At 42.5% G+C, this 57,671-nt stretch carries 43 protein-coding genes and 1 rRNA gene (1 of these 44 running past the window's edge); 18 read left to right on the top strand and 26 right to left on the bottom strand.

All coding sequences use genetic code 11. The annotated features are described in order from the left end of the window. The 9 genes from Q0R88_RS01135 to Q0R88_RS01095 all read right to left on the bottom strand — a co-directional run. On the bottom strand, positions 1 to 750 hold the 5' portion of the coding sequence (locus Q0R88_RS01135) for a family 43 glycosylhydrolase (RefSeq protein ID WP_295711366.1). It extends 255 nt beyond the left edge of the window; 750 of the gene's 1,005 nt are visible here — the first part of the coding sequence; the start codon lies at positions 748 to 750; the stop codon falls past the left edge of the window. A 143-nt stretch (positions 751 to 893) separates the two neighbouring features. Next, a complete protein-coding gene (locus Q0R88_RS01130) occupies positions 894 to 2,864 on the bottom strand; it encodes an alpha-L-arabinofuranosidase C-terminal domain-containing protein (protein ID WP_295711364.1) in 1,971 nt (656 codons plus the stop codon). A gap of 455 nt (positions 2,865 to 3,319) precedes the next feature. Then, positions 3,320 to 4,807, bottom strand: a complete 1,488-nt coding sequence (locus Q0R88_RS01125) for an arabinan endo-1,5-alpha-L-arabinosidase (RefSeq protein WP_295711362.1) — start codon at positions 4,805 to 4,807, stop codon at positions 3,320 to 3,322. A 168-nt stretch (positions 4,808 to 4,975) separates the two neighbouring features. Further along, positions 4,976 to 6,535: a RagB/SusD family nutrient uptake outer membrane protein gene (locus Q0R88_RS01120; protein WP_295711360.1), complete on the bottom strand. Its 1,560-nt coding sequence runs from the start codon at positions 6,533 to 6,535 to the stop codon at positions 4,976 to 4,978. Positions 6,536 to 6,564: 29 nt separating this feature from the next. Further along, positions 6,565 to 9,846: a TonB-dependent receptor gene (locus Q0R88_RS01115; RefSeq protein ID WP_295711358.1), complete on the bottom strand. Its 3,282-nt coding sequence runs from the start codon at positions 9,844 to 9,846 to the stop codon at positions 6,565 to 6,567. A gap of 227 nt (positions 9,847 to 10,073) precedes the next feature. Beyond that, complete coding sequence (locus tag Q0R88_RS01110; RefSeq protein WP_295711356.1) at positions 10,074 to 11,168, bottom strand: FecR family protein; 1,095 nt, start codon at positions 11,166 to 11,168, stop codon at positions 10,074 to 10,076. 140 nt (positions 11,169 to 11,308) lie between these two features. Further along, a complete protein-coding gene (locus Q0R88_RS01105) occupies positions 11,309 to 11,518 on the bottom strand; it encodes a hypothetical protein (RefSeq protein WP_295711354.1) in 210 nt (69 codons plus the stop codon). Between the two features lie 821 nt (positions 11,519 to 12,339). Then, positions 12,340 to 12,933, bottom strand: a complete 594-nt coding sequence (locus Q0R88_RS01100; protein ID WP_295711353.1) for an RNA polymerase sigma-70 factor — start codon at positions 12,931 to 12,933, stop codon at positions 12,340 to 12,342. 53 nt (positions 12,934 to 12,986) lie between these two features. After that, on the bottom strand, positions 12,987 to 14,162 hold the full coding sequence (locus Q0R88_RS01095) for an aldose epimerase family protein (protein WP_295711351.1): 1,176 nt from the start codon (positions 14,160 to 14,162) through the stop codon (positions 12,987 to 12,989). A 309-nt stretch (positions 14,163 to 14,471) separates the two neighbouring features. Between Q0R88_RS01095 and Q0R88_RS01090 the strand changes: the two genes are divergently transcribed. From Q0R88_RS01090 to Q0R88_RS01055, 8 genes are all read left to right on the top strand, one after another. Continuing rightward, positions 14,472 to 15,179 carry an NUDIX domain-containing protein gene (locus Q0R88_RS01090; RefSeq protein ID WP_295711349.1) on the top strand — a complete coding sequence of 236 codons (708 nt, stop codon included), beginning with the start codon at positions 14,472 to 14,474 and terminating at the stop codon, positions 15,177 to 15,179. Between the two features lie 100 nt (positions 15,180 to 15,279). Next, complete coding sequence (locus tag Q0R88_RS01085) at positions 15,280 to 16,998, top strand: ribulokinase (RefSeq protein WP_295711347.1); 1,719 nt, start codon at positions 15,280 to 15,282, stop codon at positions 16,996 to 16,998. After that, on the top strand, positions 16,995 to 17,693 hold the full coding sequence (locus Q0R88_RS01080) for an L-ribulose-5-phosphate 4-epimerase (RefSeq protein WP_295711346.1): 699 nt from the start codon (positions 16,995 to 16,997) through the stop codon (positions 17,691 to 17,693). The genes Q0R88_RS01085 and Q0R88_RS01080 overlap by 4 nt, the downstream gene beginning before the upstream one ends. Beyond that, positions 17,694 to 19,064, top strand: coding sequence for a glycoside hydrolase family 27 protein (locus Q0R88_RS01075; protein WP_295711344.1), 1,371 nt, complete (start codon positions 17,694 to 17,696; stop codon positions 19,062 to 19,064). It begins immediately after the preceding gene. A gap of 58 nt (positions 19,065 to 19,122) precedes the next feature. Beyond that, entirely contained in the window at positions 19,123 to 20,613 is a 1,491-nt protein-coding gene (gene araA / locus Q0R88_RS01070; protein WP_295711342.1) for an L-arabinose isomerase, read from the top strand. Positions 20,614 to 21,566: 953 nt separating this feature from the next. Beyond that, on the top strand, positions 21,567 to 23,267 hold the full coding sequence (locus tag Q0R88_RS01065) for a sodium/solute symporter (protein WP_295711341.1): 1,701 nt from the start codon (positions 21,567 to 21,569) through the stop codon (positions 23,265 to 23,267). Between the two features lie 322 nt (positions 23,268 to 23,589). Beyond that, complete coding sequence (locus Q0R88_RS01060) at positions 23,590 to 25,407, top strand: S8 family peptidase (RefSeq protein ID WP_295711339.1); 1,818 nt, start codon at positions 23,590 to 23,592, stop codon at positions 25,405 to 25,407. Between the two features lie 34 nt (positions 25,408 to 25,441). After that, a complete protein-coding gene (locus Q0R88_RS01055) occupies positions 25,442 to 26,647 on the top strand; it encodes a hypothetical protein (protein WP_295711337.1) in 1,206 nt (401 codons plus the stop codon). 55 nt (positions 26,648 to 26,702) lie between these two features. On the opposite strand, the gene Q0R88_RS01050 is transcribed toward Q0R88_RS01055, so the two are convergent. Continuing rightward, complete coding sequence (locus Q0R88_RS01050) at positions 26,703 to 29,009, bottom strand: PAS domain S-box protein (RefSeq protein ID WP_295711335.1); 2,307 nt, start codon at positions 29,007 to 29,009, stop codon at positions 26,703 to 26,705. A gap of 120 nt (positions 29,010 to 29,129) precedes the next feature. Further along, entirely contained in the window at positions 29,130 to 29,717 is a 588-nt protein-coding gene (locus Q0R88_RS01045; protein ID WP_295711333.1) for a thioredoxin family protein, read from the bottom strand. Positions 29,718 to 29,980: 263 nt separating this feature from the next. On the opposite strand from Q0R88_RS01045, the gene Q0R88_RS01040 reads away from it, so the two are divergent. Continuing rightward, a complete protein-coding gene (locus tag Q0R88_RS01040; RefSeq protein WP_295711331.1) occupies positions 29,981 to 30,220 on the top strand; it encodes a hypothetical protein in 240 nt (79 codons plus the stop codon). 196 nt (positions 30,221 to 30,416) lie between these two features. Here the strand turns inward: Q0R88_RS01040 and Q0R88_RS01035 are convergent, their stop codons facing one another. The 3 genes from Q0R88_RS01035 to Q0R88_RS01025 form a co-directional block, all read right to left on the bottom strand. Continuing rightward, a complete protein-coding gene (locus Q0R88_RS01035) occupies positions 30,417 to 30,641 on the bottom strand; it encodes a hypothetical protein (protein WP_295711329.1) in 225 nt (74 codons plus the stop codon). Positions 30,642 to 30,731: 90 nt separating this feature from the next. After that, positions 30,732 to 31,952: a glycosyl hydrolase family 8 gene (locus Q0R88_RS01030; protein WP_295711327.1), complete on the bottom strand. Its 1,221-nt coding sequence runs from the start codon at positions 31,950 to 31,952 to the stop codon at positions 30,732 to 30,734. A gap of 14 nt (positions 31,953 to 31,966) precedes the next feature. Continuing rightward, on the bottom strand, positions 31,967 to 32,143 hold the full coding sequence (locus Q0R88_RS01025; RefSeq protein WP_295711325.1) for a hypothetical protein: 177 nt from the start codon (positions 32,141 to 32,143) through the stop codon (positions 31,967 to 31,969). Positions 32,144 to 32,633: 490 nt separating this feature from the next. Between Q0R88_RS01025 and Q0R88_RS01020 the strand changes: the two genes are divergently transcribed. Then, on the top strand, positions 32,634 to 32,993 hold the full coding sequence (locus Q0R88_RS01020) for a response regulator (protein ID WP_295711323.1): 360 nt from the start codon (positions 32,634 to 32,636) through the stop codon (positions 32,991 to 32,993). Between the two features lie 154 nt (positions 32,994 to 33,147). Further along, positions 33,148 to 35,016, top strand: a complete 1,869-nt coding sequence (locus Q0R88_RS01015; RefSeq protein WP_295711321.1) for a CHASE3 domain-containing protein — start codon at positions 33,148 to 33,150, stop codon at positions 35,014 to 35,016. Positions 35,017 to 35,031: 15 nt separating this feature from the next. On the opposite strand, the gene Q0R88_RS01010 is transcribed toward Q0R88_RS01015, so the two are convergent. The 3 genes from Q0R88_RS01010 to Q0R88_RS01000 are packed head-to-tail and all read right to left on the bottom strand — an operon-like array spanning position 35,032 to position 39,038. Next, positions 35,032 to 36,627 (bottom strand): MFS transporter, encoded by a 1,596-nt coding sequence (locus Q0R88_RS01010; RefSeq protein WP_295711319.1) that lies wholly within the window; start codon positions 36,625 to 36,627, stop codon positions 35,032 to 35,034. Further along, on the bottom strand, positions 36,620 to 37,693 hold the full coding sequence (locus Q0R88_RS01005) for an HlyD family secretion protein (protein ID WP_295711317.1): 1,074 nt from the start codon (positions 37,691 to 37,693) through the stop codon (positions 36,620 to 36,622). Before Q0R88_RS01005 ends, Q0R88_RS01010 begins: the two co-directional genes overlap by 8 nt. Positions 37,694 to 37,697: 4 nt before the next feature. Continuing rightward, the gene (locus tag Q0R88_RS01000) at positions 37,698 to 39,038 is read right to left on the bottom strand and encodes a TolC family protein (protein ID WP_295711316.1); all 1,341 of its coding nucleotides are present in this window, start codon (positions 39,036 to 39,038) and stop codon (positions 37,698 to 37,700) included. 46 nt (positions 39,039 to 39,084) lie between these two features. Here Q0R88_RS01000 and Q0R88_RS00995 point away from each other — a divergent pair, with 46 nt between their 5' ends. Continuing rightward, a complete protein-coding gene (locus Q0R88_RS00995) occupies positions 39,085 to 39,918 on the top strand; it encodes an AraC family transcriptional regulator (protein ID WP_295711314.1) in 834 nt (277 codons plus the stop codon). Here Q0R88_RS00995 and Q0R88_RS00990 read toward each other — a convergent pair whose 3' ends face one another. The 4 genes from Q0R88_RS00990 to Q0R88_RS00975 form a co-directional block, all read right to left on the bottom strand. Then, on the bottom strand, positions 39,919 to 40,776 hold the full coding sequence (locus Q0R88_RS00990; RefSeq protein ID WP_295711312.1) for a universal stress protein: 858 nt from the start codon (positions 40,774 to 40,776) through the stop codon (positions 39,919 to 39,921). A 306-nt stretch (positions 40,777 to 41,082) separates the two neighbouring features. After that, entirely contained in the window at positions 41,083 to 41,382 is a 300-nt protein-coding gene (locus tag Q0R88_RS00985; protein ID WP_295711310.1) for a hypothetical protein, read from the bottom strand. A gap of 343 nt (positions 41,383 to 41,725) precedes the next feature. Beyond that, complete coding sequence (locus tag Q0R88_RS00980; protein WP_295711308.1) at positions 41,726 to 42,442, bottom strand: pirin family protein; 717 nt, start codon at positions 42,440 to 42,442, stop codon at positions 41,726 to 41,728. A 205-nt stretch (positions 42,443 to 42,647) separates the two neighbouring features. After that, positions 42,648 to 43,220, bottom strand: a complete 573-nt coding sequence (locus Q0R88_RS00975) for a Crp/Fnr family transcriptional regulator (RefSeq protein WP_295711306.1) — start codon at positions 43,218 to 43,220, stop codon at positions 42,648 to 42,650. 428 nt (positions 43,221 to 43,648) lie between these two features. Here Q0R88_RS00975 and Q0R88_RS00970 point away from each other — a divergent pair, with 428 nt between their 5' ends. From Q0R88_RS00970 to Q0R88_RS00950, 5 genes are read left to right on the top strand one after another with little or no spacing between them, the layout of a single operon-like run. Further along, a complete protein-coding gene (locus Q0R88_RS00970) occupies positions 43,649 to 44,821 on the top strand; it encodes a glycoside hydrolase family 172 protein (protein ID WP_295711304.1) in 1,173 nt (390 codons plus the stop codon). Then, complete coding sequence (locus Q0R88_RS00965; protein ID WP_295711302.1) at positions 44,821 to 45,681, top strand: fumarylacetoacetate hydrolase family protein; 861 nt, start codon at positions 44,821 to 44,823, stop codon at positions 45,679 to 45,681. Before Q0R88_RS00970 ends, Q0R88_RS00965 begins: the two co-directional genes overlap by 1 nt. A 4-nt stretch (positions 45,682 to 45,685) precedes the next feature. Further along, on the top strand, positions 45,686 to 46,897 hold the full coding sequence (locus Q0R88_RS00960; protein WP_295711300.1) for a DUF6786 family protein: 1,212 nt from the start codon (positions 45,686 to 45,688) through the stop codon (positions 46,895 to 46,897). Between the two features lie 36 nt (positions 46,898 to 46,933). Beyond that, complete coding sequence (fucP, locus tag Q0R88_RS00955; protein ID WP_295711298.1) at positions 46,934 to 48,220, top strand: L-fucose:H+ symporter permease; 1,287 nt, start codon at positions 46,934 to 46,936, stop codon at positions 48,218 to 48,220. 29 nt (positions 48,221 to 48,249) lie between these two features. Then, a complete protein-coding gene (locus Q0R88_RS00950; RefSeq protein ID WP_295711296.1) occupies positions 48,250 to 49,038 on the top strand; it encodes an SDR family oxidoreductase in 789 nt (262 codons plus the stop codon). 315 nt (positions 49,039 to 49,353) lie between these two features. Here the strand turns inward: Q0R88_RS00950 and Q0R88_RS00945 are convergent, their stop codons facing one another. The 3 genes from Q0R88_RS00945 to Q0R88_RS00935 all read right to left on the bottom strand — a co-directional run bounded on the left by Q0R88_RS00945 (position 49,354) and on the right by Q0R88_RS00935 (position 54,474). Then, on the bottom strand, positions 49,354 to 50,130 hold the full coding sequence (locus tag Q0R88_RS00945) for a GLPGLI family protein (protein ID WP_295711294.1): 777 nt from the start codon (positions 50,128 to 50,130) through the stop codon (positions 49,354 to 49,356). A gap of 6 nt (positions 50,131 to 50,136) precedes the next feature. Then, a complete protein-coding gene (locus tag Q0R88_RS00940; RefSeq protein ID WP_295711292.1) occupies positions 50,137 to 52,974 on the bottom strand; it encodes an outer membrane beta-barrel protein in 2,838 nt (945 codons plus the stop codon). A gap of 189 nt (positions 52,975 to 53,163) precedes the next feature. After that, entirely contained in the window at positions 53,164 to 54,474 is a 1,311-nt protein-coding gene (locus tag Q0R88_RS00935; RefSeq protein ID WP_295711290.1) for an amino acid permease, read from the bottom strand. A gap of 330 nt (positions 54,475 to 54,804) precedes the next feature. Here Q0R88_RS00935 and Q0R88_RS00930 point away from each other — a divergent pair, with 330 nt between their 5' ends. Then, positions 54,805 to 56,505 (top strand): c-type cytochrome, encoded by a 1,701-nt coding sequence (locus tag Q0R88_RS00930; protein WP_295711288.1) that lies wholly within the window; start codon positions 54,805 to 54,807, stop codon positions 56,503 to 56,505. A 107-nt stretch (positions 56,506 to 56,612) separates the two neighbouring features. Here Q0R88_RS00930 and Q0R88_RS00925 read toward each other — a convergent pair whose 3' ends face one another. Continuing rightward, on the bottom strand, positions 56,613 to 57,401 hold the full coding sequence (locus tag Q0R88_RS00925) for a hypothetical protein (RefSeq protein ID WP_295711287.1): 789 nt from the start codon (positions 57,399 to 57,401) through the stop codon (positions 56,613 to 56,615). Positions 57,402 to 57,574: 173 nt separating this feature from the next. Then, positions 57,575 to 57,671 (bottom strand): 5S ribosomal RNA (gene rrf / locus Q0R88_RS00920); the annotation flags it as partial.

The following is a 57,671-nucleotide window of genomic DNA, read 5'->3' as shown; positions in this document are numbered from 1 at the left end:
TTTATAAGTGCTCTTTGGCCCTTTGCAGCAATAATCTATAGAGGCAAACAGGTAAAAGTATTTACCGTGCCTGTAAACAAACGGCGCTTCAATAGCGTTGCCACCTGCATCAACGGGGTTACCATCAACCGCTGGTAGTTTTTCTACGGCATCTTTTCTGCGCGAAGCGATGGTGGGCAGGTTGTCTATATCTTCAGCAACGCTTAGCCTGTCCTTATTAAGTTTAACCAATTTCAGGCCATCCCAAAAGGAGCCGAATATTAAATATGGTGTACCATCTTTATCCGTAACCAAATTAGGATCAATAGCGTTCCAATTGGTTTTGCCGGGAATGGACTGGATCACCTTACCATGATCTACCCATTTATAGGCCACATCATTGGTGTGCAATGTGGCATTGGTAGCCACCCCAATTGCCGATGTATTTTTCCCAAATGCCGATACCGAATAATACAGGTAATACACACCATCGTGATACGAAATATCCGGTGCCCAGATATGGCCTTTAAAGCCGGGGATAGCATCAATCGCCCATTGCGGAGCAGTGCCAAAAACAGGCTGCTCCGGCTTCCAATGTACCTTATCGGTCGAGGACCACATAGCTATGCCCATGCCCGTACAAAAAATATAATAAGTACTATCCTGCTTAATGATCACCGGATCATGCACCGAAATATCGGTGCGCAATTCCTGTGCATTGGCCGTGATGTTAGTAAGCAGCAGGAATATGGCTATGGTTAGTTTTTTCAAAATGTATGGTTTAAAAACTATGTCATTGCGAGGTACGAAGCAATCTCTTTGCTTTACAGGGCGGCCTGTGCAAGGCTGACCTGCCTATGTAGAGATTGCTTCGTACCTCGCAATGACGGGAGGTGGGGAAGATGGTCTTACCCCTATTTATTCTTCAACCTTATAACCTTAAACGCGTACGGCTCCACATTGATGTTTAACGCTTTTCCGTTAACCGCAAGGGTACTTTGCACAGGGCTTACTGCCGTTGGGTTTTCGATAGAGTTTTCAGCGTTGCCTTTATCGCTGCTTAACGTGGTTACATTGGCCTGTTTTTGATAGCTGCCTCCGTTAAGTTTAAAGCTTACATTTTGCGCGGTAGCCCCGGTGTTTACAAATTTGATGATCAGTTCATTGGTGTTTTTATCCAAACTGGCGGTTGCATAGCAGCCATCCTGCCCGGCAACAACATCATTGTTAAGGGTAAGTGGTACTACATCAGTGCCTTTGTTTAATGAAAATAACTGCTGCACGTAATAATTCGGAGTGGCATAGCTTTTCAGGTTATCAAACCAGATTAGGTTTGGTGTCCATTGCCAGCCATCTACGTGGGCAAATAGTGGTGCGTATGATGCCATGTTTACTACATCGGCATTGCGCTCTAAACCGGTCATGAAAGCGGCTTCGGCAAGGGCGCATTCCCAGTTATTCTTGTTATCCACACTAACGGTATGTACGCTCTGTGCTGCATATTCGCCAGCAAATATTTTAGGGCCTTTACGGTCGTAGTTATCATAACGCCTGGCATTGTCCCTAAACCATTTTGGTGGCGCATAATAATGCTCATCCAAAATATCGGCACCTAAACCACGGAAGGTTTTGTTCAGCATATCAAACTCTTTTCCATCAGGTGATGGACCTAAAGCCGATACAATTTTCACATCAGGGTATTTACTTTTGATGGCTTTGGTGAAAACTTTCCAGCGTTCTACATATTGCGGCCCCCATTGCTCGTTACCAACACCTATCATCTTCAGATTAAATGGTGCCGGGTGACCAAGGTCGGTACGCAACTTGCCCCATTTGGTACTGGCATCGCCATTGGCAAATTCAATCAGGTCGAGCGCATCATTCAGGTAGGGCTCCAGCTGATCCATCGGCACCAATTCGGCGGTGTTGAACTCACAGGCCATACCACAATTCAAGATAGGCAGCGGCGAAGCGCCAATATCTTCGGCAGTCATGAAATACTCCATAAAACCAAGTCCGAAGGTCTGGTAATAATCGGGTGTAGAGCGGTTTGCAAATTCTGTATTCCAGCGATTTATGATGTTGGTGCGTTTGTCAACATTGCCAATAGTTTTTTTCCATTGATAACGGTTGTTCAGTTCGCGGCCTTCCACAATACATCCGCCGGGAAAACGCAGGAAACCGGGTTTCATGTCGGCTAACTTTTGCACCAGGTCGGCACGTAAGCCGGCCGGTCTGTCTTTCCAGGTGTGCTGTGGAAACAGGGAGATCATATCCATATCGATAGTACCTTTTCCACTTAGCCAAACATATAGCTTAGCTTTTTTTACAGTTGCCGATGATTTAAATTTTACGCTATACCTGTTCCATTCTTTGTCTGTTGGTGTAAGTTCGGCAGTACCGATAATGGCATCGTTATCGCCATGTAGTTCCACGTTCAGCTTTACGTTGGTATCGCCATCCTGTTTTGCCATTACAGAGAAGCTGTACTCCTCGCCCTCTTTGATCCCCATTCCACGGAAACCTTCATTGGCCAGGCCAAAAAAGCCTGCATCTGACGATACATAGGCTTTTATAAAATGCGGATTCTCCGGCCTTTCTACAGAACGGTTGATGACCTCTATACGACCATCGCCACCATCTTTTTTCTGTTGGGTCCATGCAGCCAAAGGCATATTGAATTCAAACGAACGGTTCTTTACCAGCTCGGCATATACACCACCATCGGCGGCCATATTAATATCCTCGAAAAAGATACCATACATGGTTGACTTAATAGGTGTTTTAATTTTATCGGCCTGGATGGCATAAACCTTAGGCGTTTGCGCATGTGCCGATAAAAGCATACCGGCGCTGCAAAAAGTTAAAAAAGCTTTCCTGATCATTTTTGGTTTTGTTGGTACGCTAAAACTACAAAAAAAATATTATTAAGTGTTATTTCAACAATCATTATTTTTTTAGTATTATAAGATTGTCATTTCGAAACGAGGTACGAGTGAGAAATCTTATACATCCTGCAATTCAATATGCATTTTTCAATTGCCTGTCGCCTAAGATTTCTCTTTCGCGGCTCTCTCACACTCCCTTTCGCTCTATCGAAATGACAATTTTCTTCTATTAAAAAGATGTGTTCACATAGCATCCCCTCTCAAGAGGGGATTCGCACAGGGCCCTAGCTTTTTCTAAAGTTCCCCTCTCGAGAGGGGGCGCGGTAGAAAGTGCGGTTGCAGGGGTGTGTTCATCTGCGTTCCTCGGCCGCTTGTATAAACACACCCCTCCGCCCCTCTCGAGAGGAGATTCGCACAAGGCCCCACCTTTTACCTTACGTCCTTATTTTAATTTACTTCTTCTTTCCCCATATAGCCGTGCCGGTATTATCCAGGCCGGTAAATATTAATGTTGATGTTATTTTGTTTTCCCAATCGCGTTCGCGTTCAACCTTTAATTTATAGGTATCACCGCTGCTGTATTTAAGGGTAATATATGGCGATGCAAAGGTCCAGGTATCGGCGGCATTACCATTAATGGTACCCGCGGCATCGAGTTTAAATTGGGTTGAAACCTGGAAATCCGGGTTGGTTTGCTCGGTACCGTAACCTACAACCACATGGTAACCTAACGTTATTTTTTCATAGGTACCTGCAATATCGGTACTGGCTATAGCCGTTTGCGCAACATTGGCATAACGCTCCGGCGATACTACCGGCCAGCCATCAGGTGTCCAGGAGATTTTGCGTACATGCAGGTCCATAAAGTAAGAGTTGATTCCCGGTCGTCCCTGGTGAGCCATAAAATACTGACCGCTGCCATCATCAAACACGGCACAATGCGCGGTGCCCTGCCAGCCGCTTTGGTTACTAAACTGGTAAGGAGCCAAAATCATAGGCCCATGATCTTCGCTGGTATTAATATCATGCCCATTATAATCATAAAACGGACCTGTTGGGCTATCGCCCCGGCCTACCCTTACATTGTATTTGGTTTGCAGCCAATCGTAACTGATAAACAGGAAATATTTTTTCAGGTCGGCATTATAGATCACCTCTGCGCCTTCAATATTACCGTTGTATTTGCCGCCTGTAAAACCTCGGTTGGCAATGCGTTTGCCTTTATCGCCCGGTGATGCCGCCAACCCGGTTGAGGCATCCAGCTTTAATATATAAATACCATCCCATGCAGAACCATAGTACATGTACTGTTCGCCACTGGTGGTGGTAACCACTGTTGGGTCAATAGCGTTGGTTTGTATTGTAGCATCATTTGCTGATGTTACTACCAAACCTTTTTCTGTCCAGGGACCATCTGGTGATGTCGCGGTTGCCATGCCAATCACGCTTAAGCGTGCAACTGCCGATGACAATGAGTAGTAAAGACGATATTCTGTCCCTACCTTCATTACATAAGGTGCCCATAAGGCATTAAAAGGTGTGCCGCCTTTGCCGGTAATATATTGCGAACCCAATGCCGGCAATGATGAAAATACCCAGCCTACATACTCCCACTTCACCAGATCTTTTGACCGGCGGATCTGCAGACCCGAGCGTACATCTATCCCAAAACCAACATCGGTACTGTAGCAATAATAATAATCGCCAAATTTTTTGATAGATGGATCGTGCACATTGTATACCGTCCATTTAGGATAATAGATAAAGGCTGAGATATCGGCATATGTATCGGTTATAGAACCAACATCAAATGAGGCCGGCGGTGTTACCGGGGTAGTTGTAGTATCTGTTTTAACAGGCGTTGGTGTTTCCTTTTTTGAGCAGGAAAACATTGTAGTTACCAGTACGGCTGCTATGTATAAAACCCTTGCTTTCTTCATCTTGCTTTCTTAACCTTTTGTTTTAATTCCCTCCCAACGGGAGGGGTGAATGGGGTTATGTGCGATGGCAGGGAGGGGTTTATACGAGCGATTGACCCGCCTGATTAAACCCCTACCTCCCCTTCCCCAAGGAAGGAATCGCACTATCCCGTTACTTTTCGCTATTACTTAATAACCCGTATTTTGTACTAAACCTGTATTGGTTTGCACTTCGGTAAGTGGTATTGGTAAATACTCTTTTCCAGGTGTATAAGTATTAAATTCCGGATCTCTTGTTTTTAACCAGGCCAGTTTGGTGGCATCCTGCAACCAGCCCCAGCGACGGATATCGTCAAAACGGTGTCCCTCCAAAGAAAACTCCAGGAAACGTTCATGGCCAATCTGATCGCGCATTTGCGCCTGGGTAAGGTTTGGCTTAACTGTTGCCAGGTTTGGTAAACCCGCACGACCGCGCACCTGTTGTATAAACGGATAGGCATCTGATGTTTGGCCCAATTCATTTAAACACTCGGCATACATGAGTAATACATCGGCGTAGCGCATCAGCCTTTCATTAATACCCGATCTCCAGTCGTACTCATCATTCTGTCCGCTATCACCATTTTCATATTTGTGGCAAAACAGGGCGTTTAATGATGAACTGCCTGCATATCTTGCTGCAAAGGATTGGTTATACAGCCTTTCGCCTGGTTTGTTGTAATACATGGTTACATCCAAACGCGGGTCAACAGCGCCCGTGGTTGTTTTTTCTTCTAAATATTCATTGTATAATACAGGTGTTGGCTGCACATCGGTAAAGCCGAAGCTTGCCGCGCCAAAAGTAATGGCCCTGGAAGATGTACGTCCCCATCCTGATGATGGATCGCCACCCCAGCCCAGGTCAGTACCTCCGGCATCCCTCGAAAACTGCACTTCGAATATTGATTCGGCGTTGTTTTCGTTGTTAGCAAAAAAGTTGTCGTAATAATTAGGCACCAAACTATAAACACCCAAATCAATAACCGATTTAAATTCGGCAGCAGCTTCGGCATATTTTTTTGTGAACAGGTAAGTTTTACCCAGAAAAGCCGCGGCGGCTCCTTTTGTAGCACGGCCAACCTGGTTATCAGCGGTGGTTAAAGTGGTGTAACTTGCAGGCAGCAGATCTTTGGCAGCTTTAAAATCACTGATCACCTGCGCCCAAACTACGTCCTGTGTTTGTTGTTTTTGAAAATAATCTGTGCTTGATCCGGCAGGCACCAAAGGCATTGGCACGTTTTTATAAAAATCGGCCAAATGGAAATAATATAGGCCACGCAGGAAATAAGCCTGGCCCAGTACCCTTTTTTTCAAATCGGCATCCATATTAATAGCCGGCACATATTTTAGCACCTCATTAGCACGCAAAATGCCCTGGTAGTAAGCTGTCCATGAAAACAGTACACCATCACCGGTGCTTTGCATGTTAAACTTACCCATGTTGTAGATCTGATCCCATGGGCTATAGCTTGTAGCATCATCGCCCCTGGTGTTTTCCACTATTGGCGAAAAGCGCATGTACGAGCCATCAATAATTAAACTTCCGTAGGCGGCATTAATCCCTTTAACCGCGTCACTGGCATTTTGCCAAAAGGTTTGGGTGGTTTGCGCGTTTGGGTTTATGGTATCCAGATCTCCTTTTTTACAACCCGTGATAAAAGCCGATAGTGCCAATATTGCAACTACAGTTTTCATATATATATTTTTCATTATACTTAATGTTTAATGTGAATCAATAATTATAGCCCTACCTGTAAACCAACTAATAATGTACGCGGGTTAGGGAATGAACCATAGTCGAAACCGCGGTTAATAGTACCATCGTTAATAAAATCGGGGTCGAAACCTTTGTACTTAGTTATGGTATACAGGTTTTGACCTGACAGATAGATCCTGAAACTCCTGAACACATGTGTACGGTTTAATAGCGATGCTGGCAGCGTGTAACCTAACTGAGCGGTTTGCAGGCGCGCGTATGAACCACTTTGTATAAACCTGTCCGAGTTGCGGTTATTGGCATTAGGATCACCAATTACCGGCCTTGGCACATTGGTGTTGGTGTTTGCAGGTGTCCAAAAGTTAAGCTCATCGGTACTGGCATTAGTATATTGCCCGGTCATTAATGACTGGTAAACACCATTGGCTATTTTACTGCCGTAGTTACCCTGTATAAATACCGATGCATCAATGTTTTTATAGTTGGCGCTTAAGTTAAAACCATAGTACAATTTTGGAATGGCCGAGCCTAAGTAAACACGGTCGGCATCGTTAATGATATGATCGCCGTTGGTATCAACAAATTTAATATCGCCCGGTACGGCACCAGTTTGGGTGGCATGCGCGGCTACATCGGCAGCATCTTTAAAAATACCTTCGGTTTTAAACGCGTAGAGCTGACCAACCTGGCCACCAACCTCGGTTTTGCTGTAAGCACCATAAATTGGGTTACCGCCATTACCTAATGATAATACCTTATTTTTAACTGTCGACGCGTTGGCGCTGATGGTGTAATTAAACGGTCCGGTATCCCTGCTGCGGTACGTTACTGTAAACTCGATACCCTTATTGGTGAACGATGCAGCGTTAACCAGCGGTGTATTAATTGCACCAACCGAAATAGGAATTGGAACTGGTAAAAGGATGCCTATAATTTTATTGACATAATACTCTGATGAAAATGCTAACTGATCATGGAATAAGCTCAGATCTAACCCTATGTTGGTAGTGCGTTTTTGCTCCCATTTGTTGGTTTGGTCAAACACCTGGGTTTGGGTTGCGCCCGATGCCAGGGTATTACCAAACACATAGCTCGCATTTGCATTAACCACGGACTGGTAAGGATAAAACGGAAGCGCGTTCACGTTACCCAAAGTACCGTAGCCCGCTTTTATTTTTAACTGAGAAACGGCATCCGGCAGGTGCAGGAATTTTTCTTTAGCAATGTTCCAGCCCACAGATACACCGGCAAAATTACCAAAACGGTTGTATGATGGCAGTTGCGATGTACCATCGCGCCTGTAGTTTGCGGTTAACAGGTAACGATCATCGTAGTTGTAGTTGACACGGCCAAATATGGGCGAATAAAATTTGCGCAGGTTACTATCGCTAAATACTGTTTTATCGACCGTATTGCTCACGTTATTAAATGCAAACAGGTAAGGCTGCGGCAGGTTATACGCTACACCGGTAAGGTTATCATTCTTATCTTTTTGGTAAGCAGTACCTGCAAGCAACTCAATATTATGCTTGTGGATGCTTAGTTTATAGCTTAATGTATTTTCAATAAGTGCTGTATAGTAATTGCCACGGGCATCGCTGTAATAAGCTGTTGTGTTTGGGTAAAACCAGCCCAGGTCATAAATAGGATCAAAATAAGTGTTTTTAAAATCGTTACGGTCATAACTTCCGCTTAAACGGTATTTCAGATTTTTAACAATTTCAACTTCCATCCAGGCAGATGCCAGCATACGGTTACGCTGGCCGGTGCTGTTTAACAAATTATTTACACCGATAATATTTAGCGAGATGGCTCTTTGGGTATTTTGATCAACACCCCCGTAACCACCAACGCGATTAGGGTCAAGAATAGGCATAGTTGGGATGGCTGTAACCAAATCAACAATCTGGTTACCGGTACCATGCAAGTGCGGGTAGGCCAGGTTATTATAATCACCTTCGGTGTAGGCAAACTTGGTACCAAAAGATACAATGCCTTTTTTACCCTGTATATTACCGCTCAGGTTATAACGGGTATAAGCCGGCCCCGAAACAGTAGTACCCGTTTGGTTAAAATAATCAAAAGCGACATTATAGTTCATGGTTTCATTACCGCCGGATAGACCCAGGTCATGACTTTGGGTATAGCCGGTTCTGAAACCAGATTTTTGCCAGTCGGTATTTACATTACTGATGAATTTACTTGAGGTTGGATCATTGCCTGGCGCCAGGGATAAGCCGGCATTTGTTTCGGCAGCATCGGCAATTTTCTGGTAGCCTATCCTATCGGTAACCGATAGTGTTTTAGGATTTTTTTGAAAGCCGAAATAACCATTATAGTTAATTTTCATCGGGCCGTTTTTTCCTTTTTTGGTGGTGATAATGATCACTCCGTTGGCTCCGCGAAAACCATAGATTGCCCCTGCTGATGCATCCTTTATAACCTGCAGACTTTCAATATCGCCGGGAGGAAAATCAAAGGGTTCCATAGTTGGCACGCCATCAATAATATAAAGCGGGTTGTTATTAATTAATGAGCTTACCCCGCGGATGCGAATAGATACGCCTTCGCCGGGTACACCAGAGCCATTTACCTGTACACCGGCTACCTGGCCTTGCAATGCCCTGGCAATATCCGGTGTGCTACGTTTAGTGGCATCTTTAACGTTTACAACGGTAACAGAGCCGGTAAGATTTTCTTTCTTCTGCGTACCGTAACCAACAACGATAACCTCGTTTAATGAATTTGACGCGGCCTTAAGCTGCACGTTAAGCACCGAATTGCCATTTAACGGCACCTCCTGGGTTGCGTAGCCCACAAACGAAAACACAAGCACCACATTGCTGGCCCTGGCATCCGGGATGTTTAAAACATATTTACCCTGAACATCGGTTTGGGCGCCCGCAGCAGCTCCTTTTACTTTGATGCTTACTCCAGGCAATGGCAGGTCGCTTTCGTCTGTTACCCTTCCAGTAATGGTAAGCACGGAAACGATACCGCCTTTTTCTGAAAGTATTACCAGGTTATTGTCGCTTAACTTGTATACCAGGTTGGTTTTGGCAAGCAAGGCAGTCATAGTTTCATCAAGCGATGCGTTGGTAACATTCAGGCTTGCAGGCAAAACATTTTTAGCCAGTATATCATCATTGTACAAAAAGCGGTAGTCAGATTTTTTTTCAATTTCTTTAAATGCCTTTTTCAAGGTAACATTCTGGAAATTGACGTTTATTATACTCTGGCCATATCCTTTTGCAAAAGCCTGTAGCGATGACATGATCACCAGGGCAAGGATAAATTTACACATAAAAAAGATTTTCAAAAATTGGTTTAACCGCACTTGGTTAATGCGGGGTACATTTTTTTTCATAATTTAGCATTAAGGTTGTTTAACTATTTGGTTTTCTAAAGGGCTGGTAGTTAACTTTTACCACATACACGGGGGGATGCGTCAACATTTCCCCGTTTTTTGGTTTTAGTTTAGATACTTATATAAGCATAGGCTATTTAATTAATTAGTTAAATGATTAATTATCAATAAATTAAAATTTGATTATTGTCGGTTTTATAACGGAAATAAGTGGCGGACTGCAGGGCTCTTAAGGCTTTACCGATAGATTCATTTTGAAACTTACCGGTAAATCTTAACTTTTTAAACTCCTCATCTTTAAAGCTGATGGTCACATTATAGCGGCGTTCCAGCTTTTTGGAAAGGCTTTCAAAATCTTCGGCATCAAAAGCAAGTTTATTCTCAATCCATAATGCCTCTGATGGTAAAGTATCCTTTTTAGCCAGGTGAATCCTGCTTAAGGCCATTAAAGGAATTTCTTCTACTATCCCGCCTTTAGATGAAATAGCCGCTTTACCGTTAACAAATAGTTGCTCATTATTAATTGTAACCTTATCAGCTGCTTTTAAAATGATCTTCTTTTCGGGATTTTTTAAAACGGTCAGTTCAATGCGTCCCCTTAACAATGAAGTTTCTGATGTTTTATCGGTGGCGTATGCCCTTACATTAAATTTGGTACCCAATACCTTAATGCTGATGGTTGACGTAGTAACTATAAAAGGATGATCGGGGTCTTTTTCAACATCAAACAAAGCCTCGCCTACAAGGTATACCGCTCTTTGTTCGGCGCCATAATTTGCTCCATAAACTAATTTACTGCCAGAGTTTAGCCACACCTTGCTACCATCTGGCAATTGAATTTTACTAATGCCGTTTTGCGGCGCCATAATCTGGTTGGTTTTGTGGTTATCTATAACATTCTTTTTATTGAACATTATAAAAACCAGCGCAAAACAGGCCGCTACAACAAATGAAATAATTTTAAGGAATTTCATAATACCCAATTTCGGCTTAAGCTGTTCAGTATCTTCCGATTGTGAAACTTCTTCCGATTCTAACTTATCGGCATTATCAAGTTTAGTTTCAAAGGCCAGCCATTTAGCATCTAACTTTCCCGCTGCTGTTTTCTGGTGCTCTCTTTTCCAGATCTCTTCCAATTGAGCAAGCGGATACTGGTCTGCAACCCCTTGCTGTAGCAGTTCTTCAAGTTCAAGCAATTCTTCGGCGGTAGCCTCACCACTTAACTTTTTACCAATAAGTATCCAAATATTATTAATCATTATTTACGGCTCTAATCATAAAGACTGTAACTAATGAAAATACCCTGGCGAAAAATGAAAATTATTTTAAAAAGGATAAAATGACACATCACCCCGTGGGAATCGGGTTTAAATATTTTATGTAGAAAGAAGGGTAGCTCCTATGGAGCAAAGAAACATTTGAATTTTTGTGCTACAAACAGGTAGCCGCTACGCGGCATGTCTTCATATTGTAAATGTGCGGGGGTGTAATCGGATATTAGATGCAATATCCAGACCTCAGGCTGGTGCGATGAAAACACCGGCCAGAGGCTAAAAAATGAGTAGCCTGCACCGTTAGGTGCTACCTGTTTGTAGAAAAACCACGCCATTAACCCTTGCCTCGTAGAGGTTACCCTTTGCCGGTATGTTGGTTACTTTGCAAGTTTAGGGTTGCACCTACGGCGCAAATTTTATTTTTTTTTTGTTTGTTTGCTACAAACAGGTAGATCCTGCCTGAGCATTTCTATCTACTTAAAGTTTGCGTTAGCGATTGTAGCGGATACCGGCCAATGTGGCTAAGGCCTGTGCAGTATAAGCGTAAAGCGCGGGCCGCAGGTAACGCCATGATAAGATTTGAGATGACCGATATGAGACTTCTTGCTGTGGGAATTGATGGTATTATCGATGTTGATTGTTTGTTTTAGACATCCTGTAGTCTGGAAACTACAGATATAGTGGTTCGAAGTCTCCGACTCGAACAGCGGGGGTACTCGAAACCGGCAATGCCGTTTGCCACCCTCTTCAGCGCGTTGCCTATATGTTTAAAAGCTCGGCAACTTCCCAGTATTTAAAGCCTCCTCTTTTACCAGCTTAAAAAACACCTTGCATTGTCAGATAGTTTAGCTTATGGTCGGTGTTTTCACCGCACCATTTGTTGATGATCTCGTTTTCCAAAAAGGCCTTAACAGCCACTGTTATCAGTAAAATTGTTACGGTTGTAATCGGATATTAGATTCAATATCCAGACCTCAGGCTGATGCGGTGAAAACACCGACCAGAGGCTAAATGGGCTCAATTAATCACATTGCCTTGTATAAATGGAATTCACTAAGCATTATTGCCTTGTATAAATGGAATTACCCCGAAATAAGTATTAATTGCATGCTGTATCCGAACTGAACCATCCATGAGCATAAAACAGATTCAACAATTATCTTTTTTCTGAAAATGCTTTTCCTTGCGCTATGGTAGCGTTCTTTTGAGCGTTCGCTATACCCGATGAAATCTGTTTCAGCGCGTTACCCATATGATATTCCACAGTTTTTATGGAGAGGTTTAAAAGCTCGGCAACTTCCCTGTATTTTAGGCCATCCTCTTTTACCAGCTTAAAAACCACCTTGCATTGGTCAGATAGTTTGTTCAGCGAATTATTAATAACTTTAGTAACATCCCCGCAAATAAGCCTGTCTTCGCCGGTTGCCGCCGAATCAATGATCTCTATTTTTACATCATCAATATTTACCTGGTTTAATTGGGCCTTGGAGATGTGGGTTAAGGATTTGTTTTTAACCGAAACATAGCAATAATTACTAAAGTTATTAATTTCGGTTAGCCTCTGGCGCTGCACCCACAGGTTCAAAAATACATCATCAATGATCTCCTCAGCAGCTTCATCATTTTTTACAAACGATTTGGCAAACCAAAATAATTTAGAGTAATAAAACAGGTATAGCTTTTTGAAAGATGCCCGGTTATTATACAAAGCAATATCATTAAGCAGATATTTTATTTCGGTCTCGCTCATCTCAATCAGGGTATAATAATCAAACTATGGAACTACAATTATTTATAAGAAGCTTATTTACCTGCAAATTTGTATGTGGTTGCTGTATGATAGGTTTGCCCCGGCTTTAATACAGTTGATGCAAAAGCAGGCTGATTTGGCGCATCCGGAAAATGCTGGGTCTCTACACAAAATGCTGACCGGTACGCATAAGCCTTACCACCTTTACCATCGTTGGTTTTTCCGGTTAAAAAATTACCGGTATAAAACTGCAAACCTGGTTCATCAGTATAAATATCCATCACGATACCAGTTTCGGAGCTGCTGATGGTAGCTACAGATTGTGTGGCATCATGCTTGTTCAGCGCGAAATTATGATCATAACCTTTACCGTTATTCAGTTGATCGTCTTTGTCATTAATATTGGTGCCGATAGCTTTTGCGGTAGTAAAATCAAATGGAGTATTTTTTACTGCCTGCAATTTCCCTGTTGGTATCAGCGTAACATCAACCGGGGTAATATTATCCGCATCAATTTTTGCAATATTATTGAGGATGGTACTGCTGCCCGCGCCGTTCAGGTTAAAGTAAGCGTGGTTGGTTAAGTTTACAATAGTTGTTTTATCAGTAGTTGCGGTATACTCAATTTTAACGGCATTATCATCGGTAAGGGTATATGCTACTTTAACGGTTAACGTTCCTGGATAACCACCTTCGCCATCTTTAGATACATAGGTAAGGTTAAGTGTTTTGTCATCAACCTGTGTGGCATCAAACACCTGTGCATAAAAACCTTTAAACCCGCCATGCAGGGTATTAACGCCATCATTAATATCCAATTGATATGGTTTGCCTTCAAGCGTGAATTTTCCTTTACCTATACGATTACCATACCTGCCTATGATAGCGCCAAAATAGGGCTCTTTTGGTTTTTGGTAAGTTTTTAAACTATCGTAACCCAAAACTACATCTGTCAGTGTACCTTTTTTATCCGGAACCATCAGGCTTACAATGCGGCCACCGTAATTGGTAATGGCAACGCTGGCACCCTTGCTGTTTTTCAAGGTATATAGTTTAACGGCTTTACCATTTACTTCGCTTTCAAAATTTTTGGCATCGGGTATTGCGGCTTTTACTACCGATGTGGAATCGGTGTTGGCAGTCTTCGTCTCCGCCGGCCCATTACAGCCCATAAACAACGACAGCGCGAGGCCGTATAATAAAAAGTGCTTTTTTTCGTGCATTTTCATAATTCTTTGATAGTTTATCGCTCATCATCGCCTTTTATTGAAGCCTATTGAACGGTATTACTGGTTATAATTGGTGTTTGGTTTTTTAATCGGAGCATATTGATCGCCCTAATTAAAATCTAAGGTAGAATAAAATTATTTTAATTGTGATAAAAACAATTAAAATAATTTTCATTTTATTTGTGTACTCAATACACAAATAAACCTGTACAGATGCATTTTTAAGCCCTTTCCTGAATAAACAATGACTTGAAATTGATTTTTCTGTATCTAAAAAATTACATTTACCATCCTTATAAACCAAATCACATGCAGAAATATTCCAAACAAACACGACTTTTACTGGCAGTTGACTGCATTATCTTCGGGTTTGACGGCGATACCTTAAAGATTCTGCTTATTAAAAGGAGTTTCGAGCCACAGAAAGATAACTGGAGTTTGATGGGCGGATTTGTACAGCCTAAAGAAAGTTTAGACCAGGCGGCCAACCGCATTTTAAAACAACTAACCGAGCTTCAGGGGGTTTATCTGGAGCAATTACACACATTTGGCAACACAAAACGCGATCCTATAGAGCGCACAGTGTCTGTTACTTACTTTGCCTTAATTGATATTAATAAGTATCAAACCCAATTAAGTAAGGACTATCATGCAGAATGGTTCCCACTAAAACGTGTACCAAAGCTCATTTTCGATCAACAGGAAATGGTGGAGGCTGCAAAAAAACGCATCAGGTACAAGGCGGCCATGCATCCTATTTTATTTGAACTTTTACCCGGCAAGTTCACACTTCCACAATTGCAGACCCTTTACGAAAGCGTTTTTAATACGCCAATTGACAAACGAAATTTTAGCAAGCGGGTTTTAGCCACCGGATTACTCATCAAACAAAATGACAAAGACAAAGCAGGATCCAAGCGTGGCGCATACTATTATCAGCTTAACATGCAAAACTACTACGCTAAATTTCAGGCATTTATGAATTTCATCCCTAATCCTGATTCCCTTTTACATTAAATTTTCACCAACAGATTTTATAGTTTTTTAAATGTTTTTTTAGAAAAATTTTTTATTGTAAAAAAATAAGTGTTACTTCAACACGAATTATTAAACCAATATGAGTAAAGACCAATTTGTGATTGGAGTGGACTATGGGTCCGACTCTGTTCGTTCCGTATTAATCAATGCGCAAAACGGCGAAGAAATAGCCTCATCCGTATTCAATTATCCCCGTTGGCAGCAAGGATTATTTTGCAATGCCCCGGAGAATCAGTTCAGGCAGCACCCCCTTGATTATATAGAAGGATTAGAAACTACTATTAAAGATTGCCTGCAAAAGGCTGGTGGTGCTGATGCCGCCAAAGCCGTAAAAGGCTTATCCATAGATACCACCGGATCAACCCCTATCGCGGTTGATAAAACGGGTACACCGTTGGCATTAACCCCCGGTTTTGAACAAAACCCCAATGCCATGTTCATTTTATGGAAAGATCATACTTCGGTATTAGAAGCGGCCCAGATTAATGAACATGCCACCAAATTTGATATCAATTATTTAAAATATGTAGGCGGCATCTACTCATCCGAGTGGTTTTGGGCTAAGCTTTTACACATTATAAGGGTTGATGAACTGGTACGTACATCACTGCACTCATGGGTTGAGCATTGCGATTGGATTCCCTTCCTGCTAACCGGTGGCACTGATGTTAAAGAGATTAAACGCGGTCGGTGTTCTGCCGGGCACAAGGCTTTGTGGGCCGAAGAGTTTGGTGGCCTGCCGCCCGATGAATTCTTTTCTTCACTTGATCCTTTATTGAAAGGCATTACCGCTAAACTATTTACAGAAACCTATACCGCCGATGAAGCCGCCGGAACTTTAAGCGCTGAATGGGCCGAAAGATTGGGTTTATCTACAGATGTAATTGTAGGTACCGGTGCTTTTGATGCACATATGGGCGCGGTTGGTGGCCAAATTGAACCTTACCACTTAAGTAAGGTAATGGGTACATCAACCTGTGACATTTTGGTTGCTCCGTCTGCAGAGATTGATGGCAAACTGGTACGCGGTATTTGCGGGCAGGTAAATGGCTCCGTTATTCCGGGTATGACAGGTTTAGAAGCCGGTCAATCTGCCTTTGGCGATACGTATGCCTGGTTTAAAAATGTGCTTTTATGGCCTTTAAATAACTTGTTATCACAATCAACAGTAATAGATGCAGCTACGGCCGAAGCACTAAAAGCCGAAATGGCCGAACTGATCATACCTGAATTAAGCAGGCAGGCAGCCCTTTTACCTTTAGATTTTGACAACGAGCTATCAATAGATTGGTTTAACGGCCGCCGCACACCGGATGCCAACCAGGAACTGAAAGGCGCAATAACCGGTTTAGGTTTGGGCAGCGATGCGCCACGCGTTTTCCGTTCACTGGCCGAGGCTACCTGTTTTGGCGCTAAAAGCATTGTTGAGCGCTTCATTAGCGAAGGTATCCCGGTTAAAGGTATTATCGGTATTGGTGGCGTTGCCAAAAAATCACCTTTTGTGATGCAGATGATGGCCGATGTATTGGGCATGCCTATCCGCATTCACCAGTTTAAACACACCTGCGCTTTGGGTGCAGCCATGTTTGCAGCCGTTGTTGCAGGTATTTACCCAACCGTTGAAGATGCCATGCAAGCCATGGGTCGTGGATTTGATGTGGAGTATTATCCTAATAAAGATCTGGAAGCTGCTTACCTGGCACGTTATAATAAATATAAAACCTTAGGCAGTTTTATTGCACAGCAAATTGCAGATAAATCAACCCAAAGCTTAGCAGATAATTCAGTTTTAGCATGAGCAAGTATCAACATATAAAACAAGCTGCTTATGACGCTAATATGCAGCTGCCCAAACTCGGCCTGGTGCTGTTCACTTTTGGTAACGTAAGCGCTGCCGACAGGGCTTTGGAAGTTTTCGCTATAAAACCAAGCGGGGTGCCTTATGAAGATTTATCACCCGAAAAAATGGTGATTGTTAACTTTGATGGGGTTATTATTGAAGGCGACCTACGCCCATCATCAGATACACAGACCCACGCCGTATTATATAAACACTGGCCAAACATTGGGGGTATTGTGCATACCCATTCAACCTATGGCACTGCCTGGGCGCAATCACAACGCTGCATCCCTATCTTCGGTACTACACACGCAGATCACCTGACGGCCGATATCCCTTGTGCCCCGCCTATGAGCGATGAAATGATTGAAGGCGATTACGAATACCAAACCGGTTTCCAGATCATGGATCATTTTACGGCTGAGGGATTGGATTACAACGAGGTAGAAATGGTTTTAGTTGGTAATCACGCTCCTTTTACCTGGGGCAAAACCGCGCACAAAGCGGTTTACAATAGCGCCGTGTTAGAAGCTGTGGCACAAATGGCCTATTTAACCGAGCAAATTAATAACCAGGCCCCTCGCCTAAAAGATTCGCTTATCAAAAAGCATTTCGAACGCAAACACGGACCAAATTCTTATTACGGCCAATAAATGAAAACATCACTGCAATATATCATTATCCTGGCAGCGGGTTTGCTGGGTGCAAAAGCATCGGCACAAACCGTAGCCGCTACCCCACCCATGGGTTGGAACAGCTATAACTGTTTCGGCTCGGCTGTACATGAAGACGAGGTGAAAGCCAACACCGATTACATGGCCCAATACCTGAAACCGCATGGCTGGGAGTACATCGTGGTTGATTTTTTATGGTCGTACGACAACCCGCCGGGAAGTAACATTGGCAATCCCTTTCAGTTACGACTTCAGGATGGTTCCTATTTGCCTTGGCTTACCATGGATAAATGGGGCAGGTTAACACCACAGCCTACCAAGTTCCCCTCGGCTTTTGGAGGTAATGGTTTTAAGCCTTTAGCTGATTATGTACATGGTAAAGGTTTAAAATTCGGCATTCATGTAATGCGTGGCATCCCGAGGCAGGCTTATTGGGCAAAATCACCCATTAAAGGCACTAATAACATAACCGCCGATATGGTTGCCGATACTAATTCCAAATGCCCCTGGATGAACCACATGTACGGACTGGACATGAAAAAGCCTGGTGCGCAGGAATACCTAAACTCGCTATTGGAGCTTTACGCTTCATGGGGGGTAGATTTTATTAAGGTAGATGACCTTTCGCGCCCTTACAGTAACGCCGAAATTGAAGGATACCAAAAAGCGATTCAAAATTGCGGCAGACAAATAGTATTAAGCCTTTCGCCAGGTGAAACTCCTGTTGCACAGGCCGCGCATGCCACTAAATACGCTAATATGTGGCGCATGGCCGATGATTTTTGGGATAACTGGAAAGAGATCCTCCACATGTTTGACTATGCCAAAAGCTGGGAAGGCGTAGGTGGCCCCGGTCACTGGCCTGATTGCGATATGATACAGATAGGCAAGCTGAGCAAACGCGGCCCCGTTGGCCAGGAGCGCTTTAGCCGCTTTACCGAGGATGAGGAATATACCCACATGACTTTCTGGAGCATTTACCGGTCGCCCCTGATGATAGGCGGCAACCTGCCCGAGAACCGGGAATTTGAACTGAAATTATTTACCAATGATGAGGTACTTGCTGCCAATCAGAAAGGAACAAACCCGCGCCAATTGTATAAAAAAGATGGCGCCATGGTTTGGTACTCACAAATACCGGGCAGTAAGGATATTTATGCCGCACTTTTCAACATTGGCGATACCAACAAAAGCATAGCCATTGATTTTGCAGCCATTGGCCTCAAAGGCAAAATAAAGGTGCGCGACCTGTGGAAGAAACAAGATATTGGCCAATTTAAAAAAGGCTACCAGCAAAACATTAATCTGCACGGTGCTACCTTGTTAAGGCTATCGCCGGCAAGCAATTAAAACATTAACCATTATATAAATCACCCATTCGCTAATTCAATAAATCACTAATTATACAATGATCGATCTTAAAAAATTTGAAGTTTGGTTTATTACAGGAAGCCAAAACTTATACGGAGAAGAAACTTTAAAGAAGGTTGCCGAACATTCCCAGGAAATTGCAGCCGGGATAGATGCAGCCGGAAATATCCCTGTACGTGTGGTTTACAAACCCGTTGTAAAATCACCGGAAGAAATTTATGAAACCCTGCAGGCTGCCAACGTAGCGGAAAACTGTATCGGTATCATCACCTGGATGCACACCTTTAGTCCGGCCAAAATGTGGATCCGTGGGCTAAGCATCCTGAAAAAGCCAATGCTGCACCTGCATACCCAATTTAACCGCGATATTCCATGGAGCAGCATTGATATGGATTTCATGAACCTGAACCAAAGCGCCCATGGCGACCGTGAGTTTGGCTTTATGGTATCACGTATGCGCATTAACCGCAAAGTAGTTGTTGGCCACTGGCAGGATACCGAGGCTTTGGCCGAGATAGAAACCTGGACCCGCGCCGCAGCCGGCTGGCACGATTGGCAAGGTGCCAAATTTGTTCGCTTTGGTGATAATATGCGTTTTGTTGCTGTTACCGATGGTGATAAAGTAGAGGCTGAGTTAAAGTTCGGTTTCTCGGTAAATACCTATGGCATTGGCGACGTGGTTGCCGTGATCAACGCGGTAAGCGAAGAAGCAATTACTGCTTTAACAGATGAGTATGAGGCAACTTATACCATGGCAGATGATCTTAAAAAAGGAGGCGCCAGGTATTCATCGGTTTACGAGGCTGCTAAGATTGAGATTGGTTTACGTAAGTTTTTGGTTGATGGAGGCTTTAAAGGCTTCTCGGATACTTTTGAAGATCTGCATGGCATGTTACAGCTACCGGGTATTGCGGCGCAACGTTTAATGGCCGATGGTTTTGGCTTTGCCGGTGAAGGTGACTGGAAAACAGCTGCCCTGGTACGTGCCTTTAAAGTAATGGGAGCCGGTTTGGCTGGTGGTAACGCTTTCATGGAAGATTACACCTACCACTTCGATCCGGATAATGCACTGGTTTTAGGCTCACACATGTTAGAAGTGGATGCTTCTTTAGCTAACGGCAAAGCTTCATTAGAGGTTCATGCATTAGGTATTGGCGGCAAAGCCGATCCTGCACGTTTGGTATTCAATGTGGCTGGCGGTGCCGCACTTAACGCGTCTATCGTGGATATGGGTAACCGTTTCCGCCTGTTGATAAACGAAGTGGAAGCCGTTGAACCGGTTGAAGATTTACCAAACCTGCCTGTGGCCCGTGTGCTATGGAAACCACTGCCCGATATGAAAACCGGCTGCGCAGCCTGGATCTACGGTGGCGGTGCACACCATACAGCCTACAGCCAAAACCTTACCGCCGCGCATATGCAGGATTTTGCTGATATGGCCGGCATTGAATTTTTGAGGATTGGCAAGGATACCACTATCCCACAATTCAGAAATGAGATATTGTGGAATGAGGTGGCATATAGGTAGGAAGCCCCCTCTAAATCTCCCCCTGAAGGGGGAGACTTTTGATTTGCATGGTAGTAGGTTAAATGCTAAAGCAAGTATGACATTGCGAGGAATAAAACCCGAAGAATATTGAAAGGCAAATGACATTTTAAAACGGTTTGTCATCCTGAGGAACGAAGGATCTATTTGCAGACTGTACAGGGCGAAGAAGCATGGAGAAGAATAGATCCTTCACTCCGTTCAGGATGACAAAAGGTTTTTGTTGCAAACATGTCATTGCGAGAATAAAATCCGGCGGGGCTCTGAAGGAGAAAGGATATTTAAAAAAGGGCTGTCCTGCTGAGCCTGTCGAAGCATGTGGGCAAAGGCCTCTGCGCGCGCGAGTCTTCGACAGGCTCAGACTGACAGGCCCGCACGCCTCAAAATCCAACATGTCATTGCGAGGCACGAAGCAATCGCGAACTGTACAGGGGTAAACAACCTGCATGTTTGACGGGGATAGTTCCCGATTACTGCAATCGCAATGACATATGTTACGATTGATCCGCGTTAGGGATAGCAGTGGATACCGGCCTGCGTGTAATGCCTGCAGGCGTATGAACGGATAGCCCGGCCCGTAGGGAAACGCCCTTATTGGAACAAGGATGGAGAGATTAAGGAGCAAGGATAAGAAAACGAAAAAAGTGTTGTGTTGCGCAACAAGCGAAACAACACTTTTTTCTATCTATTTAATAATCAAATAAATACCAATTGTCATATTTTACAAAACGCAACAAAACCGCAACAGGATCATAAAATAAAGCTACAAAAGACTTATGAAGCTTTAAAACCTGGTAATATGGGTTAGTCCCACGGCTCATTGCGTTTTTAAATTAAATATCACCAAACAGGCAACCTACGATGGGATTCCGGGAGCCTGTTTTAAACAATAAAATAAAAAAGAGCTAATTAAACAAACTAATTAAACCCAATTTATGAATAAATTTGAAACCATTGATTACGCCATTTTCGTGATCTATTTTGTTGTGGTATCCAGCTATGGTTACTGGGTGTACAGCCGCAAAAAAAAAGCCAGTATCTCGGCCAGTCATGATTTTTTCCTTGCCGAAGGTTCGCTTACCTGGTGGGCTATCGGGGCCTCACTTATTGCTTCAAATATTTCGGCCGAGCAGTTTATAGGTACCAGCGGCCAGGGATTTGCTGTTGGTTTGGCTGTTGCAGCGTATGAGTGGGTAGCCGCTATAGCCCTTATTATAGTGGCAGTATGGTTTGTACCTGTGTATCTGAAGAATAAGATCTTCACGATGCCACAGTTTCTGCATACCCGTTATAACGAAACAGTGAGCTTTGTGATGGCCATATTTTGGTTGTTTTTATATGTGTTTGTTAATTTAACATCTATACTTTACCTGGGTGCATTGGCTATAAACAGCCTGGCCGGTGGCGGATACCTGCACGAAATCATTATCGGGCTGGCTATTTTTGCCTTGTTTATTACGCTGGGTGGCATGAAGGTTATCGGTTTTACCGATGTTATACAAGTGCTTGTTTTAGTTGTTGGCGGTTTGGCTACCACCTATATTGCCCTTACATTAGTGAGCGAGCATTTTGGTTTAGGTAAAGATGCCATGGCGGGTTTAAACGCTATGGTTAAAGACGCCCCCGATCACTTTAAAATGATGATGGCCAAGCCAAAAGCTGGCGCATCGCAAGCCGAGATCAATAAATACCTGGCACTGCCGGGTATAGCGATGTATTTTGCAGGCCAGTGGATAGTGAACCTTAACTACTGGGGATGTAACCAATACATTACCCAACGCGCCCTGGGTGCCGATTTGAAAACCGCCCGTACGGGTATCCTGTTTGCCGGTTTAATGAAACTGGCTATGCCTGTCATTGTAGTTTTACCGGGTATTGCGGCTTATGTATTGTACAAAAATGGTGGCCTGCAGCATGAAATGGCATCGGGCGGGCATTTTAATTCAGATAACGCTTATTCGGCCGTACTTGGCTTTTTACCTACGGGCTTAAAAGGGCTTTCGGTTGCGGCGCTTACTGCTGCTATTGTGGCTTCACTTGCTGGTAAGGCTAACAGTATCAGTACCATTTTCACCCTGGATATTTACAAAAAGCATATCAGCAAGGATGCCAGCGAAAAGAAAATGGTTATTGTAGGTAAAATAGCTATTCTTGCGGCTCTTATCTTCTCCATTATATTAACCTGGAAAGATCTTTTGGGCATTGGCGGCGAAGGTGGCTTCACTTTCATCCAAAAATACACCGGCTTTATTAGCCCCGGGATATTTGCCATATTCATATTAGGTTTCTTTTGGAAACGCACCACCGGTGCAGCGGCTATCGCGGGTATCCTCACAGGCTTCGCCATGTCGGTATTGTTTAATAACTATGCCCCGGCCTTGTTTGGACACGAAACCTTTTTGTACACCGCATTCCCTAATGGCAAGGGCGGTTACGAGATTCCGTTCCTGATCTGTATGGGCCTATCATTCCTGTTCACTATTATAGTGATGGTGGCTGTTAGCTTTGCAGGGCCTAAGGAAAACCCTAAAGCGTTCGATATACCAAGTAGCATGTTCAAGGTAGAGAAATCAACCCTGGCATTAATTATAGTAACGCTGTTATTACTTACCGCGCTTTATGTTAAGTTCTGGTAATATATCATAACACAATAAGGATCTTCTGGTTTATATATTGATTTGATCTCCCGGCGTGGTTGCCGGGGGATTTTTTGTTTCCGGGGATTCGCCGCCGGTACGCAGGCGTATCCCGGTTTAATTTGACCTCGCTATTAAACGGGCTGCCCCTTTCTCCATAGCACAAACACTACTGATAACCAATAAATTGCGAACAAATAAATTATTTATACCTTGTTTGATATCTTATAATACTCTAAATTGGTACAATTATCTACCATTTAGATGGCTTCGATTTTAAGCCGCAAATTAACAAGCAAGTTAAACCTAAATTCTTTCTTGTATGATCATCAACCCTGGATTAATAGAGAGCCTTATTTTTAAAAGATTTCAGCAAACTTTGCGCTTTACGCAGGATTCGCCAATTTTCCCTGATGTTTGGCTTGCCTATTTTGAACAACGCGGAGATCTTAAACAAGACCGGGTAGATCTTATTCTGTCACCTCATAAAAACTCTTCGGCATCGCAATTATTTACTGCATTGTCCCATAACCTGCTGCGGCAGGAAAAGCCGGAAGAAACAAGCGGCTGGCAACTGGCCACCAGTGGCGAATCTGTAGTAGCCTGCCTTACTTTTGAAGAACTGATTTTGGTTGCTTTACCCATGACGCAGTGGTGGCAAACCTACCTGTTTAAAAATAAGGAGCCTACCGAAGATTATTATTGGCTTATCCGGCTTATCGGGGCAATTGTGTTATCGGCAAATACCAATCAAACTCAAAGCGATAATCCGGCTGAAATATTAGAAGAATTTGAACACGCTTTTCATACTTACTTTGATGAATTTAAGCCCTTTAAAATAAAAGCGCCGGTTACCCTGTGGGCTATAAACCGCAACCGGCGCGCAACACTAACCATTGAAAGATCGGTACCGGCAACCAAAGCTGATGCCGGCAGGCGCTTATTTGAAATTGATGGTTCGGGTATTGCCTGGGCCGTGCTTGATTCTGGCATTGATGCCCGCCACCCAGCCTTCAGGAAAACAGATACAACTACAAAAAAACCTTTTGATGATGCATTAGGCGATAAAACGGATAAATTCTCTAATCATACCCGGATAGTTGCATCTTATGATTTTACAAGGTTCAGAAAAGTACTTGCAAGTATTCATAAGCAATATGCCTTTGACAAACCAAGACATATCCCCTCGGCCATCAAATCATCCGGCGATAGCGATGATGCGGGGCTTTCAGATAGCGAGTTAATGGACTTTGTTAAGGAAATAGATAATGATCTTAGAAACGGCAGGCTCCTGGATTGGTCGGTTATTGCTCCGCTGTTGCGGATTCCGCATAATATCCAGGAATACTATCCGCCTGTGCACCCGCATGGCACCCATGTAGCCGGTATTATAGGCGCAGGTATAAAAGATGAAGTTACCATGCAAAACGTTATAGGCATGTGCCCGGGGATAGATCTTTATGATCTCCGGGTAATGGATGATTCCGGGTCGGGAGAAGAGTTTAATATCCTGGCAGGCATCCAATTCATCCGCTGGATGAACAATCAGAAAGATGAACCGGCTATACATGGTGTTAACATGAGCTTTTCGATGGTGCATGAGGTGGCCAGCTATGCCTGTGGGCAAACCCCGGTTTGTATCTGCTGCGAAAAGCTGGTTAACGAAGGTACCGTTATTGTTGCCGCCGCAGGCAACCTTGGGCAGGCATTGTTTACAAGCACCGATAGCAGCACAAGTGCAGGGTTCCGGATGGTAAATATAACCGACCCCGGAAACGCCGAGTTGGTTATTACAGTTGGGGCAACTCACCGTAACAGGCCACATGACTACGGTGTATCCTACTTTTCGAGCAAAGGCCCCACCGGCGACGGAAGGTTAAAACCTGATCTTGTTGCCCCGGGAGAAAAAATTGTTTCAACCAGTATAGACAACAGTATGGAACGCATGGATGGTACATCTATGGCTGCCCCCCATGTTTCGGGCGCAGCTGCGTTAATATTAGCCAGGCATCGTGAGCTTATTGGCAAGCCGGGCAAAGTTAAACAGGCCCTGTGCAAAACAGCTACCGATCTGGGCCGGGAAAAGTACTTTCAGGGTTGCGGCATGCTTGATGTGTTGCGGGCCATTCAATCGATTTAAAAAACAGTTTATCATTCACTAAATCTCATTTCATATGCTTTTCAGTTTAGAAGTTCTTGAAGCTAAATATGGTGATTGCCTGTTGCTTCATTTTGGCGACCCTAATGATCCAAAATCTATATTGATTGATGGTGGCCCGCCGGGTGTTTACTCAAAAACACTAAAGCCCCGCCTTATGGCAATTAAAGCGAAACTTGCCGGCGACGAACCATTGCCCCTTGCTATGGTCATGATCAGCCATGCTGATGAAGATCATATACAGGGTATTATTGACCTTACAGATTCCATGACAGATAAATTATCGGAGAAGGAACAACAGGATTTCATTATTGATAACTTTTGGTTTAACAGTTTTGATGATATTATCGGGAACCAGCAAATACCCATCATTAAAGATTTAAAAACTTCTGCACATGCGGCAGATATAAGCTCCCTGCAAATTCCTCAGTTTGATAATGCCCCCGAACATATTGTTGCCGTAATAGCCTCTACAGGCCAGGGAAGGCATATCCGCGATAACGTTGCCAAATTAAATCTATCCGTTAACGCTCCCTTTCAAAATCTTAAGCCGGGTAATACAAAACTTGTTCGCGGCGATATCAAGACTAAAAATTTACACATCGGCGATTTGGAAATTATTGTGGTACATCCTACCGCGCAACGATTACAGGAACTACAAACACAGTGGGATAAAGATTTAAAAAAAGCAGCCAAAGCAAAAAGCAAGGAAGAAAGTAAGAAGATCATCGTTTCGAGTCTTATTAATAATGATAAATCGCCGTTTAATTTATCCAGCATAGTTTGCCTGGTTAAGTTTGGCGATAAAAAAATGCTGCTTACCGGCGACGGCAGGAGCGATGATATATATGCAGGCTTAAAACTAAAGGGGCTGCTTGATAAAGACGGAAAAATACACGTTGATATACTTAAAATGCCGCATCATGGGAGTAAAGCAGATATGACCCCGGAATTTTTAATGCATGTAACTGCAGATCATTATGTGGTATCGGCCAGTGGTAAATTTAACAACCCCGATCAGGAGACATTAGATATGATGGACCAGGCCGTGAAAAAGGGAACCCTGCATTTAACCAACCATGATGGTGAGCTGGGCCTTAAAAAAAAGATGGATGATTTTATAGAAAAACTAAGCAGCAATGGCAATGCTTTGCAGGTAGCATTCAGGAACGATGCCGACTTATCGTTTATTATCAATTTAGAAGACAAGGTCAATTTTTAATTTTAAACAGCTAAACTCAATTTAAAACGAGGTAATAAACGCTTAGTTAAATAATTTATGACAGATCCACAACATCACCAATTTTATGGTGTATCTGATAAACTATGCCATCCATTTCGCTAACGCATATCCTGAGTAATGCAAAAATTTCTTCTTTCTCTTTTTCGTTTTTGGCTGCATCGGCCAGGTTGATAAGCCCCAGCATGTTGGCTACCGGCCGCCTTATCTCGTGCGAACTCATCCAGGCTACTTCCTTTAAAAACTCATTCTGCCGTTGTATTTCCTGTTCCTTTTCTTTTCTCAGGGTGATGTTTTGGTAAACCGCTATGTATCCCAAATAGATGCCGTGATCATCAAACATGGGCGTTAACTCTATCGAAACCCATAAAGGGATCTTAAATTTGGTATAGATCACGAGGTCGACAGAGAAAGCTTCGCGCATTTTTTGCTTGGCATACATGTTGCTTATCTCGCCTTCATCCATACCGGGCTCCCTTAAAAGCTCAAATGGCTCGCGCCCGCCCATCTCAACCAGGTTAAAGCCGGCAATATCTTCAAATGCTTTATTGATCCATTGAACTCTATTTTCAGCATCGGTTACAATAATCATATTGTTAACCCTGGTAATAATATCGGCCAGGCGCTTATTTTCCTGGGTCGATCGTTTAAGATCATCAATATCCTTAACTACTCCTATTAACCTTACTGGCTCTTTATGGTCATTATAAATAAAATACCCCTGATCCATAATGTATTTATAGTGGCCGTTACCACAATTTACCCGGTATTCGCATTCCCAGTTTGTTTTGCCTTCGCTACTTATTTTCTGCTGGCTTTTTTTAACCTCGGCAACATCATCCGGGTGAATTAGTCCGCGCCACCATTCCAGGTCATATTCTATCTGGTTATAAGGAACCTCGATAAGTTGGGTTAAGCTGGTGTTATACACAATGTGGTCACTTATGATATTAAGATCATATATCACATCCTTAGTGGCCTGTGCAACCAATTCATACCTTTCTATGGCGTCTTTAAGCTTGGTATCCTTTAATCTATCCTCCGTTATATCTGAAAAATAAACCGCCACCCCGTCATCCTCTGTTGGGTAGGCCGCCAAACGTATCCATTTGTTCAATATAACCGAATATTCTTCCTGCTTTACAACAACCCGTTCCTCCAGTGCTTTCTTGTAATACGGGTATAAGCGATTCTTTTCTTTCGGAAACAGCGTAAAAATACTTTCACCAACTATGGTTACAATTTCTTCATCAATCAAATCTCTGAAAACCTGGTTGATGCGGGTAATATTCATGTTATGGTCCAGAGCAAAAAAAGCATCGCTGATGCTATTCAAAGTATTTTCAAGACTGTACTGGTATTTATTTCTTTCTATTTCTAATTGTTTCAGTTCGGTAATATCCTGCATGGAGCCTACCACTTTTAAAACACCAGAATCCTCATCATCCAAAAAAGCCAACTGCCTTATATAACGGGTTTCGCCGTTTACGGCCAGGATGCGGTGCGTAATATCCATAGCCTTTCCCTTGCCAATAAGTTCATCAAGCGCCTGAATCATCATTTGGCGGTCTTCTGGAAAAATATGTTCCAGGTAAATATCAAACGCATCACGCGGGTCATCCTTGCTAATGCCCGTAAGCGTGAACAACTCATCAGACCATATCAATTTTTTAGTTTCAGGAAAAAGCATCCATCCGCCCACTTTCGAGATCAATTGCGTTTCCCTTAATTTTCTTTTCTCGTTCTTCAGGTCCCGGTTTATTTTTTCAAGTGTTTGTTCAAATAATATCCGCTCGGTCATGTCTTTAATCATAACCATTACGTTTGGCCGGTTATTAAAGATGATCTTTTGCGATGTTATATTTACATAAATAAGGGAGCCATCTTTTTTGATATGGCGCCAGGTACCATTTAAATTTAAATCATCAGACAATTGCTTTACCAACTCTGTTACGCTATCGGTATCTTCCGGTGGCCTGATATCCAGAATACTTTTTGTTAAAAACTCATTTCTATTGTAGCCATAAGTTTTTATAGCCGCATCATTAACCGAAATTATTTTTAATTCTTCATCATAGATCCACATCGGTACCGGATTGGCTTCATACATATTGCGGTACTGGTTTTCGTTTTGCTTTAATTTTAAATCATCTTTCCTGATGAGGTAGTATAAAAACCATCCATTAGCTATTACAAAAAAATACCCTTTGGCACTGCTGATCAATAAAAATTGGTCCTGGGTAAATTGATGGGCGAAAAAAAAGAGCAGGCGGTCGCTAAAAGTGATCCAGAGAATGCTGATAATAATATAAATAATGGCTATCCGGAAGGGACCGTTTTGCATAGCTTGGCTTTAATTGACAATTAAATTAAACGGATTAAAATACTATTAGTTACATCAAAATGCTTTTTAAGCTATTATTAACTACAGCACCTTAAATATAACTTCCATCCTGTGTAACTATTAGTTTACTGCCATGCCTATAAATTCGGCAATTTCTGCTTCAGTGGATTTTTGTTTGTCTTTGGCGTACCACAAATGCAAATCGGTTGAATAAATAGCAATGGTAGCCGGGTCGGCCCTTAGTTTGAGTACCAATTGCTGTGCAACAGCCGGGCGCGGTCCCCAGGCGCCGGTTAAATTAAAATCTTCATTAAATTGTATCACTTTTGGAATTGATCGTGTTCCGTTAGTAAGCCAGGCATCCATTAATTCGGTGTTTTGATCCCGATAAACTAACCTCATTTCAATTTTTCCTTCACTTAAATTAACCATGGCATTCAAAACCGGGAGTATTTGAGCTGCATCCCCACACCAATGCTCTGTTAAAATTAACCAATAAATTTTGTGGCTCAGGTTTTTAATCTGATCGGCTAAATGGGTTGATACCGCGTAAGTTTTTTCAACCCGGTACATTCTTCGCTGATTGAGGGTGATGTAATCTTTTATCTGGATATCTTCATTTGAAGCATGGTCATCCGCCATTTGCTTTTTGTATTGATCATATCCTATTCCCTGCTGCCAATAAGCTTTATAATCCAACTTTTCCATTCCTTATTTTTTATTTATCGACTTCCATATTTATAAAGATAAGAATCCCTAAAACGGATAAGCAACACTATCAGCTATATATGTTCTTTTTGAAATTATTGAGAGCGTATAATGCTGGCTTCAGCATTATCGCAACCATTTTTTATACTAAAAAACCTGCCACAACCCGATTGCTTAAATTATGTTAAATTCTTTAAAGTTTACAATAATGGAATTACCGTAACGTATTTATAATACATCAGAATTACCATATACATCTAACAATGGATTACAAAATAAAATTGGCAGACGGATCTGCACACATCATCAGCATTACAAGTGCATACTTTAAAACATGGCATGTATGGAATATAAAATTTAAAGACGGCAGGGCAGCAATGCTTTTTAAGTTAGGAAATGAATGGATGCAGCGAAATGAAGATTTCCTGGACGAACATATTTTAACGGCTATAGGCAACACCATTGATAAAATCATTTGTAGACGGAAGACACTGTCTTTTTAGTGCAAAGTGTTGAGCTTAATCACTGGCTGTGTTTTAGCCAGTGATTGATATTTTTATTAGCCTTTAAAGCAAGCGCCTGTTTTTCCTAAGGCTTTTGCCTGTTATCTATAAAAGTAACCAGCTCAATAACCTTGCTCTTAGGCTTAATCAATATTTTTTTGAAAAGTCTCTCCGGCTTTATCAGACCAGATGATTATCATTTAAAATCGAATCTCTTTTTAGCATCTTCATGGCTGAAAGATTGCCCCTTGTCTAATTGCGTTAATCCCTCTTTAACATCAGCTTGCTGATGTTTGCTTAAATTATCAAACCAATCCAATTCCCTGTTGCTGATCAAAGATTTAATATCTTTAATTAAACCTATATCATCGGAGTTAATAATTTGCTGTAATACATTTAGTTTTTCTGCCTGTATGTTCATATACCCCAATTTAGTAATTATTTCCAAAACAATCATATAACTGACAACGGAAGGCATAGCGTCGAAAAAAGAAAAAACAGAAATTTCTTTTCACCCCTTCCAATAATTCCCGCTCAAAATAATCATGTTGAGCATTTTTATGCTGTTGTCGTAATAATCGTAGTCTTTTATTTTAAAATGCACCAGGTAATCCCAGGTGTGGTTGAGCCATTGCTGGTTTTTGGCTTCGGCTGTGGCAGCTACAGCAAATGGTGCAATAAAACTGAGTGCTTCAAAGTAGCGGGCAGGCAGATCATTTCCCGCCAATGTGTATCCGGCAGAAATATTATCGGGATTGTCCTTGGTGGTCAACCGTACCCAATGATTAATTTTAGTACTTATGGCTTTGGCACGCGCGTCGCCATATAATAAATAGTCGGCAGTTATGCGCCATGGAACCCGGCAGGCATTGTAATTATAATAGCCATCGTATTTCGTTTCCAGGTACATGGCTTTGGCCGGGTGCGGATGATGGTTCACCTGCTGGATAAAATCGGGCAGCAAACCCGCATCCGGGCTGTATTGTTGTTGCATCAAGGCAAATAAACGATAGGTGTTGTTGGTTACTTTATCCCAACGGCTATCTCCCGTAGCGGCTTTAAAGGCTTTAAAATGCGAGGGCATAAAATCCGACGGACGGGTATCAAAATAATCCTTACTATCTGCTTCAACCTCGTTACTGAGGAGTACCGTAAAAGTTTGCTGATTAATTTCGTAGCGCATGATATCGCCTATCAATACCCTGGCTTCTTTCAAATAGTTAATAGTGCCCTTGCTGCCCCATTGTTTATCTGCCAGTAATAAGGAATACGCGATATCTATATCACCATCTGCCGCCGAAGAATGATCAAGGTTATTGCCTTTGGCATTTTGCGCCCAACTCATAAGATACTGCCCCCTTTTTGCCGGGTGCGCGCGGTAATAGCGAAACAATGCATCATAAACCGCTTTGGCAGATGGATCGGCACCGGCCATGAGTGGCACGATGATCATGCCATACCCTTGCCCCTCTGATACGCATTGCTTGTTGCCCGGCCTTTCAAACCAAATATAACTTTGATTTTTGCCAGCCACCGTTTTCACATAACGCCTTTTCCATTCCCGGTAAAAGGCGCGCACACTGTTATCCAGGTTTTCGCGATTTACATGGTTTGGGATAATGCTGCCCGCTGTATAAATGGTATGCTGCGGAAAAGGTTTCAACGCAGGTTGTGCATATAAGCCTGAGCTAACCAGCAGTGCAATGCACCATATAAACCTTTTTTTTGGCATAGCGTGTTTTATGGTTAAGAAAACAGTCCGTGGGTTATCTCCTCAATTTCGGCATCGGCATAAAAATAAATAGTACAGCCCTGTGAACCCTCAGTTATAGTCAAAATATCGCCCCGTTTAATATTATTCTCGTTAATGAATGTTGCCAGGCGGGTATGCGTAACAAATGTATCTGATTTTAAAATGATCATATTAGTATATTTTTATAAATACAAGGTAGTTTTTTTACCTCAGCAAGCGGTTAAAGCCTGGTGCCTATAAAAGCGATTAGCACAGTTAAAAATTGCTCAAAAATATTTTCATATTATTTAGCAACAAGCCTTAAACAATATTTAACATATTGATAAACAATATATAAACAATTCCTCATTGGCACCTTCAAATGGGGATTCGGGGCGGCATCCGCAATATAAACACACTACATGCTTTCATTTTTTAATTATCGGCTTATTCCAGGTCTGTACTTTTAAGCACATAAGTTATTTGATTCAAATTTCCTTCTAATTAAAACATAAAACATAAAAAGTCGTTTTAGTTAAAATATTAATTCAAATTCTATTTTTTTAAGTGTAACTTTGCCGAATTGTATTCAAACATGTTAATTTGCATAATAGCAAACGAGTCAAAATATTTTAGCTTAATAGCAATTACTGATATAATTTATAATAACTTCATAGCCGAATGATAAAAAAGATACTTGTAATAGAAGATGATGAAGATATTTTAGACTCAATTGATACCTTATTGAGCTTAAACAATTTTGAGGTAAAAGGAATAACCCAAACAGATGATATTATTGCAGTGGTAAAAGCCAATAATCCCGACCTGGTACTAACCGATTATATTTTACCGGGCATGAACGGCGGCAAAATTTGCCAGGTTATTAAAAACGATAAAGAGCTAGCCCACATCCCGGTTATTTTGATGACAGCCTACCATAAACAAGCTATTGCAATAGGTAATTTTGGCCATGATGCCTATTTACCAAAACCATTTGAAAATCAGCATCTTGTTAATATCATTAATAAATTGCTTAACTAAATGTAATTCAGTTATTAAAGTTTCCACGCTAAAAATTCAAATAGATTTAACTTAAATTGAATACTTAATCATAAGTAATTACAAATTAAATATTTTAATTTTATATTCTTTATTAAGCGAGTAAATTCCCTATAAAGCTAAATCTTCTATTAAAATGAAATTATCGCTTAATCGCAATCTGCAAATCGGATATGGCTTTTCTCTTGTTGTAATCATCATCATTTCCATTGCATCGTATTTAAGTATCCGATTTTTGTTAAACAGCGCCGCCCTGGTTGATCATAGTAACCTGGTGATTCAAAAACTCGAAAACACCGCGTCTATCATGAAAGATGCTGAAACCGGGCAGCGCGGTTACCTGCTTACCAAACGCGAAGAATTTTTAGAGCCCTATAACGGCGCCTATACAAAAGCGCTCAACCAGATACAACAAGTACAGCAGTTAACCGTAGATAATCCTGAGCAGCAGCGGAATATAGCAGAGGTTAAAAGGTTTTTAAAAACCAGGTTAAGTATTTTACAGCAAATACTGGACAAATACAAAAGCGACCAAAAGGTAAACATTGATGACCTTGCCAGGGGAAAACTTGCTATGGATGCCCTACGTCAACAGATTAACATAGCCGAGACCGACGAAACTAAATTACTAAATGCCCGCGTAGGCACTTATAAAACCTACACCACTTATGTACCTGTTATTATTGTTATTGCAGCTTTGCTCGGCTTAATTTTTACCATTGTATCATACATAAGTGTTACAAACATTATTGCCGGGCGCACAAAAATGCAAAACGATCTTAAAAACAAAGAGCATGAAACAGCGGAGCTAAATGAAGAACTTGCCGCTGCAAATGAAGAGATGACGGCCATTAACGAAGAACTGCTGGCCAGTAATGAAGAGCTTTCTGTATCGCAATATAATCTTCACGGGCTTAATAACGATCTGGAAGAAAGGGTTGCTGCCCGCACCGAAGCGCTCTCGTTAAGCGAAACCCGGTTCCGGAAAATAATGCAAACCATCCCCCAGATAGCCTGGACAAATACTGCCTCGGGCGAGGTTGACTTTTATAACCAGCAATGGTTTGATTATACCGGCTTAACCTTTGATGAAACCAAAGATTGGGGTTGGCGCGAGGTGATCCACCCGGACGATATCATGCACAACCTGCAACGTTTCCGGGCTATTATTGACAGTAAGGAATCCGGCGAGTTCGAGATTCGCGAAAAACGTTTTGATGGCGAATACCGCTGGCACCTGGTACGAATGGCTCCCTTAAAAAATCACAACGGCGAGGTGCAGCTGTGGGTAGGTACGGCTACCGATATCCAGGAAATTAAACAGCTGCAGCAGCAAAAAGATGATTTTATAAACATTGCAAGTCATGAACTCAAAACGCCTTTAACCAGCCTTAAATCATCTGTGCAGCTTATCCATACGATGAAAGACAGGCTCTCGCCCGAAAAAATGGACGATCTGGTAATCCGGGCCAACAAAGGGGTAAACAAAGTTGCCTATTTAATTGAAGACCTGCTGTACATTGGTAAACTAAACCAGGGCCAGCTTGATTTAAATAAAACGTCAATAACGCTATCACGTATCATTAATGACAGCAGCAATCACATCAAAATATCCGGAATCTACAAAGTGATCACTACTGGCGATATGGCGCTACAGGTATTTGCAGATGGGGAGCGCATTGAACAGGTTGTAGTGAATTTTGTTAATAACGCTATAAAGTACGCCCCATTATCCAAAGAAATCTATATCGACATAACGAAGGATGACACGATGGCGAAAGTATCCGTAACAGATAAAGGCCCCGGTATTTCTCACGAAAAGCTCCCCTTCCTGTTCGATCGTTATTTTAGGGTACAAAGCAGTGGCAGCCAATACTCCGGCCTGGGCATAGGCCTTTACATCAGCGCCGAGATCATCAAAAAACACAACGGTGAAATTGGAGCCGACAGTAAACCGGGCGAAGGGAGTACATTTTGGTTCACATTGCCGCTACAGGCTAAATAAAGCAATAAACTACCCTTAAAACGCTACAGGCGCAGGTTGGTTGGATTTTATACTGATGTTTGTTTGATTAACCGAAGGGAAAAGGGCAATAAGCACAATTGCAGCCAAAATGAGCCAGCTGATAAATTGGTAATAATCTACCGCAAAACGTAGCTGAGCCTGTACACCTACACTTTTATTTAATAGTCCGTTTGCTATTTTCACGACCTGATCGGGGGCAGTACCACCGCCTATGAGTACCTGCTTATATTGGGTAAGGCGCTGCACCGCAACCGGATTTAGCGAGCTTAATTGTTCCTGGAAGCGATTGTAATGATCACGTTGCCCGTAAAGCTGAAAAAAGTTGATCATCCCGATGCTGGTACAAAAGCCAAAGAAGCGCACAAAAATACCAAAGGCAGATCCTGTAGTGCCAAAACCGGGCGCACATGATGAAACAACAAACAAAATTATGGGTACCATTAACATACCTGCGCCGAGCCCTTGTAGTATTAATGGAATAATAAGATCTGAACTATCGGCCTGCGTGCTAAAAATAAAACACATGCGCACATGAAATATCAGCAGGATTACAAAACCATAAATAAAGATAAGCCTTGTAGGTTTTTTTAACAGCACCAACCGCGATGATATAATCACACTTAATATGATACCGGCAATATTATAAAGCAGCAAATAACCGATGTGGATAGGATCGAGCCCCAAAACTGTACCTAAATAGGATGTGGTAATACCAAAAGATCCCCTTATAATATAAAACACAAAAAGCAGCAGGGCGCCTAATAAAAATTTGGGTTGCCTGAATGCACCAAGATGCAAATAAGGATTTTTTAAGCTCAGTTGCCGGATAACAAAAATACCTGCAAGTAATACAATAGCTATAATGCTGGCCAATATCCTCCGGTCGTCAAGCCACTCGTATTGCTGGCCGTATACCAAAATATAACCAATAAGACAAAGGGCTGCCGAATAAGTAACAAAGCTTGGCCAATCCAGCCGGTACAATGGTACTTTGCGGTTAAACCGTACGTTGTTCATGATTAAAAACATGAGTACAGCTCCTGGTATGTAGGAGTATACCGCGCATTTATATATTACATTATAGTTAAAGGTATCAATAATAGCGGCCGTAAGTAAGGTTGTTAAAGGCACAACAGCCAACAGTATGCAGTAAACTATAGAGTAAGCAATCTCTTTTGACCGCTCATTGTGCAACCTGCTAAACATGAGGGTAAGGGTGATACTTATAGTACCACAGGTTAACATCCCCTGGATATACCTCAATACTAAAAGCACAAAAAAGTATCGCGTAACATAACACAGGTAACAAGTGATGATATGCATCACTACCCCTATAAGCAGGTACTCTTTACTGGCAATGTTTTTAAAAAAACGCCCTTCCAACACAATAAAGCTGGCCATTGCCGCATATAAAATAATGAGGGAGTATTGCACATCATTTGGAGAGATGCCATAAAAACCCGCCGCAGCATTAACATTGCTTACAGATAACGCAAATAAAACCACACCTGGCAACACCACAATAAGCAATGTAAAACGGATAAGCCACTCTGGTGCCCAGTGTTTAAAAACGGGGATAGCCTTATTCATGACCCAAAGCGTTTTTTGAAACCGAAACACTGGCGTTCATGCCTGCGCTTAGCAAGCCCACTACTGCACCGTTATCAGTAATTTTTATTTTAACAGGTATCCGTTGCGCAATTTTCACAAAATTACCTGTTGAATTATCCGGCGGGAGCAATGAAAACCTGGAACCCGTGGCAGGCGAAAAGGAAATAACACTGCCTGTAATTTTAGTATTAGGATAAGCATCTGCTGTGATCTGCACAGTTTTTCCGGTTTGAAGATACTTTAACTGGGTTTCTTTAAAATTGGCAATTACCCATTTACCGGTTTCCTTATCAACTATAAATGCCAGTGTTTGCCCAACCTGTATCTGCTGACCGGCCTGTATTGTTCTGCGGCCCATTTTGCCATTATATGGAGCGGTGATCACTGTATAGGATACATCGAGCTGATTACGCTGCAGCATAAGCTCCCGCCGTTTTATTTCTGAAATTACAGGATTGATCTGCGCCCTGCTGTCATTCACCTTTGAAAGCGAAGCCTGGTAATTACTCAATGCCGCCTGGTAATCAGACTGTGCTACATCAAGCCCACTTTTAACGTTTTCCAGCTGCTGCTTAGTAGCCGATTCCGCATCGAATAGCTTTTTATACCGGTCATATTCCTGCTGCTGCCTTACCAGTTTTGCTTTGACGGCATCTATCTGGGCATTATTAACCTGGGCAATTTTAGCAGCGGTTTGTACATTGCTCTCCAACACCGCCACCTGCGAGCGTGCATTTTGCAAGCCGGCTTCGCCTTCTTCTTTTTGCAAGGCATACTCCCGGTTATCAATAATAAGCAGGGTGTCGCCTTTTTTCACGTCCTGATTTTCATCATACCTAATCTCTTTAATATAACCGCTTACCCTCGAAGTAATGGGGTTAATATATTCTTCAACCTGGGCATCATCGGTTTCTTCATAGTTATATAAATTGTATAGTGTAACTATGCCCCAGCCGCATAAGGCCAGCGCTATGATCCCGGCTATCCACGCCGTTATTTTCGTTATTAATTTATCGGTAGTTGTGTATGTATGTTGCTTGCTCATTTTATTAAAGATTGCCGGTAACGTTTTGTAATTGATAGTACTGTAATTGTGCCGCTATCTGCGCCGCGGCCAGGTCAAAGCGGGTTTGTAATAACTGGGTATCCGCATCAAGCAGATCGGTTATTAAGGATGTTTGGTTAAAGTAGGTATTGCTAACTATCCTGCGGTTTTCCGTTGCCTGTTTAATATTGGTTTTGCTAACTTCTACCCTGTTAAGCGCTTCATTGAAACGCAAATACGCCTCATTAACCTGCTGCCTTACATTATCCTGCGTTTGCGCATGTTCAACTTCCTGGCTTTCATACTCCAGCCGGGCTACTTTTGCCTTATGGTAATTATGATAAAATGATGAAACAGAAAAAGATGCCTTTATGCCTGCCAGCCCAATACCATATATGTATGGCGAATAAGGGTATAAAAAAATCTGCGGATAGCTGTATTTGTACTGGGCAAAAAAACCAATCCGTGGCAAAACATTTGCCTTTACATTTTTGACCTGTAGTTTCCTCAGTTCGGTTTCCTGTTCAGATATTTTAACCTGATAAGCATTGCTGCCGGCATCTGTAAGATAAGCCTGGTTAGTTTTCAGCGTAAGGGAGTCGAGCACATTACTGGTTGTGGGGGCTATGCGCTCATCATCGGGCAAGCCAATCAGTATGTTTAATTTTTGATTGGCAATTGCCAGGTCGTTATTCAATTGCACCAGCGATAGCTTTTGCCTTGATAGTTTCAATTCGGCCCTTAAAACATCGCTTTTTAAAACAACGCCATTTGCTTTTAACGACTGTATTTGTCTTAATTGTTTTTCCTGCGCTTCAATATCTTTCAGCAAAAGATCTCTGAAAATGATGCTGCGTTGCATATCCAGATAATAGGCAGCGGCCCTGAGTTTTACTTCGGACAGGGTCAATTTTTTTTGCTCGGCGGCAATTTTGTTTTCGCTTTTGCGGGCTTCAATTTCAATATTGAGTTTGTTGCCATTGTAAATATTCAGATAAGCATCAGCGCCTACGGTATAAGTGCTATGCAATACCTCAAACTGGGTAGGCGATTTAAAAATCCCGTTTTCATAAACCGGCATATTGCTTATCCTGGCGTATTCGCCTTCAATGTTGATATCCGGCAGTCTTTCAGCTTTGGCATTTTTAATTTGTTCAACGCTGCTTTCCAGGTGAAGCTGCTTCATTTGTACCGCCTTATTATAGCTTGCCGCGCGTTCCCAAACCTGGTTTAAGGTTAGTGGTATACTGAGTAATGAATCTGTTTTAACCGCCCTTGCTGACGCGCGCTGGAGTGGGAAATAAACCACAGATAACAGTAAAATATTTTTAAAATACGATTTCATAAAATTTGATAATACAAAATTGAGCCTTTTACACCTAAGTAATTTTATGTACTTTGCCAAACTTTTACTCATTTCAGCCAAAGCAAACGTGATTGATACTGAAGCATTTTTAACCGCCATTGATCGCATCCCAGCATCGGTATATGTAATGCACGAAAAAAATGAGTTCAGATTACCGCAGCACGCGCATAAAAAAGGGCAGCTGATTTATATTGAGGGAGGAGTGGCTTATATTCACCTGGTTGATAAAACGCTTATTATACCGGCGCGGCATTATGTTTGGATACCCAAGGAGGTTAAGCACTTTATAGAGATGCATAAATCGGTAGCCATCATATCATTATACTTTTATGCCGATGACGATGATGACCATCCATTTTTTAATAAGGGGGGTATCTATCCCATCAATGCGCTTTTAATGCAAATGCTCTCCTACTCGGTACGGTGGGAAGGCGATGTGGTACCGGGCGATAAAGCTTTCCCTTTTTTGGCGGGTATCAAAAACATCCTGCCGGAGATTAGCAGGAAAGCTTTACCAATTGCACTGCCAACAACAGAAAACGAAAGGATGCAGCCGGTGTTGAAATATATTAATAACCACCTGTTTGAATCACTTAGCCTGGTAACACTAAGCCACGAAACCGGTTTTAGCGAACGTACCTTAACACGCCTGTTCCAGGCTACCATGAATATCTCGTTTCTGCAATATTTTAAATTGCTTCGTATGGTAAAGGCCATTGAAATGATGCTGCAAACAGATAGATCAATCAGCGAAATTGCCTACACATTAGGCTACAACAATGTATCGGCTTTTAGCAACATATTTTATCAGTTAACCAAAACCAGGCCATCTGAATTTGCCAAACAGTTGTTATTATAATTACTGCGCGTTTTTTAATATCAGCACCGGTTTATAGTTATTCCGGGCAAGGCCTTTGGTTATATTGCGATGTGTTAAATTGTACAAAAAGCTATGCTTGCCGGGCAGCGCGATGATTAATTGCAAATCGTTTTTATAACAGAAATGATTAACACTTTTCAATACATCCTTCTCTACAGAATAATAAAACTTGTATTGGTAATTTTGCAGGTGCGTACTTATTTGCTCCACTACCTTGCACGTAACATCATCTTTAAATAATACCTGCGGTGTAGCATCAACATTTAACAACAATAGTTTGGGGTGAGGCCAGTTGTGGATATGATTCAGGTGTTGAATTAAATTTAAAGAAGCAAAATTGCCAAGATCAAACGGCACCAAAGCCTTCTGCACCTCCTGGTACCGACTAAGTGCAGGAATAATAAGCACCGGGACTGTGCTTACCTTTGCAATTTTAATTAAATGATTACTGATATAACTCTCCTCAGTTGCCCCGGCGTGATCGCTTCCGATTAATAATAAATCCGGTTTTTCCTGCTTAATCAGCTCCCTAAGCGAAGGCAGTAAGGGCATTTTGCTTAAAATAAAACTAACCCTCACCGCAGGGTCTAATTTTTTTAATACCGACGCCTTTAAGTTTTCAAATTGGGTTGATAGCTGCCCGTTTAAAGCCTGCGCTTTATCTACAGCAAATTGTATAAAATCTGCCGTAGGCAATAGTTGCTCAAACTCAGTAATGTATACATTAACAACAAGTATGATTTGTTTTATCGGGTTGTTTTTACTTAGCGCAACCGCGTAAGCTATGGCGTTATTTGATGATCTGGTAAAATCAATCGGAATTAAAATTTTTTCCATTACAGGTTCATTTATTGTGCAGCGTTTTTCTAAACCAAACCGTTTACAAATTTTAATCCTGTTCCCTGGTACTGGATCTCTTATGTAAACAACTGGCAACTATTTATATTGATACACAAAATTGAGCCTTTTTAAAATTGCCCTGTTTATAAACAAGGCCAATTACTTACTCATTCCCGCCACGCAAAAAAGCGCCCTTACTGTTAATAGTAAGGATGCTTTTTTTGTTCGAAGGCTTCATTTACCCTTTGATATAGAAAACACCTGTAACACCGCCAGTATTACATGCTAATGCAGCGTAGCCTTCTACTTCAGGGCCTCGTAAATCTCTGCTGCCAGCAAGCCGCTACCGCCGCCGTAGTGCTGCACAATCTTGATTTTTGGATTGCGATTACGAAAATAAGCACACAGTTGATCTTCGGATGCAGGTTCAATACCGCCGCCAAGCAGCACCACTGCAAATGCCTGTTGGTCAAAAGCAAGGATAGCTTCTTCATCGGTTTGGCAGCCGGTAGCATTCCAATCAGGGTTATTATTTACCAGGCGTACCACCGTTGCCAATATCTCAGGATGGCGGCCTACTACTAATATTTGTGTTGATTCCATTTCTTATTTTTATAATCGCTGCTAATCGTTAAATCCCAGACTTACGAAGTTTAACTCGATAATATTGTTTTTGGCCTCGTTGAGGGCTTCGCCGTTTAAAAACTTCTTAAGTCTTTCGCCGTGTGTCATTTGCCTTTCAGAGTGGCGGGTTTGTTAAAACCCTTTTTGTCATCCTGAACGATAGTGAAGGATCTATTATTCACCATGCTTCTTCGTCCTGTATAGTCTGTGAATAGATCCTTCGTTCCTCAGGATGACAAACTTTTTAAAACACCATTTCATTCTGCCAAAACCCTCATTTTCCACCTCCAATCAATTCATCATCTGCATATCTACACATCTATTATATGCTCATCGGTACGTCCATCAATAAAAATTCAGCGTCGGCGGTTGCAGTAATGGTAAATTTATCGGTATCCCAAATGCCCAGGGCATCGCGATTATTTAATTGCTGTCCGTTAATTTCTATTTGTCCGCTTAGTACAAACGCGTAAACGCCGTTGCCTGCTTTGTGGATGGTGTATTCGGTACTTACTCCCTTATCAAACTTACCCAGGTTAAACCATGCATCCTGGTGGATCCATACTCCGGCATCATTGGCATTGGGCGATAATACCTGTTGTAGTTTATTCTCACGATCGGCAAGATTAAGGGTAATCTGGTCATATCTTGGCTCCACGTTGCGTTTGTTAGGATACAGCCATATCTGCAAAAACTTTACACGTTTGTCCTTATCCTGGTTGTATTCGCTGTGGTAAATGCCTGTGCCAGCACTCATAGCCTGTATATCGCCATTTTTAATAACGGCTGTGTTGTTCATGCTGTCTTTATGCTCCAGATCACCTTCAAGGGGAATACTGATGATCTCCATATTATCGTGCGGGTGTTTGCCAAAGCCCATGCCGGCATCCACGGTATCATCATTTAAAACGCGCAGTGCGCCAAAGCTCATCCGGTCGGGATTGTAATAACTACCAAAACTAAATGAATGATAACTATTTAACCAGCCGTGGTTTGCGTGACCGCGGGTATCTCCTTTATGCAATATTGTTTGTGCCATGATGTATTTCCTTTTTTGTTGCTATAAAGGTACGGCGGTATTTGCAGGGCAAAGTTGATGTAGGTCAAGTTTTTAGGTGAATGGTTAATTAGTGATAAGTGAGTAGTTGCACAGCGGTTAAGTTTACCCGGACACTTCACTCACAGAGGGAGCTTGGATGATGGTAATTTATGCCTGCTGCAAACTACTAACTGCTCACTGCAAACTATTTCCTGCTTCTCATTCTGCTAAAAAATTCAGGGGTTACGCCAATATATGATGCTATCTGCTTTTGGGGTAATGTATAAATGAGTGTTGGGTAGCGTTTACAAAAGTTGTTATAGCGATCTTCGGCGGTAAGGCTGAGGCCATCTATAAGGCGCTGCTGACTGGCCACAAGCGAGTTCTCCACCAAAACCCTAAAAAAATGCTCAAACTTGGGTATCTGCTGGTATAGTTTTTCCTGGTTGGTTTTGCTCAGCAACAGCACTTGCGTGTCTTCCAGTGCTTCTACATTAAGTATGCCTGGCTTTTGGCTAATCAGGCTATACATATCTGCCATCCACCAATCGGGCGGGGCAAAGCTCAATACGTGTTCAATACCGTTTTTATCAACAGTAAATCCGCGCAGGCAGCCCGTGGTTACAAATGCCGAGTGCTTGCAAATATCGCCATCTGAAAGCCAGAATTGCTTCCGCTTAATAGCCTGGGGCTTAAGCAGATCTGTAAAAACAACCTGCTCCTCTTTGCTGAGGTGAATGTGTTTGGCAATATTGTTAAGGATGAGCGTAAACGGCATATACAAAAATGTAGTTTTTTTTGTATATGCGATATGTAACATCAATATTATTGTTGGGGTTAGTGTTTCTGTTATCGATAAATGTAAATTAGCTTTTACAAAAGTAGGCCTACTATTCCTTTGTCATTATAAACGCTTGAAGCATCTATTACCCGAATGCATATTCGCCATGCAGACCCGATCTGTATAGTTTATAGATCCTTCGCTATCGCTCAGGATGACAAAATAATAGGAAGGCCGTATTGATGCTAAAATCCTTGTATGTTATGCTGATAAAGCAGGATAGATAAAAAGAAAATTATTTTTATGATTGTGACCGGCTTTGTCTTATTGTGTATAAGGCAGGTGTTACAGCAAATAAACACGGTATTGCATTTACCAATTGATGCACTATTAGTTTTTACCAACAGATAACCTATATGTTAAAAATGAAAAGTAATGTTTTATTAAGCTGCATGTTTGTTTTGCTGACATCATCTGCCGCCTTTGCACAAAAAAAGTTTAATGGCCTTGATGTTGGCCTTGGTAACCTGTACCGTACCAGCGATGCCAAAACACGATCAATAAGTCCGGAGAACTTTACCGGCGAGAAAGGCAAGGGTGGTATGGCCACCACCGGAACAGGCAGCAATGCATCGCGCGATCTGGGGCAAACCTGGAAAGTGAGCCCAAGCGTGGTGATCAAAAAACATACTACTTATACCATTGCCGAAATTAATGAGTCGGGCGCCATACAGCACATCTGGATGACCCCTACCGGCAACTGGCGCTATAGCATCCTGCGTTTTTATTGGGATGATGAAACAACCCCATCCGTTGAGGTACCTGTAGGCGATTTCTTTTGTATGGGCTGGGGTAAGTATTCGCCCCTGTCGTCGTTAGCGGTCGCGGTAAATCCCGGCAGCGCTTTTAATTGTTACTGGCCAATGCCATTCCGCAAAAAATGCCGCATCACTATGGAAAATATCGACGATAACGATATGGTGCTTTATTACCAGGTTGATTACACCCTGACAGATATCCCTGATGATGCGGGGTATTTTCACGCACAGTTTCGCCGTACCAACCCCCTCCCTTATAAAAAAGATTATGTTTTGGTAGATAGCATTGTTGGCAAGGGCCAGTATGTGGGTACTTACCTGGCCTATGGCAGCAACAAAAATGGCTGGTGGGGCGAGGGCGAGATCAAATTTTTTATGGATGGCGATACCAAATTCCCTACCATAAACGGTACCGGTACAGAGGATTATTTCTGCGGATCATATGATTTTGATACCCGCCACAAAGATGCCGATGGCAAGGAGGCAGAGCATACCGAATACACTGAATTTAATACGCCTTACAGCGGCCTGCCACAGGTGATTCGCGGCGATGGGCATTACAACGTAGCACAGCGGTTTGGTTTATACAGATGGCATATTGTTGACCCTATCCGCTTTGAAAAAAGCCTGAAGGTTACCATACAGGCCCTGGGTTGGCGGCACGACGGGCGATATATGCCTTTACAGGATGATATTGCCTCCACCGTATTCTGGTACCAAACCGGCGCGCACACCCCATTTCCTAAATTACCCTCACGAGACGAATTGGAAGTAAACTGATGAAACTATATAAAACCACCAAAGGAATAATCCTGGAGCAAGCCGGGGCTGCCTATATTGTTGACGACCAATGGGACACACTGATTAACCGGGATAACCTGGCCGCATACCTGCAGGAAATCATTGATGATACCACAGCTTTAGGCGCCGACGTGCAACATGAGTTTTTGAACGGGCCACTACTACCTCCTATAGGCGCACAGGAAGTTTGGGCCGCAGGCGTTACCTACCTTAAAAGCCGGGATGCCCGTATGGAGGAATCTGAAAGTTCTGGCGCGGCAAGCTTGTATGATAAGGTATACGATGCCCCAAGACCCGAGTTGTTCTTTAAAGCTACAGCACAACGGGTATCCGGTCATGGTGCAGAAGTTTATATCAGGAAAGATTCAGAATGGAATGTACCCGAGCCGGAGCTGACCTTATATATTAATTCCAAAGGGAATATTCAGGGATATACCATCGGCAACGATATGAGCTCGCGGAGCATCGAGGGCGAGAACGCCTTGTACCTGCCCCAGGCCAAGATCTATGAAAAAAGTGCTGCTTTAGGCCCATGCCTGTATGTAAGCGCTGAGCCAATACCCGGCGAATCGGCCATAAAACTGGTTATTAAGCGTAATGACGTGCCTGTTTATGAAGACGAAACCACCATATCCCGGATTAAACGATCGTTTACCGAACTGGTGGGCTATTTATATGCCGAGTGCGATTTTCCGCAGGGCTGTTTTTTGATGACAGGTACCTGTTTGGTACCGCCGCCTACATTTACCCTGCAAGTGGGCGATGTAGTGGTTATTACTATCGATAACATTGGCACTATGGTTAATATTATAGGCATTAATCCCAAACATAAATTATAAGGCTATGAGCGCTTTAAAAATCTCTTCCCTGGTTATGTTGGCGGCAAGTATTACATCATGTACCATGCGCATGCCCCCGGCTACTAAAGGTAGTTTCAGGTACGATTTGGAGTTTTTAAAGAAACATGGCAGCGTTGTGGTTTTAAAAACTAAAGATAGCAGCGCAAGGGTTATCGTTTCTCCAAAATACCAGGCCAAGGTATTTACCTCCACCGCCGATGGTTTGGATGGAAACAGCTTTGGCTGGATCAAATATGAAACTTTCGACCTTAAGCAACCCGACCCGCACATGAATGCCTTTGGTGGCGAAGACCGCCTTTGGCTTGGTCCCGAAGGTGGCCCGTTCTCCGTGTTCTTTAAGCCAGGCACCAAAATGGAATTTGATAACTGGCATACTCCCGCAGCAATTGATAATGAAAACTGGGAGCTGCTTTCCTCATCAGATACAAAAGCATCTATGAGCAAGGCTACCCAGATGCAAAATTACGCGGGTACGCTGCTTAACATCAAGCTGGAACGTGATATCGAAATATTGGAGCCGAATGTGATTAACCAATTACTGGGTATCAGTACAAATGATTCGGTAAAATCGGTTGGCTTTAGCACCATCAATACTATTATTAATGCCGGCGATAAAGCCTGGGATAAAACTACCGGCGCTCCCTGTTTATGGAATTTGGATATGTTTACGCCATCGCCCAAAACCATTATCGTAGTGCCCTATATAGATAAAGCAACAGGCAAAGTAGCTACCACTAATTATTTTGGCGAGATAGCTAAAGACAGGATCACCTACGGCAATGGCACCCTCCTTTTTAAAGCCGACGGTAAATCGCGCGGTAAGCTGGGCATCCCACCCAATCGGGCCAAAAACATGGCCGGCAGCTATGATGCCAGTAACAAAGTATTAACCATTACCGTTTTTGATATAGATAGCGGTGCAAGCTATCTTAACCAGGAATGGAAACCCGATACAGCCCCTTTTTCCGGCGATGCCGTGAACGCTTATAACGATGGCAAATTAGCCAATGGATCGCAAATGGGGCCGTTCTACGAAATTGAAAGCGTATCGCCAGCCGCGTTTTTGAAACCCGGCGAAAAGCTAACACATAAACACAGCGTGTTTCATTTTACCGGAGATGAAAAAGCCTTGAATAGTATAGCATTAAAAACGCTGGGTATTTCGCTTAAGGATATTACATCAGCATTAAAATAAAAACCAATCAAATAAACCAATTATAACAAACAACCAATGGCAAAAAATAAAGATCTGTTAGCAATAACCCTCATTACTTCCCTGTTTTTTATATGGGGCTTTGCGCTAAACTTAAATCCAATCCTCATACCTCACTTAAAAAAAGCCTGCCAGTTAACTGATTTGCAGTCTTCATTAATTGATTCTGCATCTTATTTTGCCTATTTCTTGTTGCCTATCCCGGCAGCCCAGTTCATGAAACGGTATGGCTATAAAGGAGGAATTTTATTGGGGCTGATACTTTTTTCGGTAGGAGCATTTTTGTTTTACCCGGCATCCATTGTAAGAAACTACGCGTTTTTCCTGGGGGCTTTGTTCATCATATTTTCCGGGGCCGCTTTTTTAGAAACTGCCGCCAATCCGTACATCACCGCCATTGGTGATCCTGCAGGCGCAACCCAACGTATTAATTTCGCCCAAACATTTAACGGCCTGGCAGCTGCCCTTGCGCCTTTAATCGGCGGTATTTTTATTCTATCGGGCAAAACCCTTACTGCTGTACAAGAATCGGCCATGTCATCAGGCCAATTGAATACTTATTTAAATAAAGAAGCGTCATCGGTACAAATACCTTACATCATTATTGCTCTTGGTGTGCTGGTGGTAACTGTTCTTTTATGGAGAACACATTTACCCGAAATTGTCGAGGAAGGCGAAGGCTCACCGCTACATGAAAACTTATCATTTTTTCAACGCACAGGTGCACTTTTAAGAGAGAAGAACCTGAATTTTGGTGTAGCTGCACAATTTTTTTACGTAGGTGCACAAGCATGTGTTGGTAGTTTCTTTATCCGTTTTTCTGAGCGCGTATCCGGCATGGATGAAAAAACCGCAGCTTATTATTTAACTGCAGCTTTAATAGCCTTTTTGGCGGGCAGAGCCGTAGGCACATTTTTAATGACCTTTATTAACCCGGTAAAACTGCTGGCCATTTATGCCGTTACCAATGTGCTGCTTATTTTACTATCGGTATTTCTGCATGGCAAGTTCCCGGTATTTGCATTGATAGGCGTGGAGTTTTTTATGTCGATCATGTTCCCAACCATATTTTCATTAAGCATCCGGGGCTTGGGCACCAAAACCAAGGAAGGTTCATCACTGGTAATTATGGCCATTGTAGGTGGCGCGGTTTTCCCGCCTATTATGGGCAAACTATCTGATATGACCAACATCCAGGTAGCTTACCTGGTACCCGCAGCCTGCTTTTTATTCGTTTTTTATTTTGCAGTTAAAAACCTGAAGGTGAAAGAGGCGACAGAGGTGAAACTAAGCGTTTCTCATTAATAGTATTTGATATTTTACAACATATAAGCATGAATTTACAACTTACAGATAAGGTAATTATAGTAACCGGTGGTGCAAAGGGCATTGGCGAGGGCATTGTTAAAGTACTGGCTGCTGAGGGCGCCATACCCGTTATTGTGGGCCGTAGTGAAGTGGATAACCTTAAAGTAGTGCATGAAATTGAAGCGGCAGGCGGTAAGGCTTTCCAGGTAGTTGCAGAACTTACCGATCCTACAGCAAGCGAGAACGCTATTAATGCAGTAGTTGCCAAATTTGGAAGAATTGACGGCCTGGTGAATAACGCTGGCGTTAACGATGGTGTAGGTTTAGAAAGCGGCAACTATGAAGGCTTTGTTGCCTCCCTGCATAAAAACCTGGTACATTATTACCTGATGGCACATTTTGCTTTACCCGAACTTAAAAAATCAAAGGGAGCCATCCTTAACATCACTTCAAAAACAGCCGATACCGGGCAGGGCCATACATCTGGCTACGCGGCATCAAACGGTGGCCGCAACGCTTTAACCCGTGAATGGGCTGTGGAGCTGCTGAAATACGGCATCCGTGTAAATGCCATTGTAGTAGCCGAATGCTGGACACCACTATATGAAAACTGGATAAAAACCTTGCCTGATCCGGGTGCTAAACTGCAGGAGATTGAGGCAAAAATACCATTAGGCAACCGCATGACCACAGCCGAGGAACTGGCCAATACCACCGCCTTCCTGTTGTCGCCAATGTCAAGCCACACCACCGGGCAACTCATACATGTTGACGGAGGTTATGTGCATTTAGATAGGGCGCTGGCAAACGCGTAGGCCTGCGTTTTAAAAGGTTTGTCATCCTGAGTTGTAAAATCCTGTGGCCTCTAAAGGGGGAAATGACGTTAAAAAGGTTTGTCATCCTGAGGAACGAAGGATCTATTAACAGACTGTACAGGGCGAAAAAGCATAGCGAATAATAGATCCTTCACTTTGTTCAGGATGACAAATTTTTTTTAAAAAGCACGTCATTGCGAGGTACGAAGCAATCCCCGACTTACAGAGTAGCTCTACAAATCCGATTTGTACAGTTTGGGATTGCTTCGTACCTTACAGCAATGACGACCGTTTTTTACGGGCATGCGCAATATATTACAACACAAATGCCTTTAAATAGGAGTTGGATTGGTTACCCCAGTCTTTCATAACCCCGGTTAGTGTAGCAGATAATTCCTTCCGGTTTACCTGTTTACCTTTTTTGGGTGCGGTAAGAGCTTTATCGTCAACAACTATCTCGTTCACTTTGGTGGCAAACCACGTTACGTTTTCGTGAGGAATAGCGAGGCCCAATATCATCCCAGGCAAGCCGGCAAATGACTCCGGTCCGCCGGATACGGGTATATCATCGGTATAAAAGGCTACAACATAAATCGAATCCAATACCAGCGCATTAGCCCTGCGACATGTAAACCCGGCTATTTCGCGAGTTTCGGTGGTTATTTTCCAGTCTATTTTACGTACACTATCCTTTACCAGGAAAACCGATTCAAAAACCTTTTTCTGGTTAATACTGGTATTGGTATTTAAATCTGTTTGTACAACGTTATTTTGCCCAACCATCGGGTTATCCAGGAAAAAAGTATTGCTTACGTTCTCGGGCTCAATAGGCGTAAACAAAGTTTTGTTATTGCCAAAGGCAAGGGTACTTTTCAATTTCCTGAATTGCGGCTGATTTTTCTTGTATGAATCAAAAGCCGGCTGCAGCCACGCTTCATTATCCTTATCAATTATTTTTTGAAAAACGGCATACATGTTCACGCTTTTTTCAAACTCGATGGTGCCATTGGTTGTAAAGTGCTTGTTTTGGGCAAACAGCGTATTGCCGCCAAGCATAAATAAACAGGTTGCAAATAAAATGAGTTTTTTCATGGTTGGTTATTTTTTAGGTGCTGCGCCGCCGCCAACGTGGTTAAAGTCCCAAACAAGCGAAAGCATAAAGAATCTTCTGATAGCGGTATATCTTTCCTGCGAAAGTTGGTTAGCACTCCCGGTTCTGCTATAACCGGTATTTTGATTTAGCAGATCGTTACCGGCAAGGTATATTTTAATGCTTTCATCTTTCATGAATGATTTACCGATGGTGGCATTTAAGATCGTTTTTCTGAAATCCTCTGGAAACGACTGTGTTTTTGCATTAAACTGGTAATTACAATCAGACCCGATGGTGAAATGCAGCGGCAGGTAAATATTAAATCCGCCGCTGGCCTGAAAGCCGCGACCATTATTGTTAATATTGGGTTGCAATGAGGATGAGTTTATGGTATAAGTAGGCCCAAAGGACGCATTGATATCATACTTTTTCTGTTTGTACTTTGATAACCTGAATTCGGCCGAGTAGGTATATGATTGTGTTTTATTTAACAGGTTGGCGCCCGAATCAATTTTAGAGTAATTATAATAGGTATTGCCATTGGCGTTTATACCCAGGCCGGCGTTGATATCAACCTTCGGTATTTTTCTGTCAAAGTAAATACTTCCATACATATTTACAGTTTGCTTATTTTTAAGGTTGGTGTATTGATAGGTACTTGCACCGTCAATAGTAGATACATTGCTCACAATGGGGTTATAGGTATTGGAATAGGATCCATACAGCCATATAGATTGTCCGCTCAGTACTTTATAGGAGTTATAGCTAAAATTTAAGCGGTTGGTGTATGATGGCCGCAGGTTAGCATTACCCAGCGTAATGTTCAGGTTATCGGTATTTACTTTTACGGGTTGTATCTGATCAATCGTTGGTTGAGTAGTATTACCATTATAGCTCAGCCTTACCGATTCCTGCTGAGAAAAGCGATATTGGAAAGTGGCTTGCGGAAACCAGTTGGTAAAATTACGAACACGCTCGGTGCCCGTGATTTCATTTATCTGTTTAAAATTAACGGCCGAAACTCGCGAACCAAAATTAAATGTACTCTTCTTGCTTTTGTAATTGAAGTTTAAGCCAAACTGGTTTGATACCTGGTTTATCTTATAATTATTACTTACCGTAGTATCAAGCATATTATACTGTTTTGAGCCATCAGGATTAGTTCCCGAAGCGTTGTATGATCGCCTGTCGGCACTGTTGTTACTCACGTTGATGCCATAATTTACAATTGCCGAAAAGGTTTTTGAAAGCGGCTCGGTATAGGTAAGGTTTGTGTTTAAGATATTGGTTTTAATGTTTGTTGTTTTACGCTGATCAGTGATGGTATCTTTAGTGGCAGTCGCGGTGTTATCAAAAGCTGTTGTATCAAAGAATTTAGTTCTGGCATATAAATGCCCATCCGAATTACTTTGATTAAATCCCTCGGTTACGTTTACCGATAAGGTACGACCAACCTTTTTAAACTTCTTGGTATAAAACGCGCTGGCATTAAATATTTTTTGATGCACATTATTATCAATAGTACGGTTGTTGGTGTTTTGCAGTGATCCATCGGCCCGCTTGCTCACATAATCATAAGTATTATTAGTGATGGTGTTTTTATCTGTTCCATCAACCATCAATTTTAAATTTTGTGCAGTATCAAGCTTTACCTGGTAGGTAAGATCCAGCTTTTGACGAAACATGTGGTTGTGAAAAATCTGATCAGAGTTATTAGTGGTAAAGGTATTGCCGTAATTGTTTTGCGTTAGCGTAGTTTTGGTACCATCAACATTTAACGAACCTATTTTAAAATTGCCGTTGATAGATTGTTTATCGCCGTTCCATTTGGTATCGTAATGCGCACCCGCCGATCTCGCAAGGGGAATCCCCTCACCATCAAACCGGCCACTAAACGAGTCAAGGTCGTCGCCACCTCCGCCATTGAAATAAATCTCACCCCCATCGCCAAATTCAAGACCGCCACTGCCGCCGTATTTGCTGTTATCATCCCAGCCTAAACCTACTTTACCCGTATTGCCCAAAGTGCCATATACCGAAAGCTTTTGCTTGCCCTTAAACCTGTTGAAAAGTATCTGCTCCTGGTAGTATTTATCGGTACCGCCATCAGCATCTATTTTACCAAAATAGCCGTTCTTTTTATCCTCTTTAAGTTTAATGTTGATGGTTTTATTCTTTACACCATCATCGATACCGGTAAAAGCGGCCTGGTCGCTTTTTTTATCATAAAGCTGTACCTTATCCACCATATCGGCACGCAGGTTTTTGGTAACCAGGGTAGGGTCGTCACCAAAAAACTCTTCCCCATCAACCAATACTTTACTTACGGTTTGGCCCTGAGCGGTAATTTTGCCGTCTTTATCCACCTGTATGCCCGGAAGCTCTTTCAGCAAGTCCTCTACCTTAGCATTGGGTTGTACCGTGAAGGCTTTGGCATTAAATTCGGTCGTATCGCCCTTAATTTTAACAGCAGCTACCTGGGCTTTTATAATTACCTCTTTAAGCAGCTGTGTTTTAAGTATCATACCAATATTGCCAAAATTATGTGTAGTGTGTGCAGAATCCAACGTAAAGCGCTCTACAAAATCGGCATAACCAGAGTAGGATACCAGCAGGATAAACTTTCCCTTTTTAAGGTTGTTTATGGCAAATTGCCCTTCGTTTACCCTGGTAAATTTTTGCAGAATGGAATCTTTGGCATTTAAAACAGCTACTGTGGCATTGGTAAGTTTTGAGTTTGATGCTGTATCGGCAACCAAACCTTTAATGGAATAACTATTTTGCGCAAAAACAGAAAACGTACTTAAGCAAAATATTATTAGTGCAGGAATTGTGATTTTCATAAGGTAGTTTATGAGAACCAAGGTATAACTAAGTTTTTAGTAATCAAAGCTATTTAACACTTGTGCTATGAAATTTAACACTTTAGCGCCAAAATTTAACATTTACAATGGATAGATATTATTGAAACTATTGATTTACAAACAAATAATAAAAGCGTAATATTTGTAATACAAAATACTACACAGGCCTTACTCCTTTTCTTTACTTTTTTTATATGCCACCCAAACATAAAACGGTACACTGATCATCAGCAATAAAAAACCATAATAAACGGCCTCCTTGCCAGTACCGGCAATATTCCACAACGCATAACCAAACGCTAAAATGGCCAGCAGTACAGCACCCGCCCAGCCGTTGGTTTGTTTAGCTTTTGCCTTGATGATGAGGTACGAGGCGGCAGATAGCAGGTAAGGGATCAACATAGATAATAAGGATAGCAGCAGTAAAAACCTAAACTGCTCAACAAGTCCTTTGGTATAATTCATGCTCATGAAAACAGATACAAGCGCGCTGCTTAAAAGAATCCCTACATAAGGCACCCCTTTTTTATTCTGCCTGGCAAATATCGCCGGGAATAGTTTATCCTTTGCAGTAGCAAAGGGCATTTGCCCCTGCATCAGCGTCCACCCGTTAAGTGCGCCAAAAGCGGCAATGGCCACACCCGCGCTTACCCAATAGCGGGCACTGCTACCGTAAATTACAACAGCGGCATCGGCATATGGAGTAACGGAACGCTGTAATTGCGCCGCCGGGATTATTCCCAATACACTTACACTACCCAAAATATAAACCAAAGTGGCTATAAATAAACCGATCATGGTTGCTTTAGGTATCGTTTTCTCCGGATTGATTACACTACCCGCGGGTATAGTGGCACATTCGATACCTATAAATGAAAACATGGTCAGGGCAGCAGTAGCGCTTATTGCACCATAAGTAGTGTTGCCGCTGCTGTTAAAGGGCGTAAAGTTTTTAAGCTGTAAAAAAAACAAGCCGCCAACAGCCACCAGTAGCAATGGCAAAACCTTAAGAATAGTTGTTATCAATTGCAATTTGCCGCTGGTAACAACACCAAGCGTATTGATATAGGTAAGTAACCAAATCGCGCACAGACCAGTTGAAACAGCCGCAATATTACTGGTGGCCAGTATCGGGAAAAAAGTACTAAGCGCGCTCACCAATGATATGGTGATAGCCGCGTTGGCGCATGAGGTAGATATGAAATATCCCCAGGCTACCAGGAATCCTGCAAAATCGCCAAAACCATTGCGGGTAAATGCATACGGCCCCCCGGTAGCATGCGGCAACAATTTGCTCATATTGCTGAAAACTTTGGCCAGGAAGAACGAGCCAATGGCCGAAAACACCCAGCCCAGCAAACCTATACTACCAAACCCGGCCATGGCCGCTGGCATCAAGAATACACCGGCACCTATCATATTGCCCACCACCAGGGAGGTGCTCGTCCATAAACCTAATTTTTTTTCAGATGCGGGCATATATGTTCTGTTTATAAAGGACGATAAGATAGGGTTTTTATTAAATATGGATGATAAAATTATTGATACGTATGATACATAGTATTAGCTTCCCGACAACTTTTTATTTGCGGCGGCAAAGTTTTAACCCGCTTATCAAAAACATTTAACATCTAAAATCCTTATAATACCGGCAATGTTTGAAATGTTACGTTAACCCATTCAAATAATATTGATCTTTTTCTGATCCTCGAAATGATAAAGCACAATTTTTTACGCGTGAAAAGGCTTTCAATAAGTTTGGCACATCGGCCCATAACGCATATTACAGTTATTGGTATTGCGTTAATCATGATCAGTTTTACGGTTATCGTAAAAAAAAATAAACTCCTTGTTGCAGATGCAAATAACGGCGGCTTATACCTCCCTGGTAATTTTAAAGCCTTTATTGTTATTGATAGCCTCGAGGGCCGGGCACGCCATCTTGCCGTAAATACAAACGGCGATATTTATGTAAAACTCCGCTTCCCCGATTCCATTGGCGGCAATGTGGCCGCCCGTGATACCGATCAGGATGGCAAAGCTGACATCATTCAAAAATTTGGCGATTACGATGATAAGGGACCTTATGGCACGGCCATGCGCGTTCATAAAGGTTATCTGTATTTCAGTTCGGAAGTAAATGTTTACCGAACTAAATTGAACCCGGCAACGTTGGTACCTGATGGCCCGCTGGAGTTGATATTGCATGATGCGCACGGTGAGCACGAGCACGATGCCAAACCCCTTGCCTTTGATAATGACGGGCATATGTACGTAGCTTTTGGCGCACCATCAAACGCCTGCCAGGAACAAAATCGTGTGCCGGGCTCACCAGGGGTAAAGGGCTGTCCGCTTTTGCAGGAATATGGAGGCATTTGGCAATTTGACGAGGCCAAGCCCAACCAGCAGCAAAAAGATGGCATCCGCTACGCCACTGGCCTGCGCAGCGTAGTGGCTATGGACTGGAATACCGCCGATAACTGCCTGTATATAGTCGCCCATGGCCGGGATGACTTTCGCCTGCTATTCCCTAAAATCTTTAGTGCCTGGCAAAGCGCGGTTATGCCTGCAGAGGAATTTTTAAAGATAAAAAAAGGCACCGACGTTGGCTGGCCCTATTATTACTATGATCCTATTAAACATAAAAAATTACTGAACCCCGAATATGGGGGCGACGGCAAAAAAGCTGGTAACGGCGCCCGGTATGCGCAACCATTGATAGCTTTCCAAGCGCATTGGGCACCCAACGACCTGCTTTTTTACACCGGCAACCAATTTCCGGCCAGGTATAAGAATGGCGCATTTGTAGCTTTCCATGGGTCAACCAACCGCTCGCCCTATCCGCAGGCAGGATTCTTTGTGGCGTTTATTCCTTTTAAAAATGGTGTCCCCACTGGTTCATGGGAAATATTTGCAGATGGCTTTGCGGCACATAATACCGTGGTAAGCGTAAGTGACGCAGTTTGCCGCCCTATGGGATTATCTGTTGGCCCCGATGGTTCGCTTTATGTAAGCGATACCGAAAAAGGCAGGGTTTGGCGCATTTTTTACCAAGGCGATAAAAGCAAATTCGCCGATGACCAACTTGCCAAAATGGAACTGCGTAAAAAATTACCGAATTTTAAAATGCCCAACCCTGTGCGTAATAACATAGCCACCGGTATGCTCAAAGGCGGAGCCAAAATATATGCTAACTATTGTGCCAACTGCCACCAAAAAAACGGGAAAGGCGATGGCAACCTATTTCCGCCGCTAAATGGATCTGAGTGGGTTACCGGCGGTAAATACATGGAAAAAGACCTGGCCATACAGGTTTTGCTAAATGGCCTGGAAGGACCGGTTAAGGTTAAAAATAAACCATATAATAGCGTAATGCCCAAGCATAATTTTTTAACCGATGCCCAAATAGCACAAGTGCTTACCTATATCCGCAGTAATTTCGGTAACAACAGCAGCCTGGTTACCGCATCAGAAGTTAAAAAGGTAAGGGCAAGCCTGGGCGTAAAATAAACATTCACCGGATAGAGCAGGCACCGGATCTTTTCCTGCTCGTTGATTTACAAACTCCTTAATCTATCATCTTATAGTTTCTTAATTACCTCCAATTTTCTTATTCACTAATGGCTGCCACAACCGCTACAACCAGATGCCGAGCAGCCAGAACAGCCACTACTGCACCCGCTATCGCCACCATGACCATCATGCCCGGAATGGCCACCATGATGAACATTGTCATCACCACTGCAACCATTGTCGCTGCAACCACCGTTACTGCTCCCTCCACTTTCATTTTGATAAACAGCTATTACTACTATAACAATAACAGCTACCATTATACCGATAGCTATAGCAGTTTCTGAAGCCTGAATAAACAAGCCCACAACAATAATAAGCATGAGTAATATTGCCACCTGGCTCCCGTTCCCGGGTTTGCGCAGCAGCCAATACCTGGCCATATTTACGCGTTGGAAATTGATATCAGTGAAACGAGTGATGTTATTTTGCCATATATCATCGGGTGGGGCAATATCAAAGAATTGCGTATATAACTGTTGGGTACGCGTATAATAGCCATTAAACTTACCAGCCTCGGCCCTACCTCCCCGGGTTGGGTTATGGTGAATTTCCTGCCCGAGGACGTCTCGACACAGACCAGTCCAGTATGATTGAGTATAAGTTAAATGCAGGTGCCAGGCCTGGTCTACAGGATCAGATGGGGTAACTCCATCTGAACTGATACAGCAAAGGAAAATGAATTTTTTATATTCGATGATAACCCGTTCGGTATAAACTTTAGTCCAACCATTTTCACGTGCCAGCCTTTCCGAAAACGTAAAATCAACTTCGGGACCATCTAATTGAAAGTCTTGAATGTTTTGCCAAAGTTGTGCCTGTTGGGATGTCATGGTTTAAGGTATATGCCTTAAATGTAACAAAAAGAACGGCAAACGAAAAAGGAACTGAAACCAAGGCGAAGCCAGGAAGTTGCCGGTATAGATAAGAAAAATTACTATAAACGCAAAAACCCCTCATCCGATAGATGAAGGGTTTCACGATTCAGCCTTTTGGGGCTTTTAAGATTGGGCACCGACCTACTCTCCCACGTTTTACCGCAGTACCATCGGCTCTGGCGGGCTTGACTTCTCTGTTCGGAATGGGAAGAGGTAGACACCGCC

Source organism: Mucilaginibacter sp., assembly GCF_025362475.1.
GTDB lineage: Bacteria > Bacteroidota > Bacteroidia > Sphingobacteriales > Sphingobacteriaceae > Mucilaginibacter.
The sequence above is the reverse complement of the archived record's forward strand: the minus strand, read 5'-3'. Positions and strand labels throughout refer to the sequence as shown.

What these genes read in the sequence shown, in the direction of transcription:
- Q0R88_RS01130 (WP_295711364.1), bottom strand. Translation starts at nt 2,864, where the DNA reads ATGATCAGGAAAGCTTTTTTAACTTTTTGCAGCGCCGGTATGCTTTTA.
- Q0R88_RS01125 (WP_295711362.1), bottom strand. Translation starts at nt 4,807, where the DNA reads ATGAAGAAAGCAAGGGTTTTATACATAGCAGCCGTACTGGTAACTACA.
- Q0R88_RS01120 (WP_295711360.1), bottom strand. Translation starts at nt 6,535, where the DNA reads ATGAAAAATATATATATGAAAACTGTAGTTGCAATATTGGCACTATCG.
- Q0R88_RS01115 (WP_295711358.1), bottom strand. Translation starts at nt 9,846, where the DNA reads ATGTGTAAATTTATCCTTGCCCTGGTGATCATGTCATCGCTACAGGCT.
- Q0R88_RS01110 (WP_295711356.1), bottom strand. Translation starts at nt 11,168, where the DNA reads ATGATTAATAATATTTGGATACTTATTGGTAAAAAGTTAAGTGGTGAG.
- Q0R88_RS01105 (WP_295711354.1), bottom strand. Translation starts at nt 11,518, where the DNA reads ATGGCGTGGTTTTTCTACAAACAGGTAGCACCTAACGGTGCAGGCTAC.
- Q0R88_RS01100 (WP_295711353.1), bottom strand. Translation starts at nt 12,933, where the DNA reads ATGAGCGAGACCGAAATAAAATATCTGCTTAATGATATTGCTTTGTAT.
- Q0R88_RS01095 (WP_295711351.1), bottom strand. Translation starts at nt 14,162, where the DNA reads ATGAAAATGCACGAAAAAAAGCACTTTTTATTATACGGCCTCGCGCTG.
- Q0R88_RS01090 (WP_295711349.1), top strand. Translation starts at nt 14,472, where the DNA reads ATGCAGAAATATTCCAAACAAACACGACTTTTACTGGCAGTTGACTGC.
- Q0R88_RS01085 (WP_295711347.1), top strand. Translation starts at nt 15,280, where the DNA reads ATGAGTAAAGACCAATTTGTGATTGGAGTGGACTATGGGTCCGACTCT.
- Q0R88_RS01080 (WP_295711346.1), top strand. Translation starts at nt 16,995, where the DNA reads ATGAGCAAGTATCAACATATAAAACAAGCTGCTTATGACGCTAATATG.
- Q0R88_RS01075 (WP_295711344.1), top strand. Translation starts at nt 17,694, where the DNA reads ATGAAAACATCACTGCAATATATCATTATCCTGGCAGCGGGTTTGCTG.
- araA (WP_295711342.1), top strand. Translation starts at nt 19,123, where the DNA reads ATGATCGATCTTAAAAAATTTGAAGTTTGGTTTATTACAGGAAGCCAA.
- Q0R88_RS01065 (WP_295711341.1), top strand. Translation starts at nt 21,567, where the DNA reads ATGAATAAATTTGAAACCATTGATTACGCCATTTTCGTGATCTATTTT.
- Q0R88_RS01060 (WP_295711339.1), top strand. Translation starts at nt 23,590, where the DNA reads ATGATCATCAACCCTGGATTAATAGAGAGCCTTATTTTTAAAAGATTT.
- Q0R88_RS01055 (WP_295711337.1), top strand. Translation starts at nt 25,442, where the DNA reads ATGCTTTTCAGTTTAGAAGTTCTTGAAGCTAAATATGGTGATTGCCTG.
- Q0R88_RS01050 (WP_295711335.1), bottom strand. Translation starts at nt 29,009, where the DNA reads ATGCAAAACGGTCCCTTCCGGATAGCCATTATTTATATTATTATCAGC.
- Q0R88_RS01045 (WP_295711333.1), bottom strand. Translation starts at nt 29,717, where the DNA reads ATGGAAAAGTTGGATTATAAAGCTTATTGGCAGCAGGGAATAGGATAT.
- Q0R88_RS01040 (WP_295711331.1), top strand. Translation starts at nt 29,981, where the DNA reads ATGGATTACAAAATAAAATTGGCAGACGGATCTGCACACATCATCAGC.
- Q0R88_RS01035 (WP_295711329.1), bottom strand. Translation starts at nt 30,641, where the DNA reads ATGAACATACAGGCAGAAAAACTAAATGTATTACAGCAAATTATTAAC.
- Q0R88_RS01030 (WP_295711327.1), bottom strand. Translation starts at nt 31,952, where the DNA reads ATGCCAAAAAAAAGGTTTATATGGTGCATTGCACTGCTGGTTAGCTCA.
- Q0R88_RS01025 (WP_295711325.1), bottom strand. Translation starts at nt 32,143, where the DNA reads ATGATCATTTTAAAATCAGATACATTTGTTACGCATACCCGCCTGGCA.
- Q0R88_RS01020 (WP_295711323.1), top strand. Translation starts at nt 32,634, where the DNA reads ATGATAAAAAAGATACTTGTAATAGAAGATGATGAAGATATTTTAGAC.
- Q0R88_RS01015 (WP_295711321.1), top strand. Translation starts at nt 33,148, where the DNA reads ATGAAATTATCGCTTAATCGCAATCTGCAAATCGGATATGGCTTTTCT.
- Q0R88_RS01010 (WP_295711319.1), bottom strand. Translation starts at nt 36,627, where the DNA reads ATGAATAAGGCTATCCCCGTTTTTAAACACTGGGCACCAGAGTGGCTT.
- Q0R88_RS01005 (WP_295711317.1), bottom strand. Translation starts at nt 37,693, where the DNA reads ATGAGCAAGCAACATACATACACAACTACCGATAAATTAATAACGAAA.
- Q0R88_RS01000 (WP_295711316.1), bottom strand. Translation starts at nt 39,038, where the DNA reads ATGAAATCGTATTTTAAAAATATTTTACTGTTATCTGTGGTTTATTTC.
- Q0R88_RS00995 (WP_295711314.1), top strand. Translation starts at nt 39,085, where the DNA reads ATGTACTTTGCCAAACTTTTACTCATTTCAGCCAAAGCAAACGTGATT.
- Q0R88_RS00990 (WP_295711312.1), bottom strand. Translation starts at nt 40,776, where the DNA reads ATGGAAAAAATTTTAATTCCGATTGATTTTACCAGATCATCAAATAAC.
- Q0R88_RS00985 (WP_295711310.1), bottom strand. Translation starts at nt 41,382, where the DNA reads ATGGAATCAACACAAATATTAGTAGTAGGCCGCCATCCTGAGATATTG.
- Q0R88_RS00980 (WP_295711308.1), bottom strand. Translation starts at nt 42,442, where the DNA reads ATGGCACAAACAATATTGCATAAAGGAGATACCCGCGGTCACGCAAAC.
- Q0R88_RS00975 (WP_295711306.1), bottom strand. Translation starts at nt 43,220, where the DNA reads ATGCCGTTTACGCTCATCCTTAACAATATTGCCAAACACATTCACCTC.
- Q0R88_RS00970 (WP_295711304.1), top strand. Translation starts at nt 43,649, where the DNA reads ATGAAAAGTAATGTTTTATTAAGCTGCATGTTTGTTTTGCTGACATCA.
- Q0R88_RS00965 (WP_295711302.1), top strand. Translation starts at nt 44,821, where the DNA reads ATGAAACTATATAAAACCACCAAAGGAATAATCCTGGAGCAAGCCGGG.
- Q0R88_RS00960 (WP_295711300.1), top strand. Translation starts at nt 45,686, where the DNA reads ATGAGCGCTTTAAAAATCTCTTCCCTGGTTATGTTGGCGGCAAGTATT.
- fucP (WP_295711298.1), top strand. Translation starts at nt 46,934, where the DNA reads ATGGCAAAAAATAAAGATCTGTTAGCAATAACCCTCATTACTTCCCTG.
- Q0R88_RS00950 (WP_295711296.1), top strand. Translation starts at nt 48,250, where the DNA reads ATGAATTTACAACTTACAGATAAGGTAATTATAGTAACCGGTGGTGCA.
- Q0R88_RS00945 (WP_295711294.1), bottom strand. Translation starts at nt 50,130, where the DNA reads ATGAAAAAACTCATTTTATTTGCAACCTGTTTATTTATGCTTGGCGGC.
- Q0R88_RS00940 (WP_295711292.1), bottom strand. Translation starts at nt 52,974, where the DNA reads ATGAAAATCACAATTCCTGCACTAATAATATTTTGCTTAAGTACGTTT.
- Q0R88_RS00935 (WP_295711290.1), bottom strand. Translation starts at nt 54,474, where the DNA reads ATGCCCGCATCTGAAAAAAAATTAGGTTTATGGACGAGCACCTCCCTG.
- Q0R88_RS00930 (WP_295711288.1), top strand. Translation starts at nt 54,805, where the DNA reads ATGATCAGTTTTACGGTTATCGTAAAAAAAAATAAACTCCTTGTTGCA.
- Q0R88_RS00925 (WP_295711287.1), bottom strand. Translation starts at nt 57,401, where the DNA reads ATGACATCCCAACAGGCACAACTTTGGCAAAACATTCAAGACTTTCAA.